The 45,493-nt window shown below is 72.5% G+C and carries 41 protein-coding genes, 5 tRNA genes and 1 pseudogene (1 of these 47 running past the window's edge); 23 read left to right on the top strand and 24 right to left on the bottom strand.

The genetic code is table 11. From position 1 onward, the window contains the following. Window positions 1–64: the beginning of a biotin synthase BioB gene (gene bioB, locus AB0877_RS06570; protein ID WP_366607275.1), read on the bottom strand. It extends 932 nt beyond the left edge of the window; the window shows 64 of its 996 coding nt (coding positions 1–64); its start codon is at window positions 62–64; its stop codon lies beyond the left edge, outside the window. 156 nt (window positions 65–220) lie between these two features. Between bioB and AB0877_RS06575 the strand changes: the two genes are divergently transcribed. Genes AB0877_RS06575 through AB0877_RS06590 form a run of 4 tightly spaced genes read left to right on the top strand, consistent with a single transcriptional unit; the run spans window position 221 to window position 4,441 of the window. Then, a complete protein-coding gene (locus AB0877_RS06575; protein WP_366607277.1) occupies window positions 221–1,357 on the top strand; it encodes an 8-amino-7-oxononanoate synthase in 1,137 nt (378 codons plus the stop codon). 55 nt (window positions 1,358–1,412) lie between these two features. Next, entirely contained in the window at window positions 1,413–2,138 is a 726-nt protein-coding gene (gene bioD, locus AB0877_RS06580) for a dethiobiotin synthase (RefSeq protein WP_366607279.1), read from the top strand. A gap of 54 nt (window positions 2,139–2,192) precedes the next feature. Beyond that, window positions 2,193–3,764, top strand: coding sequence for a histidine kinase (locus tag AB0877_RS06585; RefSeq protein ID WP_366607281.1), 1,572 nt, complete (start codon window positions 2,193–2,195; stop codon window positions 3,762–3,764). Beyond that, the gene (locus AB0877_RS06590; protein ID WP_366607283.1) at window positions 3,764–4,441 is read left to right on the top strand and encodes a response regulator transcription factor; all 678 of its coding nucleotides are present in this window, start codon (window positions 3,764–3,766) and stop codon (window positions 4,439–4,441) included. The genes AB0877_RS06585 and AB0877_RS06590 overlap by 1 nt, the downstream gene beginning before the upstream one ends. A 38-nt stretch (window positions 4,442–4,479) precedes the next feature. Here the strand turns inward: AB0877_RS06590 and AB0877_RS06595 are convergent, their stop codons facing one another. The 5 genes from AB0877_RS06595 to AB0877_RS06615 form a co-directional block, all read right to left on the bottom strand. Continuing rightward, window positions 4,480–5,262: an ABC transporter permease subunit gene (locus AB0877_RS06595; RefSeq protein WP_366607285.1), complete on the bottom strand. Its 783-nt coding sequence runs from the start codon at window positions 5,260–5,262 to the stop codon at window positions 4,480–4,482. Beyond that, window positions 5,259–6,191 carry an ATP-binding cassette domain-containing protein gene (locus tag AB0877_RS06600; RefSeq protein WP_366607287.1) on the bottom strand — a complete coding sequence of 311 codons (933 nt, stop codon included), beginning with the start codon at window positions 6,189–6,191 and terminating at the stop codon, window positions 5,259–5,261. Before AB0877_RS06600 ends, AB0877_RS06595 begins: the two co-directional genes overlap by 4 nt. Window positions 6,192–6,280: 89 nt before the next feature. Next, window positions 6,281–7,129 carry a polysaccharide deacetylase family protein gene (locus AB0877_RS06605; RefSeq protein ID WP_366607289.1) on the bottom strand — a complete coding sequence of 283 codons (849 nt, stop codon included), beginning with the start codon at window positions 7,127–7,129 and terminating at the stop codon, window positions 6,281–6,283. 24 nt (window positions 7,130–7,153) lie between these two features. Next, entirely contained in the window at window positions 7,154–8,344 is a 1,191-nt protein-coding gene (locus AB0877_RS06610) for a cytochrome P450 (RefSeq protein WP_366607291.1), read from the bottom strand. A gap of 9 nt (window positions 8,345–8,353) precedes the next feature. Beyond that, window positions 8,354–9,022, bottom strand: coding sequence for a 50S ribosomal protein L11 methyltransferase (locus tag AB0877_RS06615; RefSeq protein WP_366607293.1), 669 nt, complete (start codon window positions 9,020–9,022; stop codon window positions 8,354–8,356). Between the two features lie 150 nt (window positions 9,023–9,172). Between AB0877_RS06615 and AB0877_RS06620 the strand changes: the two genes are divergently transcribed. Continuing rightward, window positions 9,173–10,066: a hypothetical protein gene (locus tag AB0877_RS06620; RefSeq protein ID WP_366607295.1), complete on the top strand. Its 894-nt coding sequence runs from the start codon at window positions 9,173–9,175 to the stop codon at window positions 10,064–10,066. Window positions 10,067–10,152: 86 nt separating this feature from the next. On the opposite strand, the gene AB0877_RS06625 is transcribed toward AB0877_RS06620, so the two are convergent. From AB0877_RS06625 to AB0877_RS06635, 3 genes are all read right to left on the bottom strand, one after another. Continuing rightward, window positions 10,153–13,083 (bottom strand): M36 family metallopeptidase, encoded by a 2,931-nt coding sequence (locus AB0877_RS06625; protein ID WP_366607297.1) that lies wholly within the window; start codon window positions 13,081–13,083, stop codon window positions 10,153–10,155. Window positions 13,084–13,161: 78 nt separating this feature from the next. Beyond that, the gene (locus AB0877_RS06630; protein WP_366607299.1) at window positions 13,162–13,806 is read right to left on the bottom strand and encodes a TIGR03086 family metal-binding protein; all 645 of its coding nucleotides are present in this window, start codon (window positions 13,804–13,806) and stop codon (window positions 13,162–13,164) included. A gap of 70 nt (window positions 13,807–13,876) precedes the next feature. Continuing rightward, a complete protein-coding gene (locus AB0877_RS06635; RefSeq protein ID WP_366607301.1) occupies window positions 13,877–14,479 on the bottom strand; it encodes a TetR/AcrR family transcriptional regulator in 603 nt (200 codons plus the stop codon). Window positions 14,480–14,866: 387 nt separating this feature from the next. Between AB0877_RS06635 and AB0877_RS06640 the strand changes: the two genes are divergently transcribed. From AB0877_RS06640 to AB0877_RS06650, 3 genes are all read left to right on the top strand, one after another. Continuing rightward, window positions 14,867–14,939: transfer RNA gene (locus AB0877_RS06640), tRNA-Gly, on the top strand. A 34-nt stretch (window positions 14,940–14,973) separates the two neighbouring features. Then, window positions 14,974–15,044 (top strand) — tRNA-Cys (locus tag AB0877_RS06645). A 13-nt stretch (window positions 15,045–15,057) separates the two neighbouring features. Further along, window positions 15,058–15,132: transfer RNA gene (locus tag AB0877_RS06650), tRNA-Val, on the top strand. Between the two features lie 62 nt (window positions 15,133–15,194). On the opposite strand, the gene AB0877_RS06655 is transcribed toward AB0877_RS06650, so the two are convergent. From AB0877_RS06655 to AB0877_RS06665, 3 genes are all read right to left on the bottom strand, one after another. After that, a complete protein-coding gene (locus AB0877_RS06655; RefSeq protein ID WP_366607303.1) occupies window positions 15,195–15,806 on the bottom strand; it encodes a winged helix-turn-helix domain-containing protein in 612 nt (203 codons plus the stop codon). 355 nt (window positions 15,807–16,161) lie between these two features. Then, window positions 16,162–16,896, bottom strand: a complete 735-nt coding sequence (locus AB0877_RS06660; protein ID WP_366607305.1) for a GNAT family N-acetyltransferase — start codon at window positions 16,894–16,896, stop codon at window positions 16,162–16,164. 379 nt (window positions 16,897–17,275) lie between these two features. Next, the gene (locus AB0877_RS06665; RefSeq protein ID WP_124819826.1) at window positions 17,276–17,518 is read right to left on the bottom strand and encodes a DUF6458 family protein; all 243 of its coding nucleotides are present in this window, start codon (window positions 17,516–17,518) and stop codon (window positions 17,276–17,278) included. Window positions 17,519–17,664: 146 nt separating this feature from the next. Between AB0877_RS06665 and AB0877_RS06670 the strand changes: the two genes are divergently transcribed. Together AB0877_RS06670 and AB0877_RS06675 are read left to right on the top strand one after the other, a co-directional pair. Next, a tRNA-Gly gene (locus AB0877_RS06670) sits at window positions 17,665–17,737 on the top strand. Window positions 17,738–17,763: 26 nt separating this feature from the next. After that, a tRNA-Val gene (locus AB0877_RS06675) sits at window positions 17,764–17,838 on the top strand. Between the two features lie 72 nt (window positions 17,839–17,910). Here the strand turns inward: AB0877_RS06675 and AB0877_RS06680 are convergent. The 4 genes from AB0877_RS06680 to AB0877_RS06695 are packed head-to-tail and all read right to left on the bottom strand — an operon-like array spanning window position 17,911 to window position 25,490. Next, entirely contained in the window at window positions 17,911–20,670 is a 2,760-nt protein-coding gene (locus tag AB0877_RS06680) for an FtsX-like permease family protein (protein ID WP_366607307.1), read from the bottom strand. Continuing rightward, window positions 20,667–23,831, bottom strand: coding sequence for an ABC transporter permease (locus AB0877_RS06685; protein WP_366607309.1), 3,165 nt, complete (start codon window positions 23,829–23,831; stop codon window positions 20,667–20,669). The genes AB0877_RS06680 and AB0877_RS06685 overlap by 4 nt, the downstream gene beginning before the upstream one ends. 7 nt (window positions 23,832–23,838) lie before the next feature. Next, entirely contained in the window at window positions 23,839–24,561 is a 723-nt protein-coding gene (locus tag AB0877_RS06690; RefSeq protein WP_366607311.1) for an ABC transporter ATP-binding protein, read from the bottom strand. Further along, window positions 24,558–25,490, bottom strand: a complete 933-nt coding sequence (locus AB0877_RS06695; protein ID WP_366607313.1) for an ABC transporter ATP-binding protein — start codon at window positions 25,488–25,490, stop codon at window positions 24,558–24,560. The genes AB0877_RS06690 and AB0877_RS06695 overlap by 4 nt, the downstream gene beginning before the upstream one ends. Window positions 25,491–25,694: 204 nt before the next feature. Between AB0877_RS06695 and AB0877_RS06700 the strand changes: the two genes are divergently transcribed. The 3 genes from AB0877_RS06700 to AB0877_RS06710 all read left to right on the top strand — a co-directional run bounded on the left by AB0877_RS06700 (window position 25,695) and on the right by AB0877_RS06710 (window position 27,763). After that, window positions 25,695–26,213 (top strand): RNA polymerase sigma factor, encoded by a 519-nt coding sequence (locus AB0877_RS06700; protein WP_366607314.1) that lies wholly within the window; start codon window positions 25,695–25,697, stop codon window positions 26,211–26,213. After that, window positions 26,210–26,677, top strand: coding sequence for a hypothetical protein (locus AB0877_RS06705; protein WP_366607316.1), 468 nt, complete (start codon window positions 26,210–26,212; stop codon window positions 26,675–26,677). Before AB0877_RS06700 ends, AB0877_RS06705 begins: the two co-directional genes overlap by 4 nt. A gap of 93 nt (window positions 26,678–26,770) precedes the next feature. Continuing rightward, a complete protein-coding gene (locus AB0877_RS06710) occupies window positions 26,771–27,763 on the top strand; it encodes an NAD-dependent epimerase/dehydratase family protein (protein WP_366607317.1) in 993 nt (330 codons plus the stop codon). Window positions 27,764–27,788: 25 nt separating this feature from the next. Here AB0877_RS06710 and AB0877_RS06715 read toward each other — a convergent pair whose 3' ends face one another. The 4 genes from AB0877_RS06715 to AB0877_RS06730 all read right to left on the bottom strand — a co-directional run bounded on the left by AB0877_RS06715 (window position 27,789) and on the right by AB0877_RS06730 (window position 32,941). Next, a complete protein-coding gene (locus AB0877_RS06715) occupies window positions 27,789–28,634 on the bottom strand; it encodes a universal stress protein (RefSeq protein WP_366607319.1) in 846 nt (281 codons plus the stop codon). 11 nt (window positions 28,635–28,645) lie between these two features. Next, window positions 28,646–31,039 (bottom strand): phosphoketolase family protein, encoded by a 2,394-nt coding sequence (locus AB0877_RS06720; RefSeq protein WP_366607321.1) that lies wholly within the window; start codon window positions 31,037–31,039, stop codon window positions 28,646–28,648. Window positions 31,040–31,106: 67 nt separating this feature from the next. Further along, window positions 31,107–31,967 (bottom strand): universal stress protein, encoded by an 861-nt coding sequence (locus AB0877_RS06725; RefSeq protein ID WP_366607323.1) that lies wholly within the window; start codon window positions 31,965–31,967, stop codon window positions 31,107–31,109. A gap of 92 nt (window positions 31,968–32,059) precedes the next feature. Then, the gene (locus AB0877_RS06730) at window positions 32,060–32,941 is read right to left on the bottom strand and encodes an NmrA/HSCARG family protein (protein ID WP_366607325.1); all 882 of its coding nucleotides are present in this window, start codon (window positions 32,939–32,941) and stop codon (window positions 32,060–32,062) included. Window positions 32,942–33,025: 84 nt separating this feature from the next. Between AB0877_RS06730 and soxR the strand changes: the two genes are divergently transcribed. The 9 genes and pseudogenes from soxR (at window position 33,026) to AB0877_RS06775 (ending at window position 41,157) form a co-directional block, all read left to right on the top strand. Beyond that, window positions 33,026–33,505 carry a redox-sensitive transcriptional activator SoxR gene (gene soxR / locus AB0877_RS06735; protein WP_366607327.1) on the top strand — a complete coding sequence of 160 codons (480 nt, stop codon included), beginning with the start codon at window positions 33,026–33,028 and terminating at the stop codon, window positions 33,503–33,505. A 31-nt stretch (window positions 33,506–33,536) separates the two neighbouring features. Then, complete coding sequence (locus AB0877_RS06740; RefSeq protein WP_007457155.1) at window positions 33,537–33,773, top strand: HTH domain-containing protein; 237 nt, start codon at window positions 33,537–33,539, stop codon at window positions 33,771–33,773. Continuing rightward, a complete protein-coding gene (locus tag AB0877_RS06745; RefSeq protein ID WP_366607680.1) occupies window positions 33,773–34,351 on the top strand; it encodes a Clp protease N-terminal domain-containing protein in 579 nt (192 codons plus the stop codon). The genes AB0877_RS06740 and AB0877_RS06745 overlap by 1 nt, the downstream gene beginning before the upstream one ends. Window positions 34,352–34,444: 93 nt before the next feature. Continuing rightward, window positions 34,445–35,449, top strand: coding sequence for a diacylglycerol kinase family protein (locus AB0877_RS06750; protein ID WP_366607330.1), 1,005 nt, complete (start codon window positions 34,445–34,447; stop codon window positions 35,447–35,449). After that, window positions 35,442–36,443 (top strand): YihY/virulence factor BrkB family protein, encoded by a 1,002-nt coding sequence (locus AB0877_RS06755; protein WP_366607331.1) that lies wholly within the window; start codon window positions 35,442–35,444, stop codon window positions 36,441–36,443. Before AB0877_RS06750 ends, AB0877_RS06755 begins: the two co-directional genes overlap by 8 nt. A gap of 68 nt (window positions 36,444–36,511) precedes the next feature. Then, window positions 36,512–38,002 carry a phosphatase PAP2 family protein gene (locus tag AB0877_RS06760; protein ID WP_366607333.1) on the top strand — a complete coding sequence of 497 codons (1,491 nt, stop codon included), beginning with the start codon at window positions 36,512–36,514 and terminating at the stop codon, window positions 38,000–38,002. Between the two features lie 11 nt (window positions 38,003–38,013). Beyond that, a complete protein-coding gene (locus AB0877_RS06765; protein ID WP_366607335.1) occupies window positions 38,014–38,823 on the top strand; it encodes an endonuclease/exonuclease/phosphatase family protein in 810 nt (269 codons plus the stop codon). 546 nt (window positions 38,824–39,369) lie between these two features. After that, a pseudogene (locus AB0877_RS06770) lies at window positions 39,370–40,041 on the top strand (hypothetical protein); the annotation flags it as partial. A 51-nt stretch (window positions 40,042–40,092) separates the two neighbouring features. After that, window positions 40,093–41,157 (top strand): VCBS repeat-containing protein, encoded by a 1,065-nt coding sequence (locus AB0877_RS06775; protein ID WP_366607682.1) that lies wholly within the window; start codon window positions 40,093–40,095, stop codon window positions 41,155–41,157. Between the two features lie 72 nt (window positions 41,158–41,229). Here AB0877_RS06775 and AB0877_RS06780 read toward each other — a convergent pair whose 3' ends face one another. Genes AB0877_RS06780 through AB0877_RS06790 form a run of 3 tightly spaced genes read right to left on the bottom strand, consistent with a single transcriptional unit; the run spans window position 41,230 to window position 43,180 of the window. Beyond that, window positions 41,230–41,358: a hypothetical protein gene (locus tag AB0877_RS06780; RefSeq protein WP_256443305.1), complete on the bottom strand. Its 129-nt coding sequence runs from the start codon at window positions 41,356–41,358 to the stop codon at window positions 41,230–41,232. Further along, window positions 41,355–42,221 (bottom strand): alpha/beta hydrolase, encoded by an 867-nt coding sequence (locus tag AB0877_RS06785; RefSeq protein ID WP_366607337.1) that lies wholly within the window; start codon window positions 42,219–42,221, stop codon window positions 41,355–41,357. The genes AB0877_RS06780 and AB0877_RS06785 overlap by 4 nt, the downstream gene beginning before the upstream one ends. Next, window positions 42,218–43,180 carry a TIGR03557 family F420-dependent LLM class oxidoreductase gene (locus AB0877_RS06790; RefSeq protein ID WP_366607339.1) on the bottom strand — a complete coding sequence of 321 codons (963 nt, stop codon included), beginning with the start codon at window positions 43,178–43,180 and terminating at the stop codon, window positions 42,218–42,220. Before AB0877_RS06790 ends, AB0877_RS06785 begins: the two co-directional genes overlap by 4 nt. Before the next feature lie 375 nt (window positions 43,181–43,555). Between AB0877_RS06790 and AB0877_RS06795 the strand changes: the two genes are divergently transcribed. Beyond that, complete coding sequence (locus tag AB0877_RS06795; RefSeq protein WP_366607341.1) at window positions 43,556–44,917, top strand: cellulase family glycosylhydrolase; 1,362 nt, start codon at window positions 43,556–43,558, stop codon at window positions 44,915–44,917. Window positions 44,918–44,972: 55 nt separating this feature from the next. On the opposite strand, the gene AB0877_RS06800 is transcribed toward AB0877_RS06795, so the two are convergent. After that, window positions 44,973–45,293, bottom strand: coding sequence for a multidrug efflux SMR transporter (locus AB0877_RS06800; RefSeq protein ID WP_366607343.1), 321 nt, complete (start codon window positions 45,291–45,293; stop codon window positions 44,973–44,975). Window positions 45,294–45,493: the final 200 nt, after the last annotated feature.

Here is a 45,493-nt window from a genome sequence, read left to right on the forward strand (position 1 = left end):
CCTGATCGAGGCCGACACCGTCACCCAGGACCTGGGTCCGGGCCTGGTCGAGGATCTCTGGCATGGCTCGTACCCTACAAGGCTCCCCGATCAGCCTGAATGACCTGGCGGCCCGTCGGTGCCCCGCACCGAGTGGAATCGTCGGGCCGATGGCGGCGGGTGGTAATTTCGCCCGGCGGGTGTCGGGCTGACCGGCACACACAGCGGGGGGAGGGTGACGGTGGCGGACTGGCTGGCGGCGCTCGATCGCCGCGCGGAGCTGCGGGCGAAGGCCGGGCTCACCCGGCGACTGCATCCGCGTCCGGCCGACGATCAGATGACCGATCTGGCCGGCAACGACTACCTCGGCCTGGCCACCCACCCGGACGTCGTCGCCGCGGCCACGGCGGCCCTCTCGGCGTACGGGCTGGGGGCTACCGGGTCGCGCCTGGTCCGGGGCTCCACCGACGCGCACCAGGCGCTGGAGGAGGACCTGGCCCGCTGGCTGGGCACCGACGGCGCCCTGGTCTTCTCCTCCGGCTACCTCGCCAACCTCGGCGCGCTGCGGGCGCTCGTCCAACCTCGGACGCTGCTCGTCTCCGACGCGCACAACCACGCGTCGCTGATCGACGGCTGCCGCATCTCCGGTGCGCAGACGGTGGTCACCCCGCACGCCGACGTCGACGCGGTGGCCGCCGCGCTCGCGGCCGCTCCCGGCCGCCCGGCGGTGGTGGTGACGGAGTCGGTCTTCTCCGTCGACGGTGATCTCGCCCCGCTGGCTCGGCTGCACGCGGTGGCCCGCCGTCACGGGGCGCTGCTGCTGGTCGACGACGCGCACGCGCTGGGTCTGACCGGTCCGGCCGGCGCGGGCGCGGTGGCGGCCACCGGGCTGGCGGGCGAGCCGGACGTGGTGGTCACCGCCACCCTGTCCAAGGCGCTCGGTGGCGCGGGTGGCGTTGTCGCCGGCCCGGCCGAGTTCGTCCGGCACCTGGTCGAGACGGGGCGCACGTTCATCTTCGACACGGCACTGCCGCCGGCGGTCGCCGCCGGCGTGCACGCGGCGCTGCGGCTCGCCCAGGCCGGCGACGACCTGCGGGCCGAACTCTCCGACCGGGTGGGACTGGCGGTCGGTCGACTGCGGGCAGCCGGGCTGACCGTCTCCGCCCCGGACGCGGCGGTGATCTCGGTGACCGCCCCGGGTCCGGAGGCGGCGACCGCGTGGGCCGCGGACTGCCGGGACCGCGGTGTCGCGGTGGGCTGTTTCCGGCCGCCATCCACCCCGGACAGCCGCTCCCGCCTGCGCCTGACGGTGAGCGCGGGGGTGCCCCGGGCGGCGTTCGAGCGGGCGCTGGACGTCATCGTGGACACCGCGCCGTGAGCGCGAGGAGTGAGCCGGGTTTGCGAGCCCCGCAGTCGCGAGCCGAGGTGGCGCCGTGACCGGCTGGGCGGGGCCGGTTCTGGTTACCGGGACGGACACCGAGGTCGGCAAGACGGTGGTGACAGCGGCGATCGCGGCCGCCGCGCAGGCCGCCGGGCTGCGGGTGGCGGTGGTCAAACCGGGCCAGACCGGTACGGCCGGCGGTGAGCCCGGCGACGTGGACGCCGTGAACCGGCTGGCCGCGCCGCTGACCGGTCGGACCCTGGCGAGCTATCCGGATCCGCTCGCCCCGTTGGCTGCGGCGCGGGTCGCCGACCTGCCGCCGTTGGAGTTGTACGCGGCGGTGGACGCCGTCCGCGCGGAGGCCGACAAGCACGACCTCGTGTTGATCGAGGGCGCGGGTGGGTTGCTGGTTCCGATGGGGCTGCGGCCGTCCGGGGAGGCGTGGACGATGGCCGACCTGGCGGTGTCGCTCGGCGCGCCGGCGGTGGTGGTCGCCCGTGCCGGGTTGGGCACGCTCAACCACACCGCGTTGACCCTGGAGGCGCTGGACCGTAGGGCGGTGCCGGCCGGTGTGGTGATCGGGGCCTGGCCGGCCCGGCCGGAGCTGGTGCACTGGACGAACCTCACCGACCTGGTGCCGAATCTGCTCGGCGCGCTGCCGGACGGCGCGGGCGCGATGGACCCGGGCGTGTTCCGGCGGTCCGCGCCGGGTTGGCTCACTCCGGCCCTGCACGGGGTGCTGGACGACTGGCGGGTCTGGGCCGAGGAGAGCGGCTGAACACCTGACTTTCGTCGGTGTCCGCGCAGGTCGGGCGTGGGTAGCCTGACCGCCGTGCGGATTCTCGACCATTCGCCGCCGGGTTGGCTGCACCGGCGGCGTCGCCTGTTGCTGGACGTGCTGCTCTTTGCGGTGGTGGCCGCCCCGGTCGGCTACGCCGAGGCGAGCCCGCCGTATTCGCGGTACACGGTGCCGCTGTTGGTCGGCAAGCTGCTGCTGCTCGGTGTGGCGGTGGTGGCGACTCGACGTCAGCCGTTGGTCGCCCTGGTGCTCGCGGTGCTCGGGTCGTTGGCCGATGGCAACTTCGTGTTCGCCATTCCGGTCTTCAGCTATCTCGCCGGGCGACGCAGCGCCACGGTGGGTCCGGCGATCATGGTGTTCGTGCTGATCACGGCCGGTGGCACGGCGCTCAACCTGGGGTTCCTCGGCGCGGGCGCGGCCACCTGGTTCCTGCTCGCCTCGGTGCTGCTCTTCGCCGCCGTGTTCCCCTGGTTGGTCGGCCGGTACCGCCGTCAGCAGCAGGAGTTGACCGATGCTGGTCGCCGGCACGTCGACGCGCTGGCCCGCGAACAGCGGGGCGCCGCCGAGCGGATCCGGCTGCGTGAGCGGGCCCGGATCGCCGGGGAGATGCACGACTCCCTCGGTCACGACCTCAGCCTGATCGCGTTGCGCGCCGCCGCCCTGGAGGTCGCCGCCGAAATGGACGACCGGCACCGGGCCGCGGCCGGGGAGTTGCGGGCCAGCGTCTCCGCCGCCACCGAGCGACTGCACGAGATCATCGGGGTGCTCCGCGAGGAGGCTGGCGCGTCGCTGCGACCGAGCGGGGAGACGGTGGCCGATCTGGTCGACGGTGCCCGCGAGGCCGGCATGGCGGTACGGCTGGACGCCGCCCCGGCGGTCGCGGACCTCCCGGCGATGACCTCTCACGCGGCGCACCGGATCGTCCGGGAGGCGCTCACCAACGCGGCCCGGTACGCGCCGGGCGCCCCGGTGGACGTGCGACTCAGCCGCGACGGTGACCGGGTCGAGGTGGCAGTCGTCAACGACGCGCCACCGGCCGGCCCGCTGCCCGCCCCGCCGTCGCAGGGCAGTGGGTTGCTAGCCCTCGCCGAGCGGGTCCGCCTCGCCGGTGGGACGCTCGACGCCGGCCGTCGGGCCGAGGGTGGGTTCGCGGTACGGGCGGTGTTGCCGGCCACCGCGACGCCGCCGGAGGTGACCGGGTCGGTGGCCGAGGTCGGGCCGACGTCATGGTCCGAGGAACGCCCCGGCCCGGCCGAGCGGCCGGTGGATGCCGAGCGGCGGCTGCACCACGCCCGCCGGCGGGTTCGGCGCAGCCTGCTGGTGGCGCTCGTCGCCCCGGTCGGTTTCGCCCTGGTGCTCTCGTTCGTCTACTACCCGGTGGCGACCGCCGGGACGGTGCTGGACCAGGCGACCTTCGACCAGCTGCGTGTCGGCGCGGCCCGGTCGGAGCTGGTCGGGCTGCCCCGGCGGCAGTTGGAGCGCTCGGCGGCTGTCGGCCGGGCCGGCTGCGAGTACTACACCGACGGTAACTTTCCCCTCGCCGCGCCGACCTGGCGGCTCTGTTTCACCGATGGCCGGCTGGTCAGCAAGGAGTGGATTGCCTAGTGGAGACCCACACGACCGGGACACCGCCGATCCGGGTGGTGCTGGCCGACGACGAGGCGATGATCCGGGCCGGCGTCCGGGCCATCCTCGCCAGCGACCCGGGCATCGAGGTGGTCGCCGAGGCCGGCGACGGGCACGCGGCGGTGGAACTGGTCCGTGCCCACCGTCCCCGGGTGGCGCTGCTGGACATCCGGATGCCGCGGCTGGACGGGTTGGCCGCCGCCGCCGAGATCCGCCGGGTCGTGCCGGACACCGCGACGATCATGCTGACCACGTTCGGCGAGGACGACCACGTGGCCCGGGCGCTCGGGCACGGTGCGAGCGGTTTCCTGCTCAAGGCCGGTGACCCGCGTGAGCTGATCGCCGGTGTGCACGCGGTCGCCGACGGTGGGGCGTACCTGTCGCCGAGGGTGGCCCGTCGGGTGATCGAGCTGGGTGCCGACCGGTTGGCCCGTCGACCCGCCGCCCGCGACCGAGCGGCCGGGCTGACCGAGCGGGAGCGGGAGGTGCTGGCCCTGGTCGGGGCGGGCCTTTCCAATGCCGAGATCGCCCGGCGGCTGCACCTCGTGGAGGGCACCGTGAAGAGCTACCTGACCAGCATCTTCACCCGGCTGGACGTCCGCAACCGGGTGCAGGCGGCGATCCTGGCGTACGAGGCGGGGTTGGTCGACGGCTGAGCGGGGGCCGATCGACCCCCGCTCAGCGCGGCCCTGCCTTACGCGTCGCGGCGGCGCAGTGCGGCCCGGCCCAGCACCAGTGCGGCGGCGGCCCACCCGGCCAGCAGGAGCAGCCCGACCACTGGCGGGTACGGCTCGGTGTCGCCGGCCAGGAAGTGCCCGCCGGCCACGCCGGGGAACACGTCGGCGATCCGGTTCAGCACGTCGATGTCCGGCTCCTGGAGCGACAGCGGCACGATCATCAGGGTGGCGAGGAGGACGGTGAGCGTGAGCACCGCACTGCGGAGCGCGGCGCCGAGGCCCAGGGCGAGCACACCGACCAGCGCCAGGTAGGTCGCCACCGCCACGATGTCGCCGACGGTGCCGGCGGCGGGGGCGCTGCCCCACTCGCCGAGCACCGGCCGGGCGACCAAGGCGCCGACGCCGCCGAGCAGCAGCCCGAGCGCGAAGGTCACCGCCCCGGCGACGGCGGCCTTGGCCAGCAGTACGCGACCGCGGGACGGGGTGCACTGCAGCGTCGTACGGATGGTGCCGCTGGTGAACTCGGCGGTGATCGCGAGCAGACCCAGCGCCAGCACCACGTACTGGGTCAACTCGACCGAGTCGATGAGCACGCTGCCGACGGTGACGATTCCCCGGTCGTCGGTCGGGTCGTCGTTGGTGTTGTCGTTGGCGGCGTAGATGGCCAGTTGACCGGCGCTGGCGGCCATCACCAGCAGCCCGGCCAGCGCCGTCCACCAGGTGCTCCGGACCGAGGAGAGCTTGGTCCACTCGGCGGCCACCGCGCCGTGGCGGGTGCTGGTGCTGGTGCTGGTGCTCATCGCGCCCCACCTCCGGTCGGGCCACCGGCGTACTCGACGCTGTCGGCGGTCAGCTCCATGAACGCCTGCTCCAGCGACGCCGCGTGTGCGCTCAGCTCGTGCAGTCGTACCCCCAGGTCGTGGGCCAGGTCGCCGACCTGGTCGGCGGTGGCGCCGGTGACGGTCAGCTCGTTGCGGTCGGCCGCCTCGACGCTCGCCCCGGCGGCCGTGAGCCGCGCGGCGAGCGCGGCCAGCCCATCCGGGTGCGGGCTGCGGACCCGAACCGCGACAGTGCCGCGGGCGATCACCTCGCCGATCGGCTCGTCGGCGAGCAGTCGCCCCCGGCCGATCACCACGAGCTGGTCGGCGGTGAGCTGCATCTCGCTCATCAGGTGGCTGGACACGAAGATCGTCCGCCCCTCGTCGGCTAGGGAGCGCATCAGCTGCCGCACCCAGCGCACCCCGTCCGGGTCGAGGCCGTTCACCGGCTCGTCGAACATCAGCACCGGCGGGTCGCCGAGCAGCGCGCCGGCGATGCCGAGCCGTTGGCCCATGCCGAGTGAGAGCGTCCGACCCGGCTTGGCGGCGGCCCGCCCGTCCAGCCCGACGGTGTCCAACACCTCGTCGACCCGGCGGGTCGGGATGCCGTTGCTGTGTGCCATGGCCCGCAGGTGCGCCCGGCCGGACCGGGCCGGGTGAATGGCGCGGGCGTCGAGCAGCGCGCCCACCTCGTGCAGCGGCCGGCGCAACTCCCGGTACGCGCGCCCGCCGACCAGGGCCTGCCCGGCGGTGGGACGGTCCAGCCCGAGGATCATCCGCATGGTGGTGGACTTGCCGGCGCCGTTGGGGCCGAGAAAGCCGGTGACCCGGCCGGGCGCGACGTCGACCGTCAACGCGTCGACCGCGACGGTCGACCCGAACCGTTTCGTCAACCCACGTAATGTGATCATGCGCTGACGCTAGGCGAGCGGTCCGCCGCGCCGCCGCGCCCGAACGGCACCACCCGTCCCTGACTTTCGTCAGGTTGGTGGCGGGATGATCACCGTACGTACTGCTCCAGCAGGGCCGGCGTGAGCCCGGCGCGGTGGATCGCCTTCAACGCCGCGAGCAGGTCGTCCATCAGCGCCGGCCGGAAGTGCATCAGCAGCACGTCGCCGGGCTGGACCACCTTCTCCGGGGTCTGGTAGCGCACCTTTCCCTCGTGGACGGTCTCGGTCCAGTGGAAGACGGCCTTCGCGCCGCAGTCGTGCGCGGCCTTCAGTGTGGTGCTGTCATGTTCACCGAACGGTGGCCGGAACAGGGTGGGCCGCTTGCCGAACAGCTCCTTTAACTCGTCGGCGGCGCCGCAGATCTCCTGCTTCTGGTAGTCGTAGGACCGGCCCGCCAGCGAGTTGTGGTGGATGGTGTGGTTCTCCACGACCCCGCCCACCGCCTCGATCTGCCGGAAGTAGTCGGTGTGCTCCGCCGCCGCCGGCGAGTTGAGGAACATCGTCACCGGGATACGCGCCTCCCAGATGAAGTCGATCACTCCCGGCGGGCGGGCCAGCCCACCGTCGTCGATGGTGATGAAGGCGACCTTCTGGTCGGTCGGCAGGCGATGCCAGAACGCGGCCGAACCGGTGGTGGGCAGCGGTACCGGTTGCGGCAGTGGCGCCTCGGGGAACGTCGGCACCTGCGACACGTACCAGGCCAGGCTCTTGAACGCGGGCTTCGCGCTCGGGGACGGCGAGGTCGAGGGGGTCGCCGCCGAGACGGACGGCGTCGGCTTTGCCGCGGCGACCTGCCGGGCGTGCGCCGGATAGCTCGGACCGACTGTGCAGGCAGTCAACGCCAGCAGGGCCAGAAGCGTTACGACGGCAGGGATCCGACGGGTGGAGGTGGCTGACACGCCCGGAAACATACCGAGCGGATGTCAGGATCCGGTCAGCCCGGTGTCCCCGGCGCGGCGGCGGACCACGAACGCGTCCGGCATCCGGAAGGTGAGATTGTCCGGGCACCAGGGCGGACGGAGCACTGTCACCCCGTCCAGCAGCGGCGCGGCCTCGGCCACCACCACGGCCGCCTCCAACCGGGCCAGCACATCCCCGACGCAGCGGTGCGCGCCCGCCCCGAACGCCAGGTGCCGCCGCGATCCACGCTGGCCCGGACGGAACTCGTCAGGCGACTGAACGACCGCCGGGTCCCGACCGGCGCGGCCCAGCCACAGCACGAGGCTGCTGCCCGCCGGCACCCGCGTGCCGCCCAGCGTGCTCTCCGTCACCGCCACCCGCCGCCAGGTGACGATCGGTGGTTCCAGCCGCAACCCCTCCTCCACCACGTCGGCCACCGCGACCTCGCCGCTGCGCAGGCCGGCCCGGACGGCCGGCTCATCGGCCAGCCGGTGCAGGAGCAGGGTGAGGAACTGCGAGGTGGTCTCCTGCCCGGCGACCAACAGGAAGAAGAGCGCGCCGACCACCACGTCCGGCGGGTGCCCGGCCGCCCGGAGCTCGGCGGCCAGACCGCCACCGACGGCCGCGAAGTCCCGCAGCACGCTGTGGAACCGGCCCACCTCGGTGGCGAGCGCCAGCTGCCGGTCGGGGTCCAGTGGTGCCCAGAACAACTCCAGCGCGGCGCGGGCGAAATCCTTGACCGCGCCGACCGGCGCGTCCGGCAACTCGACCAGCCGGGCCAGCACCAGCAGCGGCAGGTCGGCGGCGAGATCCGCGTACAGGTCGACAGCCGCGCCGGCGTCGAGCGCCGCACCGATGCGGGCGACCCGGTCCCGGACCAGCGCGGTGAGCCAGGGCCGTTGCGCGGCCACCCGGGCCGGGTGCAACGCCTGAGCGACGATGGCCCGGATCTGCGGATGGCTGGCGCCCGAGTTGTTCGCCAGGGTCGGCGGCAGCCGGAACCGGTGCCCGGCGAGCACCCGCAGCGCGGTCACCGGCATCGGAGTCACCGCGTCCAGCGCGTTGTCCGGTCGGTAGGTGGCCGGGTCGGCGAGGACCTCGCGGACCAGCGCGTGCCGGGTCACGACCAGATGGGTGCCGCCGACGTGGTCCGGCACCCGGGCCACGTCCGGCCAAGCGGGGTCGGCCACCTGCGCCCAGCTGCGGAACAGCACCCGGACACGCTAGCCGGAGGCCCCCGGCAGCCCGGCGCGCAGCCGCCAAACGGTGGTGCGCTTCACCCGCACACTCTCCAACGCCTCCGGCACCGGCACGTCGTATCCGGCCACCTCGTCGAAGCGGTCCCGGGGCAGGAACGCCCGGCCGGGGTCACCGACGAGCGCCGGCGCGCCGGCCCGGGTGGCGCGCAGCAGGAAACGCAGGACCCGGCGGGCCATCGCCTCGCTGTAGAAGACGTCTCCGGCGAGCACCACCTCGGCGTCCCCGGCGTCGCCGTCGAGGATGTCGCCGAACTCGGCGTCGACGCGTACCCCGTTGGCCTCGGCGTTGAGGGCGACCGCCGCCACCGCCAACTCGTCCACCTCGACGGCCCGCACGGACGCCGCGCCGGCGCGGGCCGCGGCGATGGCCACCAGGCCGGAGCCGGAGGCGAGGTCGAGCACCCGCCGGCCGGCGACCAGCTCCGGGTGGTCGGTGACATAACGGGCGAGGGCCTGCCCGCCGGCCCAGGCGAACGCCCAGAACGGCGGCGGCCGGTCGCTGGAGAACTCGCCCTCGGTCAGCTCCCACAGGCCGATCGGCTCGTCCGCCTGGTGCAGCCGCACCTCAGGTACGAAGGGGACCGGGGCCAGCCGGGCGTGCAGCCGGACGAACGTGCTGGAGAGCTCGGACACGGCGTGATTGTCCCAGCGGCCCGACTCCCGGCGTGTCGCGGGGGAGTGGTGACCGGTTCACCACGGTCGGTGAAAACCCACCCCGTCCTTGCCGTCCGGTGCGAACACACCCGTCTGGTTGGTGCCGTCGGACGCTTCTAGCGTTGCGAGGTGGAGGCGACCGAACGGAGGACGGCGGTGGTGACGGTGTGGCGGTATGCGCTGAGGGCAGGGGTGGTGCTGGCCTGTCTGAGTGGGGTGGAGCTAGCGGTGGCCGCCCCGGCACAGGCGGCCTTCACCACCGAGATGAGCGGCCTGCCGGGACGGTTCACCGCCGGTGAGCAGGTGCGGACGATCTCCGCAGTGGTCACCCAGACGGACCGGCGCGCCAGGTGCGCGAAGGTGCGCTGGTCGATGGTGCTCAGCGTGCAGGGCGGCCTGCGGCTCGACCAGGTGAAGATGGACCGGGTGGAGGAGACCGGCGACTTTCCGCTGCAGATCCGCACCGAGGGTGACACCGCCCGGCTGACCGACCGGCAACTCGATCCGGGCACGCTCTGCCCGGGTCGCACCGTCACGGCCCGCTACCGGGTGGCCTTCGCCGAGGACGTCACCCAGGGGCGGGTCACCCTCGCCGCCGAGGCGTACGACGCCAACCTGCGCCTGCTGGCCCGGCAGACCGCCACCCGCTCGGTGGTGGGAGTCGGCGGCGCGCCGAGCAGCACCCCGCAGCCGACGAAGACCCCGCCGAAGCCCACCGAATCGGCCAGCGCGCCGACCGAGGACGAGAGCGCGGCGACGGAGGAGGCGGTCGAGGAGTACCCGGCCGACGCCGCGCCGCCGGCGGCCAACCGCCCGGTCTCGCAGTCCGGCGCGTTCGGCGTGGTGCAGGCCGCGTTCCTCCTCGGCGGGCTGCTGCTCTTCCTCGGGGTGGGGCTGCTGCTGCGGCTGCGGCAGCTGACCCGGGCCGCGCCCGCCGACGCCGACGGGGGCGACGATCCCCTGGTGGACCGGCGCTGGGAGCGCCCGGCCGTCGCCGACCCGTGGAGCCGAGCACACCGCTGATCAGGGTCCGCGACGGGAGCCGTCCGGCGGTAGCGCTCGCTGATCGGGGGTTGTGGGGCCGGCGGGCATCCGCCGGCCCCACCGTGTCACTTCGAGAACGCCTGGAACTCGGCGATCCGGACCTGGCTCCGGGCCGGGCTGGCGGTCGCGCAGTCCGTCGTCGTGGCCGGGTCGTCGTCCTGCTCGCCCGCGTAGTTCGGGCCGCCGGTGCACTGGCTCGCCAGCACCTCGAGACGCAGGTGGGTGGCGAGGGTGGTGGGCACCGCGAACGTCCGGAGGTTGATGTCGCGGCTGTACGCCCGGTACGCCCCGCCGGGGAACGCGTCCCCCGCGCTGGTGTAGATGCGCTGCCAACGCGCCGGATCCGCGCAGTCGGTGGTCGTCGCGTTGCAGGCGGACACCGCGAACGAGCGCAGCGCACTGAGCGCGTTCTGCGCGCCGGTGTCGGCGTCGCCGGTGATCGCCGGGCGCAGCATCGCGCTGACGTTGACCCGCTTGACCGTCTGCGGGGCGTCACCCGCCAGCGCCACCGTGAGCTGCCGGCCGGCGACCCCGTCCAGGGACGCCCAGTTCGTCGCCTCGGTGTCGTCGACGACCCGGTCCAGGTTGACCCCATCGCCGGTGACGGTGGCGCCGGACGCGGTGGAGGCGAGGTTGCGGCTCATCCGCAGGTCGACGTACCCGTCCTGACCGGCTCTGGCGACCACGCTGAGCCGCTGGTGCCCGAAGCCGGGGGCCACGGCGAGCAGGTCGTACGTGCCGGCCACCATCTCCACGGTGTCCGGGATCGGCGTCGCCGGGTCCGTGTCGGCCACCGGCACGGCCCGCGCCTCGTACGCCCCCACGTACACCCGGATCGGCGCTTCGGCGCTGTCTCCGCGCGGGCGCAGGGTGAGCGTCGCGTTGCCACCGCGCGGCGAGGCGAAACTCGGCGTCGGGTCGGTGTCACCGGCACCGTTCGTGGCGGCGTCCCGGCCCATTCCGGAGCGGGCGAACTCGGTCCAGATGAGGTCCTGGTTAGCGCCGCCGAAGCGGAGCAGGTCGGCGGTGAGCATGTTGTCGCGCATGTCGAGCATGCTGACCTGGCTGGCGGCCTGGAGCAGGAACGAGTCGAAGACCAGCTGCGACCAGCGCCGGTTGCCCGGGCACTGATCTGCGGCGACCGTGCCCAGCGCGCAGTCGAGCTGCCGTTGCGGGGTGCCGAGGCCGTACCGCTTCACCAGGGCGGAGCGGACCCGGAAGTTGGTCGCGCCCCAGATCTCCCCGTCGGCGTGCACGGCCGGGCCGGCGGTGTTGTAGCCGATGTCGGAGTAGTTGAGCGGGCTGCGGCTCAGGTCGTAGTTTCGGATGCCGCTGACCAGGTTGCCGGTGACGTAGCCGCCGGTGATGAAGGGCGTCTCGCCGGGCGCGCGCAGCCCGTGCTGGAAGAGGTACTCGGCGGCGAGCAGGTCGCCCCAGGACTCACCCATCGCCCCGCCCTGGTGACCGCTGATCCCGCTGTCCGGGCCGGCGATCATCCGGTTGGTGATCGCGTGGGTGTACTCGTGACCGATCACCGTCATGTCGTAGTCGCCGTCCACACACGGCGGGTACGGCCCGCCGGCCTGCGGCTGCCAGAGGTACATGTTGGTGGTCGGCGGCAACCCGTCGCGCGGGGTGCCCTGGTTGGCGTTGTTCCGGTTGCCGGTCAGCGCGCCCTGCTGGGCGCGGCCCTGCTCGGCGTCACCGCCCAGGCCGGACGGGGTGAGGTTGACCGCCTGGAGGTTCCACGCCGACTCGGTGAAACCCAACTGGTACGACCAGTCGTGCATCCGGTTGTGCATGGCGAAGAGGTTGGCGATCGACGCGTCCGCGTCGTTGCGCTGCGCGGAGGTGAACACCCCCGGGTTGCACCGGGCCTGGTGCCACTGGTCGGTGAAGGGGTACTCGTAGCGGCGTTCCGGGCTGGTGGGGGCCGGCACGACCGGGGTGCTCGCACCCCAGGACAGCACCGTGTTGGCTGAGTTGCCGCGCGAGGTGAAGGTCGGCGTGCCGGTGGCCGCGTCGACGTCCCACGGTTGGCCGGTGGCCGGGTCGCGGAAGGCGGCCTGGCAGCCGGGGGCCGGGTCGCCGCACCAGCGCACCCGGGGGTCCTGCCCGGGGCCGAGGTCGCGAGGCGGGGTGGCCGGGAAGACCGCCCAGCTCGGGTTGTCGGAGTCGAAGTCGACGAGGTCCTCGCGGACCAGCACCTGCCCGGTGCTGCCGTCCACGTAGCTGGTGAACGCGGCGGGGTGCCCGGTGTCCGCGCCGATCATGGTCACCTCGTAGCCGGCCCGTGGCCCGTCCAGCGGGGTGGGCACGGCCACCGACCGGACGGTGTGGCTGGCCACCGCGTCGGCGGTCAGCTTGGCGTCGGCGAGCGCGGCGGCGTACGCCTGCTCCGCGGTGCGGGTGGCGGGTGCCGGCGTGCCGGTGTCGCGGGCCAGCGAGGAGCTGACCGAGAGCACCGCGCCGTCGGCGACCGCGAGGGTGACGAGGCCGTCCGGCCCGGCGGGCAGATCGCCGAAGCGTTGCCGCAGGGTGACCACGGTGCCGCTGCCGATCGGTCGGACCAGCACCCGTTCCATGTTGGCCACCGTGGCGGCGTCCATGCCGAACAGGTCCTGGTTGGCGGCCAGGTAGGCGCGGGCGGCGTCCTCCGGGTCGGCGGGCAGCCCGCTGGCCAGCGGGGTGCGGCCGGGTCCGAGCGCCTGTGGGGTGCCGAGCCGGTTCCACCGGACGTCGGGGTCGGCGGCGCGGGCCAGGCCGCGTTGGCGGGCGTCGGGTGCCGCCGTACCGGCGCGGTAGTCGGCGTCGGCGGGGGTGTGCCCCTCGGCGAACGGTCCGGACCGGCGCTCGGTGGATGTCGCGCCGCCGGTGGGGGCGGCGGTGCTCATGCCGGTGGGGAGCAGCGCGGCGACCGTCGCCGTCGTCGCCAGGATGGCGATGAGCCGGCGTCGACGCCGGCTCATCGGGGGTGACCACTCCGGTTGTGGCACGGGACCTCCTCGTGGGAGCGGGATGGTCGGCGAGCCGCCGACCACAGATGCGCGGTGACGCATGCGCATCTGTGGATATCAGTCTCCCGAGGTCACGGCAAGGTCCGGCGCCGCTGTCGCGCCAGTGGATCGAGATTCGCTCAGGCGCTCGGCGCCCAGTCGGGGTCGCGGCCGAACGCGGCCAGCAGGTGGTCCTGCTCGTCGGCGTCGTCGGGCACCTGTACGCCGGTGTGGACCAGGTTGTTGCGCCGGTAGGCGTCGATCTCGCCGGCGAACCACTGGGCGGCGGCGTGCACCGCGTCCGGGTCGAACCGTGGCTGCCGCCCCGATCGCCACCGCCACGTCCCAGCCGTGCACGAGGTGCTCGGCGAGGAGTTGCCGCAGGTATTCGGTGGCCGGAGTGTCGCCGCCGGAGAGGTGCACGGTGCGATCGAGCGCGCCGGGGTGGGTGGCGGCGATCTCGGCCTGCGCGGCGGCCTCCCGAGCCGTCGCGATCGGGTCGGCGCCGAGTTGGTCGCCGTCGAGCCGGTCGCCGACCTCGTCGATGGTCCGGCCGGCGAGCAGCGGAACGCTCCACCGGTCCTCGGTCACCACGTGGTTGACGAGCGTGCGGAGGTCCCAGTCCGAGCAGGGTGTCGGGTCGGACCACTGGCCGGGCTCGATCTGATCCACCCGGTCGATGAATTCGGCCAGGCTCCGGCGGTACGCCTCCAAGAGGTCCATGCCGCCGATTGTTCCGCTCGACGGGGCGGACTGAGTCCGTTTTGCCCGGCTCGGTGCTGGTTGGCCCAGCTCAGTCGAGGTCGGCCGGGTCCAGGCCGAGCTCTCGGGCGGTGACCAGCCGGACCCACTCGCCGAACTGACGGCGGGAGATCACCCGGTCGTGCACGGCGAGTTGGACGGCGAGGCCGTCCATCACCGCGCTGATCCGCCACGCGGCCCCGTCGGCGTCGGCGCACTGGAAGGTGCCGTCGGCCACCCCGGCGGTGATCACCGCGGCCAGGTCCTGTCGCCAGCGCAGGTCGAGCCGCCGGGAGACCTTCTCCAACTCCGGGGTGCGCAGCGACTCGGACCAGCCGTCGATCCACATGGACCAGGAGGTCGCCCGACCGGCCGGAGTGTAGAGCTTGAGGATCCGGCGGAGCTTGGCCAGCGGTGCGGCCGAGGAGCGGGTCACCGCGTCGAGCCGGGCCAGATCCTGCTCGACCGCGTACGCGAAGGCCTGCGCGAGCAGCCGTTCCTTGGTGGCGAAGTGGTAAAAGACCAACGCCTGACTCACGCCCGCGGCATTCGCCACGTCAGCCGTCCGGGTGTTGGCCAGACCGCGCTCCACGATAACGTCGCAGGCGGTGCGCAGCAGGGCATCCAGGCGGATCTCGGCCGCACGTCTCGTCACGACCGTTACCGTAGCCCATCCGACTGAACACGAACAGTTACCACCGCGCGCCGATCCGCACCGTGGCAGTCGGAAGCCGGACACTTCTTTCGGGTGTCGTCAGTCGTTCCATGGAGAGTGTTCACCGAGGTCCGCTGCCCGGTGCCGGGTCGTCGAGACGTCGATGGTCAGGTATGCGACGCGATGATGACGATCATTGCCGAGGAGTGTCGGAGCGTGACCGTCAGTGCTGGATTCAGGAACCAGGCCAGCCACCTAGGAAGCCGGCCGGGAGTGATCCCGCTCCAGCCCCAACCAGCCGGGACGCGCCGAGGCGACCCCGAGTTGGCAGTCAAACACCTACTCGGCTAAAGTTCTCATCCGTCACCCGGGAACGTCCGGGGGCGTGCGGACGTAGCGCAGCTGGTAGCGCATCACCTTGCCAAGGTGAGGGTCGCGGGTTCGAATCCCGTCGTCCGCTCGGAGCTGCCGCCACGCATGACGGGGGCAACCTCGGTGGGGTGGCCGAGAGGCGAGGCAACGGCCTGCAAAGCCGTGTACGCGGGTTCAAATCCCGTCCCCACCTCGGCAACAAGCACGGGCGATTGGCGCAGTGGGAGCGCGCTTCCTTGACACGGAAGAGGTCACTGGTTCAAACCCAGTATCGCCCACCAAAGGAGAACGGCTCGTCACCGGAAGACCGGTGGCGAGCCGTTTCGCTTGCGGTGCCACGTCATCAGTCGACGCTGAGCCGGTAGCCGACGCCTCGTACGGTGTGCACGCGCAGGGCATCGTCGACGGCGTGCAGTTTGCGACGTAACCGCTTCACGGCCGAGTGCAGGCTCGACGTGTCGCCGAGGAACGCGCAGCCCCAGACCGATTCGAAGAGCTGCTGGTACGTCCAGACTCCGACCGGTGCGGTGGCGAGTTGAGTGAGCAGGTTGCGCTCGAGTCGGGTCAAGCTCAGCCTCTCTCCGCGCCACGTCACCAGGTGGTCGTGCGGGTAGATCTCAAGGTCATGCAGGCTGATCCGTCCCGAGATCACCGCAGGGACGGGCGCGGCGGCGGCCCCCGGTGCTGCGGCGGCCCTCACTGCGGGAGCGGCTTCGGCGGCGGCCTCGCGGGCTGCGGCTTCGGGCGCTGCGGCTTCGCGGGCTGCGGCTTCGCGGGCGGGGGCTGATGCGTTGTCGGCACCGGGCGGGGCGGGGCTGAGGAGTGAGGCCGGCCCGTTGACCATCGGCGGGCCGATCATCGCCTGAAGCTCGGTGAGGTCGGTGCAGATGACCAGAGTGCCGAGCCCGTCGAGCCGCCGCACCATCCGCTCGCGTACCGACACGTCAGCGCTCACACAGAATACGAGGGACAAATCGTCGACCATCGTTCCCCTTCCCCAGGTGCCACAGGAAAGACAACGCTGTCTGGCCGCTGTAGTCAATGGTTTCGCCGGCAACCATCGCCGGGCGGCCGGCACCGCGCCAAGGTCGCGCCCGATCCTGGATGTAGTGGTATCGCGCCGTCGATGAGGCCACTACATCCAGGATCCAGCACGATCTTGGCGGCGAGCGGCGCGGGCGGGCGGCGGGCTGCGAGCGGCGAGCGGGCGGGCGGCGGCCGTCGGGCGGCGGGCGGCCGTCGGGCGGGCGGCCGTCGGGCGGGCGGGCGGCCGTCGGGCGGCGGGCGGCGGGCGGGCGGTGCGGGCCGGTTCAGAAGGTCAGCAGGCGGAACTCGCCCACCGGCCGGAAGCCGAGGCTGCGGTAGACCGACTCAGCGACGGCCGTCGAGGTGAGGGCGGCGGTGCGGGCGCCCCGTTCGGCGGCCAGGGTGAGGGCGGCTCTGGTCATGGCCGCGCCGATGCCTCTGCGGCGCTGCGCCGGCTGGGTGCCGACGAAGTAGAGGGTGACCAGACCGTGGCTGATCCAGGCGACCGCCGTCGCGACGATCCGGCCGTCATCGAGGTGACCGGCGAGCCGCAGCACTGTGCCCTCGCCGGTGAATGCCTTCTCCCGTTCGATCGTTGCCGCCACACCGTCCGCCGGAATCCCGGACACCCGGGCATAGGCGGGAACGAATGTGGCGAGGTCGGCGGTTTCGGCGATCCGCACGCCGGCCGGAGTCGGCACCTCCGGCACCGCCCCGATCCCCACGGTCATGATCGGCATCCGGGCGACCTGCGCCGCGCCGAGGGAGACCAGGCCGTCCGCGGTGCCGGCGTCGCTTTCCGGGCCGACCCACCAGATCCGGGGTACGCCGTGCAGGCGCGTCCGGGCCTCGCTGAGCGCGTCCTGCGGCGTGCGCCCGACCACCCGCAGCACGCCGTTGAGGGGTGCGTGCGGCACATCGCTGCGGTAGGTCGGGTGACCCGGCCCCCCGGCGACGCCGATGTTCCAACCGAGCAGGTACGCCCGGTGCGCGGCCAGCACCGTGTCGAGGGGCTTCATGATCTGGATCGTAGCGCGAGGGCGGCAACCCCCTTGGCCAGCGCCGATCTTGCAGTTTCGGCTGTCGATAGAGGGTGAAATGCAACTTGTGTCGGCACAGAAAGTGCAAGATCGCGGGCGAGGGCGGCGGGCCCGTCGATCATGGCGTTGTGGTGCCTGCTTTGTCTTGTCGTGAGTAGGTACTCACGCAGCACCATTCCATGATCGACTAGGCGGTGTTGGCGAGGACATCACCGGCGGCGGCCGGCATCTCTGTTGCCTCGTGTCCCGTCCTGCGCTGCCACCGATCGCGTTCACGGACGGGCCGGCCGCCTTCAGCGAGGTGGCCGGCCCGGATCCGCTGTGGTCTGGCGGCTCGTCCAGCGGTGAAGTGGCCGGGTCACAGCGGCGGCGCGATGTCCCGCCGCTCCTCGACCCGCTGGTACTCCACCGGCTGCTCGGTCGTGGTGACGACCTGGCGGCGACGACCCCAGATCAGCGTGGTCATGATCAGGCCGAGCACGCCGGCGCCCATCAGGATCCAGCCGACCACGTCGAGGTTGATGCCGCCGACGCTCGCGTCCAGTGCGAAGGTGAGGATCGCGCCGAGCGCGATCAGGAAGATGCTGGTGCCGATACCCACGACAGCCTCCTTAGGGGGTGTGGTGCGCTGTCGTGCCCATCAGTACCCCGGGCGGGACCAGCGCAACCGCGACCGCCCAGGGTGCCGTTCCAAGCGATCTTGGCATCGGGTAGAGTTCACCTGTCGCCGGCGCTCGCCGGGGACGTGCGGACGTAGCGCAGCTGGTAGCGCATCACCTTGCCAAGGTGAGGGTCGCGGGTTCGAATCCCGTCGTCCGCTCGCGATGTGCCCCACGGGGCCGCCACGGGCGATTGGCGCAGTGGGAGCGCGCTTCCTTGACACGGAAGAGGTCACTGGTTCAAACCCAGTATCGCCCACCATCCACACAGAGCGATCAGAAGGCCCGTTGCCGGATTCCGGCGACGGGCCTTTTCTTCATGGGTGACCAGCGGTCATTCGCCGGCGCGGAGTACCTCGCTCAGCCGGTCACGTCGCCGCAGCGCCGACTCGACGGGTACGACGGTGGCCGCCGCCGCCAGCAGCGCCACGCTCAGCAGGCCCAGCAGCCACCACGGTCGGGCCGCCGCCGGGTCGGCGGCCTGGCCGGTGAGCAGCCGCAGGTCGAGCGGGCCCAGCGTCAGGCGTGCGAGCAGGGCCCCGAGCAGCGGGCCGCACACCGCGGTGACCACGACCGGCGGGAGCAACTCCCCGGCGGCGACCCAGCGGACGTCGCGTGGCCGCAGACCAAGGGTCCGCAGCCGGGTGAGGGTCTGCCACCGCTGCGACGCACCGGCGGCGGCGGCCAGCGTGAGGCCGAGCAACCCCAGCGCCAGCAGCACCGCGGCAGCTGTCCACGCCAGCCGTACCAGCCCGGCCGTCAGCGGAGCCACCCGCTGCGCCCGCAGGACGTCCGTACGCAGTACGACGTCGGAGGCGACTCCGGTGTTCGACACGGCCCGTCCCGCGCCGGGCCCGGTCACCCAGACGGTGTTCGCGACGGCGGGCAGCCCGGCGCGGGCAAGGGCCGTGGCGTCCACGATGACGACGTCGTCGACGCCGCCGACGGAGGGAGCGGTGCCGACGGCGGCGAGACGGATCGCCGGGGCGTCGTCGCGGGGGAGTTGCAGCCGCGAGCCGGTGCGCAGATCGCCGGATTTCGAGCCGACCAGTGCCGGGACCTCCCCGGGGCTCGGGCCGGGGGCCGTGAGCCGGGCCAGCGCCGGCGCGTCGGGCAGCGCGGTGGTGGCCAGCAGGCGCTGGAACGCGGTGGCGTCCACGATGACCAGGCGCGGGGTGAGCAGTGTCGATTCGGTGAAGACGCGCGCCGAGTCGGTCACCTGCCCGACGACGACCTGTTCCACCCCGGGTGCGGCGGCGATGCGCTGGGCGAGTGCGGGCGTGGCGGTCGCGGCGTCCGCGCCGACGTCGAGGCGGGCGTCGGCGCCGACGGTGCTCCACGCCCCGTCGGTCAGGCCCCGGGTGACGGTGGCGCCGAGGATGAGCGCGAACGACGCGAGCGCCGTGGTGCTGACCAGCACCAGCAGGGGCAGCGCGCGTCCGGCCGTCGTGGTCGCCTGGGAGGCACTGAACACGGCCAGGGGGCGGCGTGAGCGCAGGGCCTGTCGGAGCGCGAACCGCGCCCCGAGTGGCAGTAGCCGGAGCAGGACGAGCGCGCCGACGAGCGCGCCCAGGGCGAGGGCGCTGACCGGCAGGATGAGGTCGCCGGTCAGTTCACCGGTGTCGCCGTCGGCGGCGACGGGTAGGAGCCCACGCTGGTGCAGTGTGACGAAGGCGGCGACCGCGGCGATCAGGACAGCACCCTCCACGGCGGCGCGGCGCAGCTGGCCGGTGGCCCGGATCCAACGCCGAGCGGCGGGGTTGGCGGGTTGGCGTCGGTCACGGCTGGCGCGGGCGGCGGCGAGGGTGCCGAACGCCGGCCCGGCGACCACGCCGGCCAGGACCACGGGAACGGCCCAGGTCCAGGCGACGTCTCCAGCGGCAGCGCGCGCGAGCGCGAGCCCGACGGCGGCGGCCGACAGGGACACCACCGCGGACTCGATGACCAGTTCCGCGCCGAGGTCGGGGAGCGCCGCCCCACGCTGCCGGGCGATGCTCAGCACCGGGGCGCGGCGGCGGACCAGCAGGTCGGCGGCGAGCAGCAGGACCAGCACCGCGGCGGTGAGTACCCCGGCGAGCAGGACGGCGGCCTGCGCCGCAGCGGCGTTGTTACGGGTACGGGCGTCGCGCAGGACGGCGTCGAGCTGCGATTCCCACTTCAGGGACTGGTCGCGGTCGCTCGACGCGCCGGAGGTCGCCTTGAGCTTGACCACCTGGCTGGCGAGCGCCGTCGTGGAGTCCGAGGTGAGCGCGTCGGGACCGGGTGCGAAGTGGACGGTGCGTCGCAGTTGGTCCTCGTCGACGGCGAGCCGGGCGTCCGGTAACGACTCGCGCGACAACAGGCCGTTGAACCGGGTGGTCCCGACGCCGTCCGCGCCGGGTACGGGACGCAGCAGTGCCGGGGCGAGTCGCCAGGCCGGGTCGGCGCTGTCCGCGGGTCGGTAGATCCCGCTGACCCGGACGTCCTTGTCGCGACCCTCGCCGTCCTTGACCGGGATCCGATCGCCGGGGCCGAGGTCGAGTGCGGCGGCGTCCGCCTCGGAGAGGCCGATCTGCACCGGCCAGGGGGGTCCGTCGTAGGGGACCTCGACGTACCGGTCGGAGACGGTGGGACCGGGCGGGCTGCCGGCGATCCAGGTGACGTCCGGGCCGCCGAGGTCACCGGCCAGGTAGGTGAACTGGAAGGTACGCGGCGCGTTGCCGTCGGTGATGCTGAGGATCGGGCCGTTGACGATGGTGACGGGCGGCAGCAGCGCGGCGTCCAGGTCCGGCCCGAGCGCGGATGTCGTTCGGGCGAGGAAGGCGTCGACCGCCTCGGCGAGGTTGGGCATCCTCACCCGACCACCGGTCGGTCCGTCGTCGCGTTCCCAGTCGGCGTGTGCCAGGACGTTCGAGTCGGTGCCGGCGTCGCGGACCGTGTCCCGGACGGCGTCGTCGGCGGCGGCGCGGAGCAGCGGCGGCACGGCCCCGGCGAGCAGCGCGACCGTCGCGATCACGGCGGCGGTGAGCAGCAGCGGCCCGACGCCGCTACGGCCACGGCCACGGACGCTGGGCCAGTGCGGCGTCGGCCACCGCCGGGTCAACCACCGGTTCACGGTGCCACCCGCAGGTGCGCGGCATCGGCCCGGCGGACCTGGACGGTGACCACGATGGCGACTGCCAGCACACATCCGGCCAGCAGGACGGCGAGCAGGGCGCTCTCGGCCGGCCACGGCCAGTGCGGTTGGGCGACCGGGACGGGCGCGGCGCCGGTGTCGGAGCGCACCAGCAGGGGAGCGACGACGTGGGTGGCGAGCGCGCCGACGGCCGTGCCCGCCGCGAGCAGGGGCAGCAGTACACCGGCGTGTTGGCCGAGCAGCACGGCCCGGGTGTCGCGTCGGGACATCCCCAGGCCGCGCAGCCGCGCCACCTCGACGGCGCGGACCCGCAGATCACAGGTGACGTGCAGGACGACGCCGGCGAGCAGCAGCAGTGCGGCGGCCGGGACGATGAGCCGGAGAGCTGCCGGCAGCCCGGCGCTCAGCGGGCCGTCGGTGAGACGGGCGGTCTCCGCGTCGCGGGTCGTGACGGTGCCCAGGTGCAGGGCGGTGGCCCGCTCGGCGGCACCGGGCTCGGCCGGGTGGCCGACCCACCAGGCGTCGACCGGGAACGTCAGGTCGCCGGTGACGACGCGTGCGCGGGACAGTGTGTCCAGGTCGGCCAGCACGGCGGCGGCGCCGGGGGCGGACGGTACGGTCGGGATGACCTCGGTGACGACGACCGGGACGGGCGTGATGCCGACCGTGACGCTGAGTGTGCTGCCGCGATCGGCGCCGACCTCGCTGGCGAAGTGGTCGGAGACGGCGACGGGCACCGGGCCGGGGTCCGGGAAGGCGGTGGCGACGAGGGTCCGGGCGGCGTCGTCGGCGCCGGCGAGGTCGACTGTCGTGGCCATCCGCAGCGCGGTTCCCGTCGGCGTGGCGGACATCATGACCGTCGGGTCGACCAACCTGCCCGGGACCGGCGGCGCGGACGTGGCGGTCCAGTCCGACCCGTCGGAGGACCTCTCCGCCGAGCCGGCGGGCGGCACGGTGAGCGTGACGGCCACGGCGACGCGTCCGCCGACCGGGTCGGCGGCGATCGGCAGGGCGACCGCGACGAGCCGCAGTCCGTCGGCCGACGCGCAGTCGGGCAGCCGAACCTCCCGACCGTCGAGTGGTACGGCGGGACCGGTGCAGGTCGTGCGCAGGCCGGTGGTGTCCTGCAGCAGCAGTGTGGGCGTCACGGTGAGCGGGGTGCCGCCGGAGGCGGTTCCGCTCAGTACGAGCGGGGCGCCGGCCGGGACGGCGAGGCCGGTGACCCGGGTGGGTGGTGCCAGCGCGGTGCCGACGTCCGCCCATCCGCGTTCGCTGTCGAGCCGCCCGCGCAGCAGCGCGTCGGCGCGGGTGGTGTCGACGGCGACCAGACGCGGCGCGTCGCCGGCGGTGCCGAGCCATTGACCGACCGTGGTGCCACGGTCGAGGGCCGGACTCACCGCTCCCGTGGTGGCCGCGCTGACGACGGCGCCGTCTCCGGCCACCGGCGCCGTGCTGAGGGTGAGTGCCAGGTCGGTGCCCACGGAGAGCGCGGCCTGGTCGCGTTGCGACTGGTGCCACGTGCTGTCGAAGGCGAGGCCGAAGGTTCCGGCCGCGCAGGCCAGCCCGACGAGCAGCCCGGCGGCGACGGCTTGTGGCCGGCGGGCAGCCTCGGAGACCGCCAGCGGAAGCGCCAGCCCGCGGGCGCGGTACGCCAGCCGGTCGGCACCGCGCAGGGCGGGGAGTACCACCCGGAGGGCCAGGGCGGCACCTGCGGTGAGCAGCAGTGCCGGCGCGAGCACCCGGACCGCGTCGGCGCGCGGGCTGGCGGTGGTGGGCTGCGCGTACAGCTGCCACCACCCGACGGCGGCGAAGACCGCGAGCAGCAGGTCGGCGCCGGATCGGGCCAGCAGTTCGCGGCGGGTGCGCCGCTCGCCGGCCGCCGGGACGGGTCGGATCGCCAGGACGGTGAGCACGGCGGCGAGCACCAGCGCGCCACCGACGACCGCGAGGACCTGGACACCGGCGACGGCTGGCCGGACGGTCAGGCCGGCGCCGTCCAGCGGTGGCAGGTGCGTCAGAGCGGAGTGCAGGGCCGACGAGGCAGGTATCGCGAGCCCGACGGCGACGGCGGCGACGAGCCCGGCCTCGACTGTCGCGGTGACGGCGAGTTGGCGACGGCTGGCGCCCAGGGCGGCCCGCAGGGTGGTCTCGTCGGCGCGGATGCCCGCGGTCAGCCGGCCCGCGAGGACGAGTGCTGTCGCGGCCAGGACACCGCCGAGGACGGCGACGGCGAGTACGACGGCGGCGGTGACGTGCCGTTGGTCGTCGGCGGCCCGCAGGGTCAGCGGCAGGTTGGAGGCGACCCGTGCGAGCTGGACGCGCTCGCCGAGGGTGCCGGCCAGCCGGCGGTCGGCGTTGTCGACGGCCCCGGCCACGGTCTCCAGGTCGCTGCGGCTGTTGTGGGACAGGTCCGGATGGGCGGTGACCTCCATCCGGTCGACTGTGGCGCCGGTGGTGACCAGGTCGGCGAGGTCGACGAGGAACGGGCCGTAGGCGTTGACCGGCTGCATGAATCGGCCGTCCCGGTAGCCCATGGCGGAGCCGGCCGCGGCCAGCGGGTCCCGGTCCCAGCCGCGTCCCGCGAGGGGGCGCACCACACCGACGACTGTCACGTCGATGGCCGGGACGGGCGCGTGGGCCAGTTCGGCGCCGAGGCGTACCCGGCGACCCGGGGTGAGGCCGAGCAGGTGCGCGGTGGACTCCAGCAGCACCGCGTCGCCCGGGTGCTGTGGCCAGCGCCCGGTTACCAGTTCGGCGCGGGTCGGCAGGTCGTCCAGCCCCGACAGGTAGGCCTGCGGTGGGACGGTGGTGCCCGTGGCGAGCGTGGGCGGCAGCGCCCGCAGCACCGTCGACGCCCGCGCGGTTGTCGTCACCGGGATCGGTGCGAGCGTGGACGTCACGACGGTACGGGTGTCGGCGTCGACGGACTGGGTGTCGCGGCCCTCGACGGTGCCGGTGTAGACGGTCACGTCGACGTCGGCGGGAGCGGCGCGGGCCATGGCGACCTCCAGCGCCCGCTCGGCGGTGCGGGTGACGAGCAGGGTGCAGGTGCCCAGCAGGGTCGCGCCGATCGTGACGACCCCGAGGAGGGCTGCCAGCAACGGCCACTGCGCGCGGGCGCGCCGGCTGACCAACCTCATCGTCGCGTCACCGTACGTCCGGCGCGGGTACGTACGGCTGCCCGGCTGCCTGTTCGTCGAGGTGCCCGTCGTGGATGCGGATCACCCGGTCGGCCAGGGCCATCATCACCGCGTCGTGCGTCGACACCAGCACGGTGACGCCCTCGGATTCCACGATCCCGCGCAGCAGCGCCATCACCGACAGGCCGGTCTCGGCGTCCAGTTGCCCGGTGGGCTCGTCGGCGAGCAGCAGTCGGGGCGAGGCGGCCAGCGCGCGGGCGATCGCCACCCGCTGCTGCTGGCCGCCGGACAACTCGGCCGGCCGCTGGTGGGCGTGGTCGGCCAGGCCGACCAGATCCAGCAGCAGTTCGACGCGCCGCTCGCGCTCGGTCGGGGCGACGCGGGCCATCCGCAGCGGGGCAGCCACGTTCTCCGCTGCCGACAGCACCGGGATCAACCCGAAGCTCTGGAAGACGTACGACAGCTTCTTGCGTCGCAGCCGGGACAGGCCGTCCTCGTCGAGCGCTGTGACGTCGGTGCCGTCGACGTGCACGGTGCCGGCGTCCGGGCGGTCCAGGCCACCGATGACGTTGAGCAGGGTGGTCTTGCCCGAGCCGGACCGGCCGACCAGCGCCACCATCGAACCGGCGGCCACGTCGAACGACACGCCGCGCAGGGCGTGTACGACGGTCGGCCCGGCCGGGAAGCGCCGGTGTACGCCGCGCACGTTCAGCAGCGGCTCGCTCCTCATTCGCCGCTTCCCGAGTCGGGGCGGATCGTGATGTGGTCGGGTTCCAGGGCCAGCCGTACCCGCCGGGTCAGCGCCAGCGCCTGGCGGAACTCCCGGGGCACCTGGACCCGCCCGGCCCGGTCCATCACGGCGTACTCCTCGGCGATCATGTGCGTGTCGCCCTCCGCGTCGGTGGTGGTGCGGCGCAGCACCTCACTGCTGGTGCGCCCGTCCCGGATCGCGACGGTCCGTTCGACCTGACCGCTGACCTCCGGGTCGTGGGTGACCACGACGACGGTGACGCCGTAACGCTGGTTGACGTCGCGCAGCACAGCGAAGACCTCGGCCGACGTGGCGGCGTCCAGCTCGCCGGTCGGCTCGTCGGCCAGCAGGACCCGTGGCTGATTGGCCAGCGCCACCGCGATCGCGACCCGCATCTGCTGCCCTCCGGAGAGTTGCCCGGGGCGGCGATCGGCGCAGTCGGCGACACCGAGGCTGTCCAGCAGCTCGCCGGCGCGCTCGCGGCGTTCCCGCTTCGGGGTACGGGCCGCCGTCATCGGCAGGTCCACCATCTCCCGCGCGGTCAGGTAGGGGATCAGGTTGCTGGCCGTCTGCTGCCGTACGAACCCGACGGTGTGCCGTCGGTAGTCCACCCGGTCGGCGCGGGACATCGCCAGCAGGTTCCACGCCTCGACCCGGACCCGCCCGGCGGTGGGGGCGTCGATGCCGGCCAGGATGGAGAGCAGAGTCGACTTGCCCGAGCCGGAGGCACCGACGACCGCGACCAGCTCACCGCTCTCCACGGCCAGATCGAGGCCCTGCAGTGCCTGCACCTCGATCGAACTGGTCTGGTAGATCCGCACCAGGTTCTCGCAGACGATGAGCGCGTCGCGGCCGAACTCGGGCGCCCGCGCGGAGGGCTGCGGCAGGGACAGCGGGGTGCTGGACATTCCCTGCTCCGTCCGGGTTGTGCTGAGGAAGATTGAAGCAGTTTCGCAATCGGCGGCTTCGTTGACCATGCCCGGGGTGGCTTTCCTGCATTCTGGGCGGGGGTCTACCGTCGCGACCCCCCACCCGCCGACGCCGGTTTTTCGCTGTGGCGGGTCGTGAACCTGCCGGGCTTTCACGCCGACTGAACAGGCGAAGGAGGGCCGATGAGCGATGAGTTGCTGGTGGTCCGCTGCCAGTTGGGCGAACGGGAGGCGTTCGCCGAGCTGGTGCAGGGCTGGCATCCGGCGGTCGAACGGTACGTCGGGCGGATGCTCGGTGGGTCCGACGACGATGTGGTGCAGGAGATCTGGTTGGCGGTGGTCAAGGGGCTGCCGACGTTGCGGCAGCCGGACCGGTTCACCCCGTGGCTGTTCATCATCGCCCGCCGGGCGGTGATGAACCGGCTGCGGGAGGCGTACGCCCGCCCGGAGCCCGAACCGGTCGATGACCTGCCCGGCGGCGACGAGGCGCAGGAAGTCGTCGACCGGGAGACGCTGGCCGGGGCGCTGGCGGCGCTCCCCGCCCGGGAACGGGAGGTGCTTCTGCTGTTCTACCTGGAGGACCAGCCGCTGGACGCGTGCGCGCTGATCTGCGGCGTACCCGTCGGCACTGTCAAGTCGCGGCTCAACCGGGCCCGCAGGTTGTTACGTCACGAGCTGGTGCGGAAGGGGTACGAGGCATGACTCCGGAAGAGGTGCTGGCGCGACTGGACGCGCCGTTGTCGCTGCGCAGGCGGGTCGGCTACCTGGCCCTGGCCTTCACCGGTCTCACCGCCAGCGCCCTGATCGGCCTGCTCTGGGCCACCGAGCCCGGGTTGCCGACGCGCACCAACGTGGCCTTCGCCGTCCTGGTGGCGATCGGCTTGGGCTGGGCGGTCTTCGGTGGTTGGGCCGTGACCCGACGGACTCCGCTGTTCGCCCGGGATCGGGTGGTCGCCGGTTGGCTCGGCGTCGGGGCCTGGCTGGCATTCAGCGTCGGCGCGCTGATCATCAGCCTGCTGCGCCACGAACTGGAGCCGGCGCTGCTGGGCGTCGTGCTCCTGCTCGGCGCGGTGGCGGCCCTGAACCTGCGGGCCGCCCGTCGGGCGCGTGCGGCGCTGCTGCGCCGCAGGAGCGCGCTGGCCGGGTCGGCGACCGGCACCAGGTGAACGGCGGCGCCGCCGTCCGGTTCTGCCACGGGCAGATCCGCTGCCGGCGAACGGGGGCGCCCGTCGCCGGCCGGTGCCAGCAGGGTGGAGCGCATGAGACTGCTGGTGCTGGGTGGTACGGGCTTCGTGGGCGGGGCGACGGTCGCCGAGGCGGTGCGCCGCGGCTGGTCGGTGACGGTGTTCAACCGAGGGCTGCACGGCACGGTGCCGTCCGGCGTACACCGGTTGCGGGGTGACCGCACCGCGCCGGACGGCCTGGCCGCTCTGGCGGGCGGCGAGTGGGACGTCGTTGTGGACACCTGGGACGGTGCGCCGCGGGCCGCCGGCGACGCCGCGCGCGCCCTGGTCGACACGGTCGGTCACTACGTGTACGTGTCCAGCGGGTCGGTCTACGCCGACCATGCCGCAGCGGGGTTGCACGAGGACTCCCCGGTGGTGGACGCCGACCCGGGCGCCGTCGACGGCGACTACCCGCAGCTCAAGGCCGGTGCCGAGCGCGCCGTGCGGGAGGTGTTCGGTCGGCGTGCGCTGGTCGCCCGGGCCGGCCTGATCCTGGGCCCGGGCGAGGACATCGGTCGGCTGCCCTGGTGGCTACGGCGCGTCGAGCGGGGCGGGGACGTGCTGGCTCCCGCCCCGGCCGACCTGCCGGTGCAGTACGTCGACGTCCGCGACCTGGCGGGGTGGATGCTCGACGCGGGCGCCCGGCGGGTGGGCGGCACGGTCAACGCGGTCGGCCGTCCCACCCAGACCACGATGGGCGAGCTGCTCGACGCGTGCGTGGCCGTCACCGGCTCGGACGCCCGGTTGCGGTGGACCGACCCGGCGTCGATCCTCGCCGCCGGGGTGCAGCCATGGAGCGACCTGCCGATCTGGCTGCCGCGTGGCCACCCGTCCCGGGGGTTGTTGGAACGGGACGTGACCCGGGCCCTCGCTGCCGGGTTGATCTGCCGGCCGGTGGCCGAGACGGTCGCCGACACCTGGCGGTGGCTGCGCGAGGTCGGTGCGGTTCCGCCGCGCGCCGGGCGACCGCACCGCGGCTCGATCGGGCTGGACCCGACGCTGGAGGCCACGGTGCTCGCTGCCTGACCGCCTCTCGCGGTCCGCGACACGGTCAGCGTTCGCGGACCACCGCCACCGGGCAGGCGGCGTGCTGGATGAGCTGTTGGCTGACCGAGCCGAGCAGCATCCCGGCCAGTCCACCCCGGCCGCGGCTGCCGACCACCACCAGCCGCGCGTCCCGGCTCGCCTCGATCAGCATCGCCGCCGGGCTGGCCGGAACCAGGTCGACGGCGATGGTCAGCTCGGCGAACGTGCGTCGCCACGGCTCCAGCGCCTGCTCCACGGCGGCCCGCTCGTCCGGCACCCCGGCCGCCCCGCCGGGGCCCGGTGTCCAGGCGTGCAGCACACGCAGGGGCACCTGCCGCTGCGCGGCCCGTTCGGCCGCGAAACCGAGCGCCACCAGTGACGCGTCCGAGCCGTCCACACCGACCGCCACCGGGCCGGCCAGGGCTCTGTCGGCCCCGTCCCGGACCACCACGACCGGGCAGTGGGCGTGCGCGGCGACGGAGACCGCCGTCGACCCGGCCAGCAGGCCGCCGAACCCGCCGTGACCCCGGCTGCCGAGCACCAGCATCCCGGCCTCCGCCGAGCGTTCCTGCAACACCAGCGCGGGCGGCCCGTCGTACACCTCGCCGGTGATGGTCAACCCGGGGTTCGCCGCCGTGGCGTCCGCCGCGGCCCCGCGGACCAGGTCGTCGACCTGCCGGCGGGCGGTGTCGTCCGGCCAGACGCCGGGGGCCACGCCCGGGCCGACCCAACTGGCCACCGTCAGCCATTCGAAGACGTACGCCAGCCGCACCGGCTGGCCAGTGTGCCGTGCCTCGTCGATCGCCCAGTTCAGGGCCACCGAGGCATCGGTGGAGCCGTCGTAGCCGACCAGGATCTCCGCGTCGCGCACGTCGTCCTCCTTCAGGGGGTGGTCGGGTCGGTTTCGCGGACCCAGCGCCACTCGGCGACCTGGGGGTCGTCCTCCCCGTACTGCCGGGTGTAGTCGCGGGCCGCCTGCCGGGCGTCGACCATCCGTTGGCGCAGGTGCGCGGCGCCGGCGGCCAGCCCGGGCACCCGGTCGATGACGTCGATGACCAGGTGGAAGCGGTCCAGGTCGTTGAGCATCACCATGTCGAACGGAGTGGTGGTGGTGCCCTCCTCCTTGTAACCACGCACGTGCAGGTTCTCGTGGTTCGTGCGGCGGTAGGTGAGGCGGTGGATCAGCCAGGGATAACCGTGGTACGCGAAGATGATCGGTCGGTGCTGGGTGAAGATGGTGTCGAACTCGTTGTCGGTCAGGCCGTGTGGATGCTCGGTGTCCGGCTGGAGTCGCATCAGGTCGACCACGTTGACCAGGCGCACCTTCAGTGTCGGCAGGTTCTCGCGCAGCAGCTCGGCGGCGGCCAACGTCTCCAGGGTGGGCACGTCTCCGCAGCAGGCGAGCACCACGTCCGGTTCGGTGTCGCCGTCGTTGCTGGCCCACTCCCAGATGCCCAGGCCACGCCGGGTGTGCTGGATCGCCTCGGTCATCGTCAACCAGTTCGGGGCGGCCTGCTTGCCGGCCACCACCACGTTGATGTAGTGCCGGCTGCGCAGGCAGTGGTCCATGGTGGCGAGCAACGTGTTGGCGTCCGGCGGCAGATAGACCCGCACCACCTCGGCCTTCTTGTTGACGACGTGGTCGATGAAGCCGGGGTCCTGGTGGGAGAAGCCGTTGTGGTCCTGCCGCCAGACGTGGCTGGAGAGCAGATAGTTGAGCGACGCGATCGGTTGCCGCCAGGGGATGGCCCGGGTGACCTTCAGCCACTTGGCGTGCTGGTTGAGCATCGAGTCGACAATGTGGATGAACGCCTCGTAGCTGGTGAACACGCCGTGCCGGCCGGTCAGCAGGTAGCCCTCCAGCCAGCCCTGGCACAGGTGCTCGGAGAGCACCTCCATGACCCGGCCGTCGGGGGAGAGGTGGTCGTCGCCGGGCACGGTGGCGGCCACCCAGGCCCGGCCGGTCACCTCGAACGCCGCGCCCAGCCGGTTGGACGCGACCTCGTCCGGGCCGAACAGCCGGAACGTCTCCGGGTTGGCGCTGATGACGTCGCGGATCCACGGGCCGAGCACCCCGGTCGCGCCAGCGATGGGCGTGCCCGGTTCGGGGACCTCCACGCCGTAGTCGCGGAAGTCCGGCAGGGTCAGGTCGCGCAGCACCACGCCGCCGTTGGTGACCGGGTTGGCGCTCATCCGCCGGTCACCGCGCGGCGGCAGCGTCAGCAGCTCCTCCACCGGCGCGCCGGTCGCGTCGAACAGCTCCTCCGGGCGGTAGCTGCGCAACCAGTGCTCCAGCTCGGCCCGGTGCGCCGGGTTGTCGCGTACGCCCGACAGCGGCACCTGGTGGGCGCGGTAGGTGCCCTCCACCTGGGTGCCGTCGACCTCACGCGGGCCGGTCCAGCCCTTCGGCGTCCGCAGAACGATCATCGGCCAGCGGGGGCGTTCGACGACGCCCTCGGAGCGGGCCCGCCGCTGGATCTCGGCGATCTCGCCCAACACGCGGTCCAGCGTCGCGGCGAGGGCCCGATGCACCCGGGCGGGCTCGTCACCGGCCACCACGTACGGCTGGTAGCCGGATCCGCGCAGGAGGTCGAGCAGGTCGTCCTCGGGGATCCGGGACAGCACCGTCGGGTTGGCGATCTTGTAACCGTTGAGGTGCAGGATGGGCAGCACCGCGCCGTCCCGCGCCGGGTTGAGGAACACGTCGGAGAGCCAACTGCCGGCCAGCGGGCCGGTCTCCGCCTCGCCGTCGCCGATCACGCAGGCCACCAGCAGGTCCGGGTGGTCGAACGCGGCGCCGTAGGCGTGGCTCAACGCGTACCCGAGCTCGCCGCCCTCGTGGATCGAACCCGGCACGTCCGCCGCGACGTGGCTGGGGATGCCGCCCGGGAAGGAGAACTGGCGGAAGAGCCGGGACATGCCGGCCTCGTCGCGCCCCACGTCGTGGTAGCGCTCCGACCAGGTGCCCTCCAGCCAGGTGTTGGCCACGATGGCCGGCCCACCGTGGCCGGGGCCGGTGACCAGCATGGCGTTGAGGTCGCGCGCCACGATCACCCGGTTGAGGTGGGCGTAGATCAGGTTGAGGCCGGGGCTGGTGCCCCAGTGCCCGAGCAGCCGGGGTTTGATGTCGTCGGGGGTCAGCGGCTCGCGCAGCAGCGGATTGTCCAGCAGGTAGATCTGCCCGACGGTGAGGTAGTTAGCGGCGCGCCAGTAGGCGTCCAGCCGGCGCAGCTCGTCGTCGCTGAGGGCGTGGTGCACGTCGAGAGCGGTCTCCATCATGCTGCCTCTCGCGGGTTGGAGTGGGGCGTCCGGCACCGGGCCCGGCCGCTGCGGACGCCGTGGGTCAGGGTCGTTGGTCCCGTGCCGATCGGGCGCCGGGCCCGGTCAGCGGCGCCTCGGCCAGGCCGCGGACGACGACCACCGGGGCCGGGGAGTGGTAGAGCAGGGACTGGGCGACCGCGCCCAGCATGGCCCGCCCCGGCTCGTCGCCACGGGCGGCGACCAGCGCCACCTGCGCGTTGCGGGAGGTGTCGATCAGCACGTCGGCGGGGTCGCCGCGTACCACGCGACACTCGGTCGGCACGGTGTGGTCCCGCCCGGCGTGCCGGGCCAGTGCCTCGGTGAGCTGCTCGGCGACCGCGTCGGTGTCCTCGTCGTACTCGACCACCCGCAGCGCCAGCAGTCGGGCTCCCCGGCGGGCCGCACAGCGCACGGCCCACTGGAGGGCGAGGTGTGAGCTGGGGGAGCCGTCGACGCCGACCAGCACCGGGCCCTGCGGTGGCGGTTCACGTCGAACCACCAGCAGGGGGCAGCCGGCGCGTGCGGCCAACTGCACGGCTGTCGTATCGGCCGGAACACACTGGCCGCTGCCCGCCATGCCGCTGTCGCCGACGGCCAGCAGGAAGGTGCCCTCCGAGCGGCGGATGAGGGTGGGCAGCATGGTGCTCTCGACGATCTCCCCGCGTACGGTCAGCCCTGGCTCGGTCTGGTGGGCGAGTTGGGCGGCGCGGGTGATCAGTTTTTCGGCCTGGTCGCGGGGAGCGGCGACGGTGTCCGCGGCGAAGGCCGCGCGCCAGTCGAAGGTGTGCAGCAGGTGCAGTGGCCGGCCGTGTCCGGCGGCCTCCTGCGCGGCCTGTTCGACGACCGGGAGGTCGAGTTCCGACCCGAGGCCGACCAGCACCGCTGCGTCGGCGGGTGCGGCCATCCGATATCACCTCCCGGGCGTCGCGCCCGGCACGACCAAGCTGTCCCTGACCGAGGGTAGTCGGATGAGCGGGGCAGCGTAGCGTCGTTGCGTTATCGCCCGCTCGTCCGGCCCGAGAGGACCCGGTCCCAGTCGACGGTGCGCGCCCAGTCGGCGTAGCGGTGCCAGGCGACGTCGGGGTACGTGGCGTGCAGCGCGTCGACGTCGACGAAGTCGGTGTTGTCCTCGAAGCGCTGGAACATGTCGGCGATCTCGTCGCCGGCCCACTGCCGGACCTGGTCCAACGGCAGCTGCTGGTACGGGATCTCGCGGCCGAGCACGTCGCTGAGGATGCCGGCCGCCTCCTCGCCGGTCACCCGGTCGGAGACGACGTCGATCCGCTGGCCGACGAACCGCTCGGGGTGCTCGATGGCGTGCACGGCGAGGCCGGCGATGTCCCGGACGGTGACCTGGTCCAGCGGCTTGCCCCCGGACAACGGGTTGGCCAGGATCCCGTCGGTGAGGCGGCTGAACCCGGTGTTCAGGACGTTCTCCATGAAGTAGACCGGCCCGAGGACGGTCGCGCGTACCTCCCGCGCGCGCAGGTACGCCTCGATGTGTTGTTTGCTGTCGGCGTGGTCGATGTCGGTCTCGACCATCCGGTCGGCGCCGCGTACCGAGGAGTAGACGAGGTGCGACTCGGTCACCGCGTCGACCAGGAGGCGACCCTGGGCGATCTCCTCGTCCTTCCCGCCGGATCCGAACGGCACGGACAGCCCGAAGACCGCGTCGACACCGCGAGCGGCGGAGGCGAGCGCCGCCGGGTCACCCAGGTCGCCGACGACGAGCCGTGCTCCCGCGGCGGACAGCGCCTGGGCGCGCGGCGACTCGGGTGAGCGCACATAGGCGGTGACCTCGTGGCCGTGCTGGAGCAGCAGATCGACGACGGCGCCGCCCTGCTGCCCGGTGGCGCCGATGACGAGAACTGTGGTCACGGAGAGGCTCCTTGCTCGCGGTTTCGGGACGCCGCTGATCCTCTGGCCTCAACCATGGTTGAGGTCAAGCGGTACGGTCGATCCATGCCCAGGCCCCACACCACGTTTCACGAACTCACCGTCGGTCAGGTCGCCGACCGCAGCGGTGTCGCCGTCTCGGCGCTGCACTTCTACGAGCGCAAGGGCCTCATCCGCAGCACGCGGACGACGAGCAACCAGCGCCGGTACAGTCGCGACACCCTGCGGCGGGTCGCGTTCATCCGGGCCTCCCAGCACGTCGGCATCTCGCTGACGGCGATCCGCGAAGCCCTGGACCAGCTGCCCAGCGAACGCACCCCGAACCCCGACGACTGGGCCCGGCTGTCGGCGGCCTGGCGTATCGAGCTCGACGCCCGCATCGCGCAGTTGCAGGCGCTCCGGGACGACCTGAGTGACTGCATCGGCTGTGGCTGCTTGTCGCTGCGGGCCTGTCATTTGACCAACCCGCGGGACGTGCTCGGTCGTGAGGGCTCCGGTGCGCGGCGGCTGCTGTCACCGCGAACCGATCATGTCAACCAGGGTTGACGGGAGGGCATTGTCAACGTATGTTGACGGCATGAGTCAGGCGACAGAACTAGCGGCGGCAGCCGGCAGCACCGACCCCCGGGTCGGGTTGCGCGCCGTCCGCGCGCTACGCCGGCTCCTCGAGCGGCTCGAGGTGGTCCAGGTCGACAACGCCCGACGACAGGGCTGGTCCTGGCAGGAGATCGCCGACGCGCTCGAGGTCAGCCGGCAGGCAGTGCACAAGAAGCACGCCGGGCGACCGGCGGTCAACTCATCCTGGGAGGCGTGATGTTCGAACGGTTCACCGACCGGGCACGCGACGTGGTGCGACGGGCGCTGGAGGAGGCGCGGGTCGAGGGCCAACGCCCGGTCGGCACCGAGCACCTGCTGCTCGCCCTGCTCGCCGACGACGCCGGGCTGGCCAGCCGGGTGCTCGCCGATGCCGGGGTACGCGGCGACGATCTGCGCGAACGTGTCCGCCGGCACACGGTCAGCGGCGGTGCCGGCCTCGGCGACGCGGACGCGGCGGCCCTGCGGGAGATCGGCATCGATCTGGCCGCGATCGTGGCCCGCATCGAGCAGTCCTTCGGCCCCGACGCCCTACGGGAGGCGGTGCCGGCGCCGCGCCGCCGCTGGAGGCGTCGGCGCTACCTCGGCGGCCCGTTCTCGCCCCGCTCGAAGAAGGCGCTGGAACTGTCCCTGCGCGAGGCCCTGCGACTGCGACACAAGCACATCGGCACCGAGCACATCCTGCTCGGGGTGCTCCGGGAGGGCCACGGGCTGGGGGCGGTGGTGCTCACCGAGTCCGGGGTCGACCTCGACGATCTGCGCAGACGGGTGGAGGTCGCGTTGCGGGCGGCGGCCTGACGGGCGCGAGCATTCTGAAACCTGTCTGTGGAACTTCCGACGCCGGTTGGCCGCCGGCTCGCTGAAGCGGGCCGGGTGCTGCACACTGACGCCGTGAATGCTGGACAGGACAGGCGGCCCGCCGGCGGCGACGGCGGGCTGCGCTCCGCCGTGGTGGTGAACCCGTCGAAGGTCGACGATCTCGACGAGCTGCGCCGCACCGTCGACGACGCCCTCGCCGCGGCCGGCTGGCCCGAGCCGAAGTGGTACGAGACCACTGTCGAAGACCCCGGCCGGGGCCAGACCGAAGAGGCCGTCAAGGCCGGCGTCGACCTGGTTTTCGCCTGCGGCGGCGACGGCACCGTGATGGCCTGCGTCAGTGGGTTGGTCGGCACCGACGTGGCCCTCGCGGTGCTGCCGCAGGGCACCGGCAACCTCCTCGCCGCCAACCTGGGGCTCTCCACCGATCTGGCCGCCGGGCTCCAGGTCGCCGTCGAACGCGGTCGGCGACTGCTCGACGTCGGCGCGGTGGAGGACAAATACTTCACCGTGATGGCCGGCATGGGCTTCGACGCCCAGATGCTCGAAGCCACGAACGAGACGACGAAGGCGCGCATCGGCTGGCCCGCGTACGTGGTGGGCGCCGTCCGTCACCTGCGGGACCGGCCGATGCGGGTGCAGATCCGCATCGACGACCGGCCGCCGGTGCGCCGCCGGGCGCGTTCGGTCCTGATCGCCAACGTGGGCCGGTTGCAGGGCGGAGTGACGCTGCTGACCGAGGCCGAGCCGGACGACGGCTGGCTCGACGTCGCCGTGCTCACCCCACGAAACCTACGGCACTGGCTCGCGCTCGGCTGGGCGGTGATCCGCCGTAGCGGTCAGGTGCCGCAGTTGGAGGTGTTCCGGGGTCGGCGTGTGGTGGTCAGCAGCAACCGGGCGCAGCCTCGGGAGCTGGACGGCGACCTGATCTCCCCGGGTCGGCACCTGCGGGCGGAGATCCGGCCCCAGGCGCTCTGGCTCTGCGTTCCGCAGCCCGAGGACGCCCCCGACCTGGCCGTCGACGCGCAAGGCGCCGGGGAGCGGGGCGAGCAGCTGATCGAAGAAGCGCGCCGTGAGTAGCACCCGGATCGTGCCGGAGACCCGGCTGATGGCCGACGAGGAGCTGTCCGCCGACGACGCCTGGCACACACTGCGCCGGCAGGGCGGCTGGCACCTGCTGCGGGATGCGTTCATCCGGTTCCGCTACGGCGACGGCTTCAGCCACTCCCGGGCCTTCGCGCTGCAACTCTGCCTGGCCGTGGTGCCGTTCCTGATCGCGCTCACCGGCCTGATCACCGAGCTGGGCGTCGAGGAGGGCGGCCGGGTCGTCGCCGACACCGTGCTGGCGCTCACCCCCGGTCAGAGCGCGGAGGTCGTCGGTGACCTGCTCGGCGAGGGCGAACGCGCCGAGGACGCCGGGGAGCTGGCACTGACCCTTGGTCTGCTCACCGGCCTGTTCGCGCTCACCACCACGATGGCCCAGATCGAGCGGGGCGCCAACCGCATCTACGGCGTCGAGCGGGACCGCCCGGCGCTGCGCAAATACCTGCGGGCCGCCGTGCTGGCCGTCACCGCAGGCCTGCCCGCGCTCGCCGGCTTCCTGATCCTGGTCGGCGGCGGTGCGATGGGCGACTCGGTGCGCAGGCACTACGAGTGGGGCGCGCTCGCCCACGTCATCTGGGACGTGATCCGCTTCCCGCTGAGCCTCGGGTTGACCATCGTCGCCGTCGCCGTGCTGTTCCGACACGCGCCGCGCCGCAACCAGCCCGGCCTGTCCTGGCTGTTCTTCGGGGCCGGCATCGCCACCGCGCTGTGGTGGCTGGCCAGCCTGCTGCTGGCCGCGTACGTGCGGTTCAGTGACGGTTTCGGGCAGACCTACGGCGCCCTGACCGGCATGATGGCGCTGCTGCTCTGGGCCAACCTGACCGGGATGGCGCTCTTCGGTGGGCTGGCCTTCGCCGCCCAACTGGAGGCGTTGCGCATCGGTGCGCGGGAGCCCGCCCAACCGGATCTGTGGGAGCCCGACCCGGACCGCGCCGAGCTGTACGACACCGGGGACATGTCGGCGCTCTAGCGCTGTGGCGTGTACGACGGACGCGGATCGGGTAAAGCGCCTCGCCAGACAGGAAAGGGAGGTGCGGGGTGGCCGCGGTCAAAGAGGTGGCGCACCGTCCGGTCGGTCATTTCGCCGAACGGAGCATTGCCGGTCTGGTGGCCGTCACCGGCGCCGGGGTGGCCTTCGGGCTGCTGTTGTTGCTTGTCCGGGTGCAGTGGAGCCCGTTGCAGGACGCCGACCACGGGCTCGCCGAGTGGTTCAACGGGCTCGTCGCCCCGCACCACGCGCTGGTCACCGTGCTCCAGGCGGTGACGGACCTGGGTGGTCGGCCGATCCTGATCTGGCTGGTCACCATCGCCGTGGTCGGACTTCTGATCCGGCGGCAGCCCCGCCTCGCCCTCTACCTGATCATCACGGGGGTCGGTGGCCTGATCCTCGACCCGTCACTGAAGACGCTTGTCGGCCGGCTCCGCCCGGTGGTAGACGTGCCGATCGCCAGCGCGCCCGGCAACAGCTTCCCGAGCGGGCACGCGCTCGGCTCGTTCGTCGCGTACGGAGCGCTGCTGCTGGTGTTCCTGCCGGCGATGGCACCCCGCTGGCGCAAGCCCGCCATCGTCGGCGTGGGTGTGCTGGTGGCACTGGTCGGACTGACCCGCATCGCGCTGGGAGTGCACTTCGTCTCCGACGTGATCGCCGCCTGGCTGCTCGGGGCCGCCTGGCTGGGCGTCACCGCGTACGCCTTCCGACTGTGGCGGCGGGAGCGGGGCAAGCCGGTGCCGCCGCTGACCGAGGGCCTGGAGCCGGAGGCGGGGCACGACATCGCCCCCGCCCCGGCCGAGGAACACGTGCTGGCCCATCCCCGCTCGGCGGTGGCCGAGCTGCTGGTCGGCTGGGTGATCGTGTTCGGCGCGCTGTACGGCTTCGGCACGTACGTCAGCTACCACGCCAAGGGCACCTTCTTCGACACCCTCGACACGGAGGTGCCGCGGTGGTTCGCCGAACGGCACACCGACGTGTTCACCGACGTCAGCTGGTGGTGGAGCAAGTTCGGTGACACCCATGCAATCCTGCTGATCGCCCTGGTGTTCTGCCCGCTGGTGCTGGCGGTGTGGCGGCGCTGGCGCCCGGTGCTCTTCGTGGCGCTGGCGATGGTGGGGGAGTTGACCCTCTTCCTCGCGTCGGCTCGCGCGGTGGACCGGCCGCGTCCGCCGGTGGAGAACCTGGACGGGCCCATGCCCACCTCGTCGTTCCCGTCCGGGCACATCGCGGCCACGATCTGCATCTGGCTGGCGATCACCCTCATCGTGTTCCCGCGTACCGACCGGTGGTGGCGCTGGATCTTCGTGGGGCTGGCCGTGCTCATGCCGGTGGGGGTGGCCACGTCCCGGATGTACCGGGGGATGCACCACCCGACCGACTTCATGGGCGCGATCGTGCTCTCCGCGCTCTGGGTCGGCCTGCTCTACCTGGTGATCCGCCCCAACGAGGATCTGAAGGAAGGTAACCAGCCGGCCATCGAGTCGGAGGACGTGGACACCCTCGACGACGAGCTGGCGCGGGCCGGCCGGGCCGACTAGGCGTCGCCGTCGTGCTGCGGGTGATGACCTGGAACATCCGCACCGGTGGCCGGGATCGCGGCGGCCTCGACCGGCTGGATCAGGTGGTCCAGGTCGTCGACGAGCAGGCACCGGACGTCCTGGCCCTGCAGGAGCTGCGCGGCTTCGACCGGGACGGGTTGATGGCCGGTGTGGCGGGCCGGGTGGGAATGGTTCCCCACCTGGCCCGGTCCTGCTTCGGGCAGCCGGTGGCGGTGCTGGTCCGGCCGCCGTACCGGGTCGTCGACGCGAGGCCGGTGCGTCGGCCGTTCCACCATGCCGCCGCCCGCGTGGTGGTGGCCACGTCCGCCGGCCCGTTCACGGTGCTGGGCACCCACCTCTACCCGTACTCCGGGGGTCGGCGGCGGATGGAGGTGGACTGGTTGATCGCCGCGATGCGCCGCAACCAGGGGCCGTTGACGCTGATCACCGGTGACCTCAACTCGCTCGATCCGACCGTCGACCACACCGACCGGCTGGCCGGTATGCCCACCCTCTACCGGCGGCGGCATCTGCGTCGCTCCGGCGACACGGTGGACACCCGGGCGGTCGCCCGGTTGCTGGCCGCCGGACTCGTCGACCTGTGGCCGTCGGGCAACGCCGACGCGCCCGAGGCCGACGGCTACACGGTGCCCACCGGGCTGGGTGGAACCGAGTTCGCCGGGATGCGGTTGGACTACCTGCTCGGCAGCACCGCTGTGGCGCAGCGGGTGCGCGACTGCCGGGTGATCCGCGACGGCGTGGCGGCCACCGCCTCCGACCACTACCCGCTGCTCGCCGAGTTGGACCTCGCCGACGGCTGAGCGCTGGGGGTGGCTGCGGACCCCGTCGCGGCGCTTCTACCCGCCATGTCAAGCTGACGTCGAATCCTCAATTTTTGGGTGGCCCGGCAAATGATTGACATGGGTAAATCATCTGGATAGAGTCGGTGATCATTGACCCGTGTTCGACCCGAATACGGCGCGAACTCATCGTGGCGCGGGCCTGCTCACAGGTCGTCCAGATTCGAAAGAGGAGAGTTGCATTGAGTACGGGGGCCCTCTTGCGTGTGCACGAACACCGAGAACCGATCAACGGTTGGTGCGATGCCCGCCGCGACAGTTGCCTGTCTGTGGCGACTGCCAGCGACGGATGAGCGAATAGTTTCGTCCGCCACACCGCACTGGCGTTACAGCCGACCCATCCTCTAGCGCTTCCGCGCGCTCGGAGGATGGGCTGCCCGGCTTGTCGGTGACCGGTTCAATCGGTCCAGGCTTCGTCAACACGCGTCCCTCGCTGGGATTCCTGAATCTGTCGTTCCTCAAAGGAGCACGATGTACCCCTCCATGCCCAAAATCTCTATCCGCGAAATGCCTAAACCGCGCGCTCTCCGCATTCTTGCTGTTGCCACCTCGGCGCTGATTCTGGCGAGCGGCGTCGTGGCGCCGAGCCCGGCGAGCGCGGACGAGAACCCGAATCCTTCCAGGAACACCGCGGCCGCCTGGTGGTTGATGGAGGAGCTCCGAAGCCTTGAGCCCGGCACCGAGAACGGCGGCCTCTGGGTCGACAAACCCGGGTACCACAACACCCGGGCGGGCAACGACCCTGACAACTACTCCGTCCAGGACGCCGAGGACCAGGGCGGTCCGTCCGACAAGGGAGCCGCCTACGACTGGACCTTCCCAGAGGCGCAGGGTTTCTCGCTGATGGCTGGCCAGGCAGCCAACCCGGATCTGGTCCTTCCGTCCACGGTGCGGGCCGCGGCGGGCGACTACAGCAACATCGCCCGCTACTCCAGCCGCCTGTTGGCCTCAGGTCGGGACGCCAGCGACCCGCGCCTGGACGGGTGGCGGGAATTCTTCGGTCAGGCCGACAGCGACAGTGAGGTGGAGGGATGGGACTTCCGGCGGGACGAGCCGGCGTCGTCTGACAACTCACACCTGTGGCACATCCACCTGAGCGAGGACCGCGACAAGGTCGAAAGTTACGACAACAAGGCCGCCCTGCTCAGTGTTCTGCGCGGAGAGACCGTCGAGCAGTGGCTGAGTCAGCCCGGCGCACCGGGGGTCACGCCCGTCGAGGACCCTGCTGTCGTGCAGAAGTCGGGAGACTTCAACGGCGATGGCCGTGACGACGCCGTGATGCTCTATCGCTACCGCGACAACTCCATTGAGTTGTTCACCTCGTTGGGCGACAGCAACGGTGGGTTCGGCGCCTTCGCCGGCAGTTACAAGATCCCCGCGAATGCCTGGAAATGGAACTCCTTCCGTACCATCGTCGGGGATTACAACGGTGATGGCCGCGACGACCTGGCCGCGATGTACTACCAGTTCGACGGCTCCATCACCATGAACACCGCGTTGGCCAACGAGGCGGGTGGGTTCGGCGCATTCACCGGCAGCCTGACCGTTCCGGCCAGCGCCAAGTGGCAGTGGGATGCCATTCGCCTGACCACCGGTGACTTCAACGGTGACGGCCGGGACGACGCTGGCATGTTGTACGGCTACAAGGACAGCTCGATCGAGTTGTTCACCTCGCTGAGCAACGCCAACGGTGGGTTCGGCACCTTCACCGGCAGCTACAAGATTCCCGCCAACTCCTGGTGGTGGAACTCTTTCCGGACGATCGTCGGGGATTACAACGGCGACGGCCGCGACGACCTGGCTGCGATGTACGCGCGGTCCGACGGGTCGATCACCATGAACACCGCGTTGGCCAACGAGGCGGGCGGGTTCGGCGCATTTACCGGCAGCCTGACCGTTCCGGCCAGCGCCAAGTGGCAGTGGGATGCCATTCGCCTGACCACCGGTGACTTCAACGGTGACGGGCGCGACGACGCTGGCATGTTGTACGGCTACAAGGACAGCTCGATCGAGTTGTTCACCTCGCTGAGCGACACCAACGGTGGGTTCGGCACCTTCACCGGCAGCTACAAGCTCCCCGTCAACTCTTGGAGGTGGAACTCGTTCCGCAGCATCACCGGCGACTTCAACGGTGACGGTCGCGACGACCTGGGCGCGATGTACGCGCAGTCGAACGCGTCGATCACCATGCACACCGCGCTGGCGAACACCTCGGGCGGGTTTGGTGCCTACACCAACAGCCTGATCATCCCGGCCAGCGCCGCCTGGCAGTGGGACGCGATCCGACTCCTCTGACGTCGGGGACGGTGTGGGAGGGCTCATCCGAGCCCTCCCACACCCGCAGCTCGGGGCGAGATTCGGCAGGCGTCAGAGCACCAGGTTGAGCAGGACGGTCAGCACCACCGACGCCACGATCGAGAAGAGGATCATCAGGAGGCAGCCGAGGCCACCGCCGAGCGGGCGGATCTCCGTGTTGCCGAAGCGCATGATGGTCACCTGTCCGTGAGTGCGGAATGAGCGGCGAGCAACTGCCGGATCGCGTCCGCGACCGCCAGCGGGTCGGTCGTCGCCACGTTGTGCGGGGCGCCGGGAACGACCACCACGTCGGCGTCCGGCACCAGCCGGGTCACCTGGTCGCGCCAGCGTGGCGGCGCGAGCGGGTCCCGCTCGCCGGTGAGCACCACTGTCGGTGCGGTGATCTGGACCAGGTCCGCCTCGATGGCGTTGTGCACCGAGTGCGACAGCGTGGCGAGGACCCGCCAGGGTCGGGCGTTCCAGACGTCCCGCACCAGGATCGGGGCCTGGAGTGGCGCCTCGCGCAGGCTGTCCACCAGCCACCGACCGAACTGACCCCGTCGGGTTCGGGCGGCCGGGTCGCTCGTCGGTCCCGCCAACGCCAGCGCGCGTACCGCGTCGGGGTGGCGGGCGGCGACCGCGGCGACCACCTCCGCGCCGAACGAGTGCCCCAGCAGACAGGCCGGAGGCAGTTGGTACGCGGCCAGCCAGGCCGCCAGGTGCTCGGCGTGCCGGCGAACGTCGTACGCGCCCCGGGGGTGTTCGGTCAGCCCGAAGCCGGGCAGGTCCGGCACGTACACCTGATGGGTGGTGGAGAGTGCGACGGCCAGCGGGGTGAGATACCGGTGCGAGACGGCCAGGCCGTGCACCAGCACCACGGGTGGCGCGCCGGTCCCCGGGTCGACGCCGCGGCGGGTGTGGGTGCGCAGTCCGTCGACGAGCCGCCACTCGCTGGTGAGCCCTGCGGCCGGCCGGGGCGCGGCCATGGCGAGCCGCAGTTCGGCGAGCCCGAACCGGCTGGCCCGGGCCGACCCGACCGGCGGACGAGTCGCGATCCGGTTCACAGTTGGCGCAGTCGGGGCAGCAGTTGCTCCTGGGCCCAGTCCAGGAACATCGGCTGGGTCTCCCCACCCACCTGGATGATCGCCACGTGCGTGAAGCCGGCGTCGACGAACTTGCGGAACGCCTCGACGTGCGCGTCCACATCCGGGCCGCAGGAGATGCCCTCGGCGACGTCCTCCTCGCGGACGAACTGGGTGGCGGCGGCGAAGGACTCCGGGCCGGGCAGGTCGGCGTTGACCTTCCACCCCAGGCCGAACCAGCGGAACTGGTCGTGCACGATCTTGCGACACTCCGCCTCGTCGGGGCCGTAGCAGATGGCCACCTGACCGTAGCGGGGCTGCCCGGCGCCCCCGGCGTCGTCGTACATCTCGATGATGTGCCGGTCGGGTTCGGTGGAGATGAGGCCGTTGCCGTACTCGGCGGCCAACGTCGCGGACTGTCGACCGGACGCGGCGATGGCCATCGGCACCGGCCGTTCCGGGCGGTCCCAGACGTAGGCGTCGGGCACGTCGAAGTGGTTGCCGGAGAAGGTCAGCGTCTCGCCGTTGAGCAACGGCCGGATGATCTGCAACGCCTCCTCGAACATCTCGTGCCGCTGCTGCACGTGCGGCCAGCCGCCGACCACGTGCTCGTTCAGGTTCTCCCCGGCACCCAGGCCGAGGGTGAACCGGCCGTCGGAGAGCGCGCCGACGGTGCTGGCCTTCTGCGCCACCACGGCCGGGTGGTAGCGGCGGATCGGGCAGGTCACAAACGACATCAGCTCCGCGCGGGAGGTGGCGTGGGCGACAGCGCCGAGCACCGACCAGGCGTACGGGGAGTGGCCCTGGGAGTCCAGCCAGGGGTAGTAGTGGTCGGACACCACCAGTTGGTCGAAGCCAGCCGCCTCGGCCCGTACCGCATGGTCCACCAGCTGCTTGGGCCCGGCCTGCTCGCTCATCAGGGTGTAGCCGACGCTGACCATCCTGGTATCCCCTCTCACTGACGGATCGTTCCCGGGATACCCCGGTGCACGCCGGTCAACCCTCCCGTCCGGTTCGGCTGCCGGGATGCTTGACGGAAGCCGGCCGCCTGCCTACCGTCGCTCTTAACCGGTTAAGACCCGGGTGTGGCGCACATCCTGTGGTGGGGATGACCGCCCCGTGACGGCCCGCGTCCGCGTGGGCCGTTGCGGCTGTCCGGGCTGCGGGCCCGTCAACTGAACCGGTTGCGAGGACCCAATCCATCGTCCTACGCTGATGCCTGCGCCGGGAGCCGGGCGCGGCTGCCGGGCTGCAGCCGCCTTCCCCTGCCACGTCCCACCCCTGTCGGGCACCGGGGGTCCTCCCTGAGGAAGGCCATGAAGACTCGACTCTCCGTCGCCGGCGCGACAGTGCTCGCGTTGCTCGTCAGCGTGCTGGCGTTCGGCCAGCCGGCGCACGCCGCGGCCGGGTTCTCCGTCGCTGGCGGCAAGTTGTACGACGCCAACGGCGCCGAATTCGTCATGCGCGGCGTCAACCACGCGCACACCTGGTACCCGCAGCAGACCAGTTCGTTCGCCGACGTCAAGGCGCTCGGCGCGAACACCGTGCGGGTGGTGCTCTCCAGCGGCGACCGGTGGACCCGCAACACCAACGCCGACGTCGCCAACGTCATCTCACTCTGCAAGGCCAACCGGCTGATCTGCGTGCTGGAGGTGCACGACACCACCGGGTACGGCGAGCAGAGCGGCGCGATCACCCTCGACCGCGCCGTCGACTACTGGCTCAGCCTGGCCGACGTCCTCGCCGGCCAGGAGCGCTACGTCATCGTCAACATCGGCAACGAGCCGTACGGCAACTACAACTACGGCTCGTGGGCCACCGACAGCGCCAACGCGATCAAGCGCCTGCGGGCCGGCGGGTTGACCCACACCATCATGGTGGACGCGCCGAACTGGGGGCAGGACTGGGGGTTCCTGATGCGCGACAACGCCGCGTCGGTCTTCGCCGCCGACCCGGCCCGCAACACCGTGTTCTCCATCCACATGTACGGGGTGTTCGACACCGCCGCGGAGATCAGCGACTACCTGGGCCGGTTCCGCGCCGCGGGGCTGCCCATCGTGGTCGGTGAGTTCGGCTTCAACCACTCCGACGGCAACCCGGACGAGGACGCCATCCTCGCGTACGGCCAGGCCAACGGGATCGGCTGGCTGGGCTGGTCGTGGAGCGGCAATGGCGGCGGCGTCGAGTATCTCGACCTGGCCACCAACTTCAACCCGGCGAACCTGACCGACTGGGGTCAGCGCCTCTTCAACGGGGCCAACGGCATCCGGCAGACCGCCCGTGAGGCCACCGTCTTCGGCGGCACCCCACCGCCGACGACGCCCCCGCCGACCACGCCTCCGCCGACGACGCCCCCGCCGACCACGCCGCCCCCGAGCGGTGGCTGCACGGCGACGTACACGGTGACCAACCAGTGGCAGGGCGGCTTCCAGGGTGAGGTACGGGTGACCGCCGGCGCGAGGGCGATCACCGGCTGGACCGCCGGGTGGACCTTCGCCAACGGCCAGCGCGTCACCCAGTCCTGGAATGTGGCCATCACCAGCAGCGGAACCACGGTGACCGCCCGCAACACGGACTACAACGGGCGACTGGCCGCCGGCGCCAGCGCCAGCTTCGGCTTCCTCGGCAGTTGGACCGGTGCCAACGGCCTGCCGGCGGTGAGCTGCACGGCGAGCTGACCGTCGGACCGGTGGCCGGGTCCGCACCGGGCCCGGCCACCGGAAACCGTCCCGGTCAGTGCTCCCCGGCGAGGTTGACGATGACCACCCCGGCGATGATCAGTGCGATGCCGGTGAGCTTGGCGAACCCCACCGACTCCCCCAGGAACACCGCCCCGATCGCCACGATGGCCGCGGTGCCCAGACCCGACCAGAGGGCGTACGCCACCCCGACGGAGATCTCCTTTACGGCCTGGGCCAGCAGGAGGAACGCCAGCGCGTAGCCACCGAGGCACGCCACCGTCGGCCAGAGCCGGCTGAACCCGGCGGTGCTCTTGATCAGGCTGGTCGCCACCACCTCGGCGAGAATGGCGATCCCCAGCAGCACGTACGCCATGCGTCCCCTCGGTCCTTCGTGGTCGATGAGCCCGTTGCCCCCAGGCTAGTGCCGGCAAGGTTCCCGCCCGGTGGGTCCGAGCACGTGATGTCCGCACACCCGGCACCTGCCACCGAACGCCTTTGGAGCTGATGTCACAAACGAATCGGCCACACAGCGCCCCGCCACCTTCGCCTCCCCGGTCCCCGCCGTCCCGGCCT

The sequence above is a fragment of the Micromonospora sp. NPDC047644 genome, from assembly GCF_040704315.1.
Taxonomy (GTDB): Bacteria; Actinomycetota; Actinomycetes; order Mycobacteriales; family Micromonosporaceae; genus Micromonospora.

What these genes read in the sequence shown, in the direction of transcription:
- AB0877_RS06695 (WP_366607313.1), bottom strand. Translation starts at nt 25,490, where the DNA reads ATGTCCAGCACCCCGCTGTCCCTGCCGCAGCCCTCCGCGCGGGCGCCC.
- AB0877_RS06685 (WP_366607309.1), bottom strand. Translation starts at nt 23,831, where the DNA reads ATGAGGTTGGTCAGCCGGCGCGCCCGCGCGCAGTGGCCGTTGCTGGCA.
- AB0877_RS06725 (WP_366607323.1), bottom strand. Translation starts at nt 31,967, where the DNA reads ATGGCCGCACCCGCCGACGCAGCGGTGCTGGTCGGCCTCGGGTCGGAA.
- AB0877_RS06740 (WP_007457155.1), top strand. Translation starts at nt 33,537, where the DNA reads ATGAGTCAGGCGACAGAACTAGCGGCGGCAGCCGGCAGCACCGACCCC.
- AB0877_RS06630 (WP_366607299.1), bottom strand. Translation starts at nt 13,806, where the DNA reads ATGGACCTCTTGGAGGCGTACCGCCGGAGCCTGGCCGAATTCATCGAC.
- soxR (WP_366607327.1), top strand. Translation starts at nt 33,026, where the DNA reads ATGCCCAGGCCCCACACCACGTTTCACGAACTCACCGTCGGTCAGGTC.
- AB0877_RS06595 (WP_366607285.1), bottom strand. Translation starts at nt 5,262, where the DNA reads ATGAGCACCAGCACCAGCACCAGCACCCGCCACGGCGCGGTGGCCGCC.
- AB0877_RS06600 (WP_366607287.1), bottom strand. Translation starts at nt 6,191, where the DNA reads ATGATCACATTACGTGGGTTGACGAAACGGTTCGGGTCGACCGTCGCG.
- AB0877_RS06660 (WP_366607305.1), bottom strand. Translation starts at nt 16,896, where the DNA reads ATGAAGCCCCTCGACACGGTGCTGGCCGCGCACCGGGCGTACCTGCTC.
- AB0877_RS06690 (WP_366607311.1), bottom strand. Translation starts at nt 24,561, where the DNA reads ATGAGGAGCGAGCCGCTGCTGAACGTGCGCGGCGTACACCGGCGCTTC.
- AB0877_RS06710 (WP_366607317.1), top strand. Translation starts at nt 26,771, where the DNA reads ATGAGACTGCTGGTGCTGGGTGGTACGGGCTTCGTGGGCGGGGCGACG.
- AB0877_RS06700 (WP_366607314.1), top strand. Translation starts at nt 25,695, where the DNA reads ATGAGCGATGAGTTGCTGGTGGTCCGCTGCCAGTTGGGCGAACGGGAG.
- AB0877_RS06795 (WP_366607341.1), top strand. Translation starts at nt 43,556, where the DNA reads ATGAAGACTCGACTCTCCGTCGCCGGCGCGACAGTGCTCGCGTTGCTC.
- AB0877_RS06705 (WP_366607316.1), top strand. Translation starts at nt 26,210, where the DNA reads ATGACTCCGGAAGAGGTGCTGGCGCGACTGGACGCGCCGTTGTCGCTG.
- AB0877_RS06800 (WP_366607343.1), bottom strand. Translation starts at nt 45,293, where the DNA reads ATGGCGTACGTGCTGCTGGGGATCGCCATTCTCGCCGAGGTGGTGGCG.
- AB0877_RS06720 (WP_366607321.1), bottom strand. Translation starts at nt 31,039, where the DNA reads ATGGAGACCGCTCTCGACGTGCACCACGCCCTCAGCGACGACGAGCTG.
- AB0877_RS06790 (WP_366607339.1), bottom strand. Translation starts at nt 43,180, where the DNA reads ATGGTCAGCGTCGGCTACACCCTGATGAGCGAGCAGGCCGGGCCCAAG.
- AB0877_RS06745 (WP_366607680.1), top strand. Translation starts at nt 33,773, where the DNA reads ATGTTCGAACGGTTCACCGACCGGGCACGCGACGTGGTGCGACGGGCG.